This window comes from Deinococcus aquaticus, from assembly GCF_028622095.1.
GTDB lineage: Bacteria > Deinococcota > Deinococci > Deinococcales > Deinococcaceae > Deinococcus > Deinococcus aquaticus.
Map to the genome: position 1 here is coordinate 2,003,372 of NZ_CP115165.1, position 55,660 is coordinate 2,059,031.

Sequence of the window (55,660 nt, forward strand, 5' to 3'; positions counted from 1 at the left end):
CGTGGGCCGCAAGGTCATCCTGGTCGCCAACCTGAAACCCGCCAAGCTACGCGGTATCGAGTCGCAGGGCATGATCCTCGCCGCCGAGGACGACCAGGGCAACCTGGACCTGATCGGCACCGGCCTGGACCTGCCCAGCGGCACCCGCGTCCGCTGACCCGCAGCCCCCATCTGTAAGACTCCTCCAACCCCGCCCGGCCCCGTGCCCGGCGGGGTTGACTGTTCCCCGGGCCAGCAGGCTGACCGGCCCGTCACTTGCGCCGGCGCGGGGCAGGCTAGACTGACCGCATGCCGTTTGTCGTGGTCTCTGGCCTGTCCGGAAGTGGAAAAAGCACCGTCCTGCGCACCCTGGAGGACGCCGGGTTCTTCATCACGGACAACCTGCCCCCGGAACTGTGGGGGGCCATGCACGACCTCGTGGAGGCGCGTGGCCTGGACCGCGTGGCGATCAGTACCGATGCCCGCACCCGCCACTTCCTGGACGCCCTGGAAGCCAGTTACATGCGCCTGTCCCGCCGCCGCGAGGACCTGCGCGTCCTGTTCCTCGAGGCGAACGCGGACGTGCTGCTCAAGCGCTATAACTTCACGCGCCGCGAACACCCGCTGGGTGAGAACCTGATGCTGGACTTCGCGCGGGAACGCGAACTGCTCGCCCCGCTGCGAGCCATCGCTGACACCGTCATCGACACCACCGACCTGAGCGCCAAGGACCTGGGCAACCGCGTGCTGCAACTGTTCCGGCTGGAACAGGACTTCCACCTGCGCCTGATGTCCTTCGGGTTCAAGCACGCGCCCCCCCGTGACGTGGACATGATCCTCGACGTGCGCTCGCTGCCCAACCCGTACTACGACCCCGCCCTGCGCCCCAAGACCGGCCTGGACGCCGAGGTGGCCGCCTACGCCTTCGCCGGGCAGGACTCCGAGACGTTCTACGCGGAGCTGCGTGACTTCGTACGGGTCGCTGCCGAGCGCGCCCGCGCCACGGGCCGCCACGGGTACACGGTCGGGATCGGCTGCACCGGCGGGCAGCACCGCAGCGTGGCCGTCACCGCCCGCCTCGCCGGGGACCTGAAAGACCTGAACGTGGACGTCATGGACCACCGCGACATGAAGGTCGGCGAGCACGGGTGAGTGACCCGCCCCTCTCGCAACTGGACGCCCGGCCGCGAGAACCCGCCCCGGCCGAGCCGCCCCTCTCGCGCCGTGAGCGCCTGAAACCGGGACTGCACCGCCGCAGCCGCCGCGCCCGCATGTGGATGGCCCCCGGCATCGGCGTGAAACGCTGGCTGACCCTGTTCGTGATCTGCACCCTGCTGGGCGGGGTGGGCGTGCTGCACTTCACCTGGACCGGCCCGCTGCACTTCGCGGCGACCCGCTGGATCCTGTGGGTGAACGCCCTGGTCACCCCGGAACTGATGCCGCTGTACACGGGCGGCGCGGCCATCATGCTGCTCGCGCTGACCGGGGCGCTGTGGAGCATCATGATGCTCAACCGCTCGGTCCTGCGGGGCATGGGCACCGCCCCGGAAACCACGGTGGACGTGCTGTACGAACGCCGGAACCTGGCGCGCGGCCCGCACCTCGTCACGCTGGGCGGCGGGACCGGCATGTCTAACCTGCTCTCGGGCCTGCGCGCGCACACCGGGAACACCACGGCCATCGTGACCGTCTCGGACGACGGGGGCAGCAGCGGCCGCCTGCGCGAGGCGCTGGACATGGTCGCGCCCGGCGACCTGACCGACTGCTACGCCGCCCTGAGCGACAGCCCCGTCATGGCCCGCCTGCTGCTGCACCGCTTCCAGCGCGGCGAGGGCCTGGAAGGACACACCTTCGGGAACCTGCTGCTGGCCACGCTCAGCGAGGAGCAGGGCGGCCTGAGCGCCGCCATGAAGGACATTCACGAGGTGCTGCGCATCCGCGGGAAGGTCTACCCGGCCACCACGCGCCCCGCCACGCTGGTCGCGCACCTCAGTGACGGGCGCGTGATTCGCGGTGAAAGTCAGTTCGCGCCGCAGGTGGGGGAGGCCACCATCACACGGGTCACCCTGGACCCCCCGGACCTGCCGACCCTGCCCGAGGTACTGGCCGCCATCCACAGCGCCGAGCAGATCATCCTGGGACCCGGCAGCCTGTACACCAGCATCATTCCGGCGCTGCTGGTGCCCGGCATCGCCCGCGCCGTGCGCGAGTCGGGCGCTCCGCTGGTGTACGTGGCGAGCCTGATGACCGAACCCGGCGAGACCGACGACCTGACCCTTGAAGGGCACGTGCAGGCCATCACCCAGCACCTGGGCCGCACGCCGGACTGCGTGCTCGTGAACAACGCCATGCCACCCGCCGACGTGACTGAACGGTACGCCGCCGAGGGCGCGCACCTGCTGACCCTGCAAGGTGCCAGCCGGGACCTGCGGGGCCGCTGCGTGCTGCACCCGCTGCTGCAACCCGGTCAGGCCCGGCACGACCCGCACGCGCTGGCGCAGGCTCTGCTGCAAGTCGCGCCCCGGCGCACGGTCGGCTGAACCGGCCCGGCGCTGCCTACTCCGCGCCGTCACGCGGGCCGGGCCGCGCTGCTACGCTCGGGAGCATGAGCGCCGCGCAGCCGTCCAGCCTCCCGCACGATCCCCAGTCCACCGGAGCGCAGCCCACCAGTGTCCGGCTGATGGGCGTGCAGGCCCGCGCCGCCGCGCGCGTGCTGCGGTCCCTGCCCACCGACCGCAAGGTCGCGGCCCTGCACGCCATCGCGGCCGGACTGCGCGCGAATGCCAGCGCGATTTTGGCGGCGAACGCGCAGGACGTGCAGGCCGCCGAGGCCAGCGGACTGCCGGAGGCGATGGTGGCCCGACTGCGCCTGGACGCCCGCGCCCTGGACGGCATTGCCGCCGACGTGGAGGCCGTGTCGCGCCTGCCCGACCCGGTGGGCGAGACCACCCCGCCCAGCACGCAGCCCAGCGGCATCCGCGTCAGCACCCGGCGCGTGCCGCTGGGCGTGCTGGGCGTCATCTACGAGAGCCGACCGAACGTGACGGTGGACGTGGCCGCGCTGGCCATCATGAGCGGGAACGCCGTGATCCTGCGCGGCGGGCGGGAAACCGTGCGCAGCAACGCCGCGCTGGAAGACGTGATCCACGCGGCGCTGCGCGAGCAGAACCTCCCGGCGCACGCCGCGCAGGTCATCCGCGACCCGGCCCGCGAACGCATGCTGGAACTCCTGAAACTCGACGATCTGGTCGACGCGATCATCCCGCGCGGCGGGGCGGGCCTGCACCGCTACTGCGTGGAGAACGCCACGGTGCCCGTCATCGTGGGCGGCATCGGCGTGGTGCATATCTACCTGGACCCCAGCTTCACCCACGACCCCGCCGACGTGACGCGCGCGGCCGCGATCATCCACAACGCCAAGGTGCAGAAACCCAGTGCCTGCAACGCCCTGGACACCCTGCTGATCCACGAGCAGGCCCTGGGTACCCTGCCCGACATCGCCCGCGACCTGCACGCCAGCGGCGTGACCCTGCGCGCCGACCCGCCCGCCCACGCCGTGCTCAGCGCCGCCGGCATTGCTGCCGAGCCCGCCACCGCCGCCGACTTCGGCACGGAATTCCTGGCCCTGACCGCCAGCGTCCGCACGGTGGCCAGCCTCGACGAGGCGCTGGACTTCATCGCCACGCACGGCAACCACACCGACGTGATCCTCACCCGCGACGATGCGCAGGCCCGCCGCTTCGTGCAGGACGTGGACTCGGCCGCCGTGATCGTGAACGCCAGCCCCCGCTTCAACGACGGCGGCCAGCTCGGCCTGGGCGCCGAGGTTGCCATCAGCACCCAGAAACTCCACGCCCGTGGCCCCATGGGCCTGCGCGAACTGACGACCACCAAATGGGTCGTGGAAGGCAACGGAGAGGTGCGCGGGTAGATGGTCAAAGGTTGATGGTTGATAGAGGATCGACTTTCTCTATCAACCATCAACTTTCAACGATTCACACTCCAAGCGGGACGTCCACCCCAAGCTCAGCGAGCACGGTGCGGATGGCCTGCGCGTCGATGCCACTGCGGGCGTGGACGCTCTCGACGGTGGCGTGTTCCTGGAATTCGTCGGGAATGCCCAGCACGCGCACGGGCGTGTGCAGGCCCTCGGCGTTCAGGAATTCCAGGACGGCGCTGCCGAAGCCGCCCACGACGGTGTTGTCCTCGACCGTGATGATCGCGCGGGCGCTGCGGGCCACCTCGCGCAGCATGGCCTCGTCGAGAGGCTTGACGAAACGGGCGTTCACGACCCCCACACAGTCCAGGCCGGCGGCGGCCTTCTGCGCGTACTCCAGGCCCTTGCCGCCCGCCAGGATGACCACGTCCGTGCCGGCCTGCACGCGTTCCCAGGTGCCCCACTCCAGATCAGGCCAGTGGCCTTCCGGGACGGGTTCCGTGTTGCCGCGCGGATAGCGGATCGCGAAGGGACCGTCGTGCGTCTGCGCGTACTTCAGCATGCCGCGCAGTTCCGCCGCGTCCCTCGGCAGGCCCACGCGCACGCCGGGAATGGAACGCAGGAAGCTCAGGTCGAACACGCCGTTGTGCGTCGCGCCGTCCGCGCCGACGATCCCGGCCCGGTCAATGGCGAACGTCACGTTCAGGTTCTCGATGGCCACGTCGTGCAGCACCTGATCGTACGCGCGTTGCAGGAACGTCGAGTAGATCGCCACGATGGGTTTCAGGCCCTGCAGGGCCATCCCGGCGGCGGCGGTCACGGCGACCTCCTCGGCAATGCCGACGTCCAGGTAGCGGTTGGGGTGGACCTTGGAGTAGTTCACGAGACCGCTGCCCTCGCGCATGGCGGGCGTGATCACGAAGGTGCGGGGGTCCTGCGCGGCCAGTTCCGTCACGGCGTCCCCGAACGCGGCGCTCCACGAGTACGCTTTGCTGGTGCTGAACTCGCCGGTATCCGGGTCGAACTTGCCGGGGCCGTGCCAGTAGATCGGGTCGGCCTCGGCGTAACTCAGGCCCTTGCCCTTGGTGGTCACGACGTGCAGGATGGTCGGCCCGTCGAGGTCCACGAGGCGTTCCATCAGCCACACGAGTTCCTGCACGTTATGCCCGTCGACCGGGCCGACGTACCGCACGCCCATCGCCGCGAAGGGGTTCACGCTGGCCGGGTCGAAGAAGTGCCGCGTGGAGCTCTTGGCGCGACTCATGAAACTGGCCAGCGGTTTGCTGACGGCCTCCATGGCCTTCTTGCCGGCGCCCTCGCCCTCCTGGAACCACTTCTGCACCTGCAGGCCCCGCATGAACTTGTTCATCGCGCCGACGTTCTCGCTGATGCTCATCTCGTTGTCGTTCAGGACGATCAGCATCCGGCGGTTCATGTCCCCGATGGTGTTCAGCGCGGCCAGGGCCATGCCGCCGGTCAGGCTGCCGTCCCCGATGACGGCCGCGACCTTGTAGTCCTGGCCCAGCGCGTCGCGCGCCATGGCCATGCCCAGCGCGTTCGCGAGGCTGGTGCTGGCGTGCCCGACCGTGATCGCGTCGTGCGGGTTCTCGCTGACCTTGGTAAAGCCGCTCAGGCCTCCCTCTTTCTTGATGGTCGCCATCTGGTCACGGCGGCCCGTGATGATCTTGTGCGCGTACGCCTGATGCCCCACGTCGAACAGAATTCGGTCACGCGGCGAGTTCAGCACGTAATGCAGCGCCACGATCAGATCCGTGGCGCCCAGTGAGGAGGCAAGGTGCAGGCCGCCCACCGAGCAGACCCGCACGATCTCGTCCCGCAGTTCCTGCGACAGCGCGGGCAACTGCTCACGCGACAGGCGCTTGAGGTCGGCCGGGCTGTTCACGCGGTCCAGCAGGGGCGTGCCGGTACCGGACGGAAGGATGGATTCGGGACTCATTACTGACCTCCTGGGCGGGTGGCGAAATTCCGGGCGGTCAGCAACAGCCCCTCGGGCGTGCGGACCTCACCCACGAACGGCGCGAACCACAACTGCTGCGTGGCGGGAAACAGGCCGCCCACCGTGTCACTGATCTGTCGGGTCACGACCCACACGTCGAACTTCCCGCCCGGCGTCTGCACGGCCCGGCGTTCCTGCACCACGTAACTGTAGGTCAGTACGCCCTTTTTCTGCACCGCGCTGTCATCGCCGCTGATGGTGATCTCACTCTGGCCCTGCCAGGTCAGACCGGGCCGCCACGCGCCCTCGGCCGGGGATTCCTGCCAGGGCGGGTCCAGCCGGATGTTCACACCGGGCTTACGCAGACCCAGCAGTTGCACGCCGCCCGCGCTGACCGTGCGGAACCACGTCTGATCCGCGCCGCGCCCCGTCAACTGAAACGACAGGACCTTCTGACCGGCGAACACGGTGGGCCCCAGCGAGCGCAGCACGTACGGCGCAGTGCCCGCCGCCTCGCCCTCCAGCAGGTAAGACCACGCCAGACCGCTTTCCAGCGGGTAGAACGACACGCCAGTCACGGGCGTACTGGCCTGCACCGTGCCCGCCTGCGTGGCGGCCGGAGCACAGGCTCCCAGCATGACCGGCAGCAGCAGCCCCGGCAGAAGGGCCGGCAACCACGCGCCCGGTCTAGAGGACCGCCGCGGGGCAGGGTTCGGTTGGGAACGGGGGAGGCCACGCATGGCCTTCAGGGTAAACCGCTTCATCCGGCCTATTCTGTCAGGAAACATGACATCTCCTTCATGGGGCGGTTGGTCCCCAGCCCGCGCCCGGCGTTCCCGGCGGGGGGACAGGGGTGTGGAGCGGCTTGCAGTGACCCCCCGCTGGCCCCAGAGCAATCAGGGGCAGGCCAGGGCCGCAGCCCCGCCTGCCCCTGCGCGCCAGTGCTCAGCTCTTGTTGTCTGACACCTTGGCTTTCAGGGCGGCCATGGCATCATCCAGCGCCTGGGTGCGGCCCAGGTCCTTGAGTTGCGCGTCGAAGTCGTTCTCCTTGCGCAGCTCACCCATGGCGCGGTTGCGGTCTTCCATGCCCGACACCTTCGCTTCCATCTCCTCGAAGGCGTCCATCGCGCCGCCCGCCTTGTCGAAGCCCGACACGCGGTCCAGGGTCGCGCCGGCCTGCGCGGTCTTCTGACGGGCGGCCAGCAGGCTCTTCTTGCTTTCCAGTTCGTCGATCTTGGCTTCCAGCGCGCGCAACTGCGTTTTCAGCTGCTCGACCGTGCTGCTCTGGAGAGAGAGTTGCTCCTCGAAGCCCGCCGCGAGGTCCTTGGCGTTCTGCGCGCGCCTCAGCGCCTCGCGGGCCAGGTCCTCGCTGCCGCCGCGCAGGGCTTCCTCGGCCTTCTTCTCGTACTCGGCGGCCATGCGGCGGTTGCTGCCGGCCTCGCGGTCCAGTTTGGCGTTCTGGCTCATGGCGTCGGCCACTTCGCTGCGGGCCTCGGCGTACGCGGCGCGCATGTCACGCAGGGCCTGTTCGATGATCAGGCCGGGGTCCTCGGCGCGGCTGATCAGGTCGTTCACGTTGGCGCGCAGCAGTCGGGACAGTCGGTCAAGGATGCTCATGGTGGTTCCTCCTGGGAGTTCGGCCCGGCGCCCGCCGCAGGGCGGTCCGGGTCGCGGGCCGGTTGGTGTGGGCTCGCCGCCTATCATTACGCTTTTACGCCTCCGGCGGTTGCGGACGACCCCCTCACGCCGCTGGACATGAAGGGGTCGTAAACGGTGCCGGTTTGCCCGCACGCGCTTTTTAGGTCAGAACACGATGGGCCGCAGGCCCACGCTGTCGGCCCCGCAGGCGACCGTCAGGTTGTTGCCTTCCGGCGTCACGGTGCACCCCAGGGCGCGCAGCCCGGCCAGCGGGAAGATCAGGTTCCTGCCGTCCGTGGCGGGCGCGACCGGCAGTTCCACCGTGCCGGCGGCGGCCTGCGCGGACTTCTGCCCGACCGTGACGGTCAGCAGGCCGTCGTCCTCGGTGCTCAGGCGGTACTTCCCGCCGCCCAGCGACGTGACCTTCACCACGCCTACCAAGTCGCTGCCCAGCACGTACGGCTGGCCCTTCGTGACGCCGGCCGGCACCGTGACCTTCGCGGCGCTCGCGGCGGCGACTTTCAGGCTGTCCACGACGACCAGCGTTTCCTTGTCACTGAGGGGGCTGAGCAGCACGAAGGCGTTCGCGGCGCTCCCGGCGGCCGGGGCGGCCGTCAGCAGGCTGGATTTCCCGGTGGTTTTCCACTCGCCGGCCCGCGCCGCCAGTTTGCCTTTCAGCAGGGGGCGCAGCGTGGCCGCGCCGGACTGCGAGTACAGGCACACGGCGTTCACGCTGAGCTTCAGCGCTGCCGGGCAGGACACGATGCGGCCGCCCACGACCGTGCTGACCTCGACCGCCAGGGCGCTGACCGGGCGGCTGGTGGCCGACGACGACGCCCCCTTGACCGGAGCGGCCGGAGTGGTGGCCGGGGCCGCCGCCGGAGCGGTCTGAGCCAGGGCCGGAGCGGACAGCAGCGCGCCCAGCAGCAGGGCGGCGCGCGGGGACACACGAAGCGGGGACAGCTTGGAAGGCAGCCCCGAACGCAGGGCAGAAGGCAGGGTTGAACGCATGACCGCATGCTAGGGCCACAGCATGAGCAGCGACTATGAACCCCAGAGAAGCCCGCGACCCCCGGTGAACCCCGCACATTCCCATGCACGCGGCGGCCGCGTGACCCGCACGCGGCCCTGGTGACCCCTGCCAGCGCGGTGCTAGCCTGCGCGGGTGACGCGTTCCGGACTGTCCGACACCATCGCCGCCATTGCCACCGCGCCCGGCAGCGCCGGCGTGGGCATCGTGCGCATCAGCGGCCCGGACGCCCTGCGCGTCGCGGACGGTCTGTTCCGGGGACGGCGCGCCCCGTCCCGCACACCCGGCGGCCGCTTCCTGTTCGGGCACCTGACCGGCGACAACGGCGAGATTCTCGACGAGGGCCTGTGCCTGATCTTCAAGGGCCCGCGCAGTTACACCGGCGAGGACGTCGCGGAACTCCAGACGCACGGCAGCCCCGCCGTACTGGCCCGCGTGCTGGCCCGCACACTGGAACTCGGCGCGCGCCCCGCCCGCCCCGGCGAGTTCACGTTGCGCGCCTACCTGAGCGGCCGCCTGGACCTCGCGCAGGCTGAGGCCGTCCTGAACCTGATCGAGGCGCAGACTGACGCCGCCCGCCGCCAGGCCACCCTGGGCCTGACCGGCGCGCTCGGCGAGCGGGTCGAGCGGGTCGCCGAGAACGTCACCCGCACCCTGGCTGCCCTGCAGGCCATGCTCGACTACCCCGAGGAAGGTGTGCCCGACGAGGACCGCGCCCAGCCGCTGGCGGCTGCCGACCACGACCTGACCGAACTGCTGCGCACCGCCCGCGCCGGACAGGTCGCCACGCGCGGCGCCCGCCTCGCCCTGATCGGCCGCCCCAACGCCGGCAAGAGCAGCCTCCTGAACGCCCTGGTCGGCTTCGAGCGCAGCATCGTCACGCCCGTCGCCGGCACCACCCGCGACTACCTTGAGGAAGGCCTGGAACTGGCGGGCGTACCCGTCACGCTGGTCGATACCGCTGGCATCCGCGACACTGCTGACGCCATCGAGGCGGCCGGTGTCCGGCAAGCCCTGAACCTCGCCGGGGCTGCCGACCTGATTCTCGCCCTCGAAGACGGCAGCGCCCCCCGCGAACCCCTGCCCACCACCCTGGACCTCGGCAACGGCCCCCGCGTCATCCGCGTGCGCACCAAGGCCGACCTGAACCCCGCCTGGACCGACCCCGGCGCCCTGAACGTCAGCGCCGTCGAGGGCGCCGGCCTGAGCGACCTGCGCGAAGCCATCCGGGACGCCCTGCTCGGCGACGCCGCACGCGGCGAGGCGTGGCTGACCACCGAACGGCAGGCCGACGCCGCCCGCCGTGCCCTGAACCACATCCGCGCCGCCGCACACGCACCAGACGACCTCGCCAGCTACGAACTGGAAGAAGCTCTGCGCGCCCTGGCCGAACTGACCGGCCGCGACGTGCAGGAAGACATCGTGGACGCCGTGTTCCGCAACTTCTGCGTCGGCAAGTAGATGGAAAGCTGAAGGTGGGGCGTTCCAGTTCAGTTGGAACGCCCCACCTTCAGCTGTTACCCGCTCCTACTCGCGTCCGCTCGGATTGAACGGCTTTGCAAGCCATCCAATCGGAGTTTGTCTCACATGTTGTGCAGGACGTTCATGATGTCGCCGTCTTTCATGACGTAGTCCTTGCCTTCGGTGCGGACCCAGCCTTTGCTCTTGGCGGCGGCCCAGCCTCCGGCCTCGACCATCTTTTCCCACTCGATAACTTCAGCGCGGATAAAGCCACGCTGCAGGTCACTGTGGATCTCGCCGGCCGCTTCGGGGGCGGTCTCGCCGCGTCGGATGGTCCAGGCGCGGACCTCCTTCTCGCCGCTGGTGATGAAGGTCATCAGGCCCAGCGTCTCGTACCCGACCTTCACGAGTTGATCCAGGCCGCTTTCCTGCACGCCCAGTTCGTCGAGGAACATGCGGGCGTCCTCTTCGGGCATCTCGGAGAGTTCACCCTCGATCTGCGCGCTGATCTTCACGACCTGCGCGCCCTCGGCGGCGGCGTACTGGCGGACCTTCAGGACGTGCTCGTTGTCCTGGGTCAGGTCGTCCTCGCCGACGTTTGCCACGTAGATGACGGGTTTGGTGGTGATCAGCCCGAATTCCTTGGGGATGGGCGCGTCGTACGTGCCGGCGCGGGCGGGTTTGCCCTCGCCCAGCACGGCCAGGATCTGCTCGGCCAGCGCCGCCTGCTCCTTGGCGTCCTTGTCGTTGCTCTTGGCTTTCTTCTGGAGGTTCTGGAGGCGTTTTTCCAGGCCGCCGAGATCCGCGAGGATCAGCTCGGTGTTGATGGTCTCGATGTCGTCGATGGGGTCCACGCGGCCCGCCACGTGAATGACGTTCCCGTCCTCGAAGCAGCGGACGACGTGTGCGATGGCGTCCGCCTCGCGGATGTTCGCCAGGAACTGGTTGCCCAGGCCTTCGCCCTGACTGGCGCCCTTGACCAGACCGGCGATATCCACGAATTCCACGAAGGTCGGGACGATGGGCGGCACGCGCTCACCCTTGGTGAACACGCGGCTCAGCGCGGCGAGGCGTTCGTCGGGCACCGTGACCCGGCCGACGTTCGGTTCGATGGTCGCGAACGGGTAGTTCGCGGCGAGCGCCCCGGCGCGCGTGATGGCGTTAAACAGCGTGCTTTTCCCGACGTTCGGCAGACCCACAATTCCAATAGCAAGACCCATGATTTCGACTCCTTCACCCGCCGGTCGTGCGCGGGGCAACCCTGAGAGTTTACCGCAGTTCCCCGCACGGGCACCGGCGACCGGCGTGGCGTGCGCGGGTCAGGGGCGCGTGGCGATCAGGTCTTCGCGGTCGCAGGCGCGGCCGTTGCTGTTGCTGTCACGCGCGGCGTTGTATGCGCCCTCGGTGCGGCGCAGGTCCTTGAGGCCCAGCGGTACCAGTGCGGCGCAGTCGCCGCGCAGGTCCACCGAGGAGCGCATGACCCAGCCGGTGCGGGTATCACCGGGCACGCCGACCTCGCACCAGCGTTCGAAGCAGCGGTGCACCGTGACGGGCGTGTGCGCCGGCAGGATACGCAGCGTGGCCGAGCGCGGGTCGGGCTTGAGGAACTGCGACACGCTGACCGTGACCCAGCCGGCCACCGGCGCGGGTTTCGCCGCCAGGTTCAGGGTGGCCGGTAACGCGGCGGGCGCCGTGGGAGGCGTCGTGCCCAGGGCGCGGACCGTCAGGTGACCGGCGGTGACCGCCAGCAGGGCCGCCAGCAGGGTGCGGCGGCCGGTGCCACGGCCCGGCGGAAAGTTCATGCTCTCAGACTGTAATGCACGGGCGGGCGGGCCGGCCAGTCCTGCGCGGCCCCGGCACCCCCGATCGGGGAGGGCCGCACAGCGGCGGGCAACCACTCCCGACGTCCATTCTGCTCCTCCTCTGCGGGGCAGCTCTACGAGTCGCGTCCGCTCGGACCCGGCGGCTTTGTAAACCATTCAATCCGAGTCCGTATCAGGCTGGGCGGGAGGGCGTGCCGGTCAGTGTGGAGGGGGTCGGCACGGCATTCTGGGCGGCGCTGTTCAGGACGGGGATGGTCACGGTGAAGCGCGCGCCGCCCAGGCTGGCGCTGCCGGACAGGTGCGCCGCTCCGCCGTGCGCGGCGGCCAGGGCCCGCACGATCGCCAGTCCCAGCCCGCTGCCGCCGGTGTCGCGGGTGCGGCTGCCGTCCAGGCGCGTGAAGCGCGTGAACACCGCCTCGCGGCTGTCCTCGGGAACGCCGGGGCCGTCGTCCTCGACGTGCAGCAGCGCCTGCCCCTGCACCGCCTCGATCTGCACGCTGACGCGGCTGCGCGCGTGCCGCAGGGCGTTGTCCACGAGGTTGGTCGTGATCTGCCGCACCCGCACCGGGTCCCCGTGAATCAGGGTTTCGGCCGCTTGCACGCTGAGCAGCACGCCGCGCGCCGCTGCGCGGTCCTGGAGGTCGCCCACCACATCCCGGCCCAGGGTGCCCAGGTCCAGCGGGCAGGGGTCCAGGGCCAGTTTGCCGCCCTCGGCGAGCGTGATGGTGCGCAGGTCCCCGACCAGCCGGGTCAGCAGTTGCGTTTGCGTGCTCAGCAGCGTGATCTGCTCGGTGTTCAGCGGGTACACGCCGTCTTCCAGGGCGTCCAGGCGGGCCTGCATGACCGCGATGGGGGTGCGCAGCTCATGGGCGATATCCGCGACTGCCTGCTGCCGCTCCTGCTCCAGCAGTTGCAGGTTCTCGGCCATCTCGTTGAAACTCTGCGCCAGGGCCGCCATTTCACGCTCGCTGGTCTGCATGGGCGCGCGGGCGCTCAGGTCACCGCCGGCCAGCCGGGACGCCGCGCGCGACACCGCCGATACCGGCTGCGCGATCCGCCGCGCCAGCAGCCACGCCAGCAGCGCTGCGGCCGTCACGGCGAGCACTCCCACCTGCACGAGGCTGCGCTGTATGTCCCGCACGAAATCCTGCGAGCGGTTCGACTGATCGCGCGGCTGGTCCCGCAGTCCGCGCGGCCGGCGGCCCTGCTCGACCCGGGCGTTCTCGCCGGTCGGGAGTTTCACGGTGCCGTTCACGTCCGGGCTGCTCTGACCGGGTTCCAGGAAGGGGTCCACGATCATCCCGGTACGGATTTCCGGCACGGGCGGCGTCGGGACGATCACCTCGCCGCGTTGCAGGGCCTCCTGCCGCTCGCGCATGGCGAGCTTGATGTCCTCGGGCAGGCGGTCCACCTGTCGCTGCACGACCAGGTTCGAGAACACCAGCACGCTGCCCACCGACACGCCCACCACCAGCAGCATCGCCAGCAGCAGCGTGACGGCCAGCGGGCGGCGGGTGCGCTGCCACGCCCAGCGGCGCCCGGAGGTGGGGGGCACGCCCGTGGGGGAGGGGGTCACGCGCCGGCTTCCAGGCGGTAGCCCACGCCGCGCACGGTGTGCAGCAGGCCGCTGGCGTTCGCAGCTTCCAGTTTGCGGCGCACGCTGGCCAGGTGGGCGTCTACCACGCGTTCCAGGGCGTCACTGTCGGGCAGGGCCGCCGCGAGCAGTTCCTCGCGCGAGAAGGCCCGGCCCGGCGATTCGGCCAGTTGCGACAGCAGCCGGAATTCGGCGGGCGTGAGGTTCAGGACCTCGCCGTCCACGCGGGCCACGAAGCCCCGGCGGTCCACTTCCAGCGGCCCGACCCGCACGGGTCGTTCCGTGTCGTCCGGCGTGGCTCCGGCGCGGCGCAGTACGGCCCGCACGCGCGCCATCACCTCGCGCGGCCGGAACGGCTTGACGACGTAATCGTCCGCGCCGAGTTCCAGGCCCACGATCTGATCGGTCTCCTCGGCGCGGGCCGTGACCAGGATCACGGGGGTCGCGCCGTCGCCGCGCACGGTACGCAGCACGTCCAGTCCGCTGCGGCCGGGCAGCATGATGTCCAGCAGGATCAGGTCCGGGTTCAGGGCGCGGAAGGCGTGCAGGGCGGCGTTGCCGTCGGCAGCCCGTTCGGTGCGGTAGCCTTCCTGCCGGGCGTAGGCTTCGAGCACCTCGGCCAGTTGCGGTTCGTCCTCGACAATCAGGATCAGGGCATTCATGGCCGTATGGTAGGTGAGGCGCGTGAAGGTCAGACGAAGTGCCCGCGCGGCCCTGACCGCCACTTTCCGGCGCCAGTGACGTGCTGCACGCGCCAGAGCCTTCTTCGACGAATCTTCATAAAGGCTGCGCGGAGTCTTCGTGGGCGGCCAGCACACTCGGGGCATGAACCTGCCTCCTGCCCATCCGTTCCGCCGGGGCCTGCCGCTGGCCCTGGCCCTGAGTGCCGCGCTGGCACTGGCATCCGGCCCTGCACTGGCGCAGGCCACGCCGGCCGCGCCGCCTGCCACGACCCCTGCTACGACCCAGGCGCCGGCGCCCCAGCCCACCGCTACCCAGACCTACACGCTGGAACAGGCGTATGCGCAACTGGCCGGCGCACCCAGCGTGACCCGCGCCGCCCTGAGCGTGCAGGTCGCGCAGCAGAACCTTGAGGCGGCCCGCAGCGCCCTGGGCCTGACCGTCAGCGTGAACGGCAACGCCAGTTACGTGGGCAGCGGCGCGGGTACCGCCAGTGACGGCACGGCCACCACGACCGCCTCCAGCCTGAGCGGGAACGCCGGGGTCAGCGTCAGCCTGGGCCTGCTGCCCTGGTCGAACAACCAGAGCAGCCTGCGCGCCTCGGAACGCAGCCTCGCGCTGGCCCGCGCGACGCTACAGGAAACGCAGCGCAGCGCCCGCCTGAACGTCACGCAGGCGTACTTCGACGCCGTGCTGGCCACGCAGGACCTGCAGATCAGCGCGCAGACGGCCGCGCTGCGCGCCCGGCAGTTGCAGGTGGCGCAGGCGCAGGACGCCGCCGGGAACGCCGCGCCCGAGGCCGTCCTGAGCGCGCAGGCCGCCCTGCAGGCGGCGCAGTCGGCCGCCGCGCAGGCGCAGGGCACCCTGGACACCGCGCAGCGCACCCTGGAATCCGCGCTGGGCGTCAGCCTGGGCCGCGTGACCTTCAGCCCCCCTGCCCAGGCGACCCTGACCCTGCCGGACGTGAGTGCCCTGGTCGCCCGCGCCCGTACCGGCCACGCCGACGTGATCACCGCGCAGAACACCCTGGCCGCCGCGCAGGACACCCTGGACACGGCCCAGCGGGACGCGACCCTGCCGGACCTGACCGCCAGCGTCGGCTACGGCGGCGGCAGCGCCGGGACGCTCAGCACCAGCCTGAACCTGAAGCAGGGCACCCTGAGCAGCGCCTACAGCGTGCCGGTCGGCAGCAGCAGCAGCAGCACCTCTGGCAGCAGTGGGGGCCGCCTGACCGCCAGCCTCAGCGGCTCGTACGTCGTGTACTCCCCGGCCCAGAAGGCCAGCCTCAGCGCCGATCAGGCGTCCGTGACGCAGGCCGCGCTGTCCCTGACCGTCGCGCAGCAGAACGTGGAACTCGATGTCCGCAGCCGCTTCATCGCCGCGCAGCAGGCCCTGACCGCCGTGCAGACCCGCCAGACGCAGGTGCAGGTCGCGCAGCAGCAACTTGCGACCGCGCAGGCCCGCGTGCAGGCCGGCACCGCCACCCCCGACGACGTGCAGAGCGCCGAACTGACCCTCGCGCAGGCGCAGCGTGACCTGCTGTCCGCCCGCCTGAGCGCCCAGACCACCCTGATTCAACTCGACAACGCCGCCGGAGGCCCCCAATGACGCACCCCACCCCCACGCTCGCCCACCCCCGCGCCTTCCACCCCCGCCGCCTGCACCTGCTGAGCGCCGCGCTGCTGCTGGCCGTCGCCCCGGCCGCCAGCGCGCAGAGTGCCGCGCAGACCATCAGTGGCGGCACGGCCGTGACCGCCGCCCTGAAGACTGGGGCCGACGTGAACACCGCGCAGGCCAATCTGATCAAGGCGCAGGCCGCCAGCCGCGCCGCGCAGGCCGACCCGGCCACCCTGGTCGCCGGGAAACTGAACGCGAAGAACGCCGAGACGCTGGCCCAGGCCACGTTGCGCGGCGCGAAACTCGGCGCGATCCAGAACGCCATCGGCGCGTACAACGCCCTGCTTGAAGCGCAGGAGAACGTGGAACTCCAGACCCTGCAGACCCAGGTGGACCAGAAGGCCGTGCAGGTCGCGCAGGTGAAACTGGGCATCGGGAACGCCACCGCCCTGGACGTGCAGAACGCGCAGAACACCCTGAGCGGCAGCCAGCAGACCCTGGCCGACGCCCGCGCGCAGGTGAACCTCGCCGCCGCGAAACTCGGCACGCTGAGCGGCCTGGGCAGCAGCGTCCGCGCGGGCAGCGTCATCACGGCCCCCAAACTCGGCGCCACCCTGAGCGGCCTGCAGGGCAACCTGAGTGCCCTGAGCAGCCTCGTGAGCGCCGCCGGTGACCTGAGCAGCGCGCAACTGACCGTGAAACTCGCCGACAACGACTTCACGCCCGCCCGGACCCTGCAGGACGCCCGGACCGCCCTGGCGAACGCGCAGCGCAGCGCCGACACCGCTGGCAGGAACGCGCAGCAGGCCCTGGCCAGCGCCTACCAGAACGCGCAGAACGCCGCCGAACTGCTGAGCGTCGCGCACAGCCGCGAGGCCGCCGCGCAGAAAACATACACGCAGGACGCCGCCCGCCTGAAAAGCGGCACCATCAGCGCCGTCGAGTTGCAGAGCACGCAGCTGACCCTGAAAAAAGCGCAGTTCAGTCGCCTGCAGGCGCAGAACAACGTGACCGAGGCGCTGGCCGCGCTGTCCGTCGCCGCCGGGCAGAACCTGACCGGCCTGGGGGGCACCCTGTGAGCGCCGCGTCCATGCGCACGGACCGCCCGGCCCGCCGCGCCCGCTGGCCGTGGATCGTGGGCGGTCTACTGCTGATCGGCGCGGTCGGCGGGACCGTCGCGTACCGCGCCCGCAGCGCCGACTCCACCCAGGCCGTCGCCACGACCAGCACCGCCCGCGCGCAGCAGGGCGTGATCCGCGTATCCGTCAGTGGTCCCGGCACGCTGGAAGCCGCGCAGACCCGCACGGTCGGCGCGGACCTGACCGCCACGGTCGGCGCGGTCCCGGCGGTCGGCGAGCGCGTCACGAGGGGGCAGCTGATCACCACCCTCATCAGCGACACGGTCGAGCAGAACGTGGCGGCGGCGCAGCTGAACCTCGACAAGGCCCGCGCCGGACTGGACGCCACGCGCGCCTCGCAGGCCAGCAGCGCCGCGCAGCGCCAGAGCAGCGCCACCGGCGCGCAGAACACCCTGACGCAGGCGCAGCAGGCCCTCACGGACGCCCAGCGCACCCTGGACGGCCAGCGGCAACTGGCGGCCATCGGGGCGCTCAGCGCCTCGGCCCTGGCGGACGCGCAGTCGGCCGTCCTGAAAGCGCAGCAGACCGTGGACAGCGCCCGCGCCAGCCTCAGCGCCGCGCAGACGCAGGCCAGCACGGGCGGCGCCAGCGACACGCAGAACCTGCGCAGCCAGCAGATCGCCGTGCAGCAGGCGCAGGACAGCCTGGAAGCCGCTCAGCAGGACCGCGCGGACCTGAAGGTGTACGCCCCCATCACCGGGGTGATCAGCACCGTCACCGCCACCGAGGGCACCGTCGTGAACAGCGGCGCGACCATCCTGACCGTCCTGGATGACAGCACCCTGAACCTGCCCGTGCAGATCGACGAGACCGAGATCGCCGGCGTGAAGGCCGGCCAGAGCGCCGAGGTGACCCTGGACGCCTTCGACGGGCAGACCTTCACCGGCAAGGTCGTGCGCGTCTCGCCCGGCGCGACCGCCAGCAGCGGCATCAGCGTGTTCACCGCCACCGTGCAGTTGCCCAACCCCGACGGTCAGCTGCGCTCGGGCATGACCGCCGAGGCCGAGATCATCCAGAGCGAGGAATCCGGCCTGCTGGTGCCCAGCAAGGCCATTCAGACCGTGCGGGGCCGCAGTTACGTGCAGCTGCCCACCGCCGAGGGCGCCGCCGGGGACGCCGCAGACGAGCCGGTGCGGGTCGAGACCGGCGCGACCGACGGCACGAACACGGTCGTCACCAGCGGCCTGGAAGCCGGGCAGCAGGTCGTCGTGCCCGGCGCGGCCCGCAGCGCCACCGGTACGGGCAGTGGCACGGGCAGCGGCAGTGGGAACCGCCAGAACAGCCAGGGCGGTTTCGGGACCGGCGGTCCGCCCGCCGGCGGCTTCGGCGGGGGCGCTCCGTGAGTGCCGCGCAGACCGCCGGGCCGGTCGTGGACATCCGCGACGTGCGCAAGGTGTACGAGCAGGGCGACGTGATCTTCGAGGCCCTGAAGGGCGTCAGCGTGCAGATCGCGCAGGGCGAGATGGTCGCCCTGATGGGACCGTCCGGCAGCGGCAAGACCACCCTGATGCAGGTCATCGGCCTGCTCGACCGGCCTAGCAGCGGCTCGTACCGGCTGGCCGGGCGGGACGTGACCACCCTCAGCGAGAACGAACGCGCCGAGGCCCGCAACACCGACATCGGCTTCGTCTTTCAGGCCTTTCACCTGCTGCCGCGCCTGAGCCTCGTCGAGAACGTCGAGGTGCCCCTCACGTACGCCGGCGTGCCGCCCCGCGAACGCCGCGAGCGGGCCATGCAGGTCCTGGCGCGCGTGGGACTGGCCGACAAGGCCCGCAACCTGCCCAGCCAGATCAGCGGCGGGCAGAAACAGCGCGTGGCGGTCGCCCGCGCCCTGGCCGGCAGCCCGCGCCTGCTGCTGGCCGACGAACCCACCGGGAACCTCGACACCCGCACCAGCGAGGAGGTCATGGGTCTGTTCAGCGCCCTGCACGCCGAGGGCACCACCGTCGTGATCGTCACGCACGAGGACGACATCGGCGCGTACGCGCAGCGCGTGATCCGCGTGCGTGACGGAGTGATCGAATCCGACCGCCGCCAGACGCCCCGCACGTCCATGACCCACCACTCGCCCGCCCAGCAGTCCGGCCACCAGTCCGGCGCGGCGCCCAGCGGGGGTCAGCCGTGACGGCCGCCGATCAGCCCGCCGGGAAGCCCGCTGCTCAGACCGCCGTACCGGCCGCCACTCCGGCTCCCCGGCGGGGGGGCGGCATCGGCCTGGGCGGCGCGTTCACCATCGCGTGGCGCGCCATCGTGGGCACCCCGCTACGCTCGGTCCTGACGGCGCTGGGCGTGATTATCGGCGTGGCCGCCGTTGTCGCCCTGACCGCCATCGGGCAGGGCAGTACCGCCGGCGTCACGAAGAACCTCGAGAGCCTGGGCACCAACCTGCTGACCGTGCAGAGCGCCCGTGGGGGCGGCGGCGGCAGCCTGGTCCGCAGCGGCCCCCGCCAGACCATCACCGTCGAGGACGCCGAGGCCCTGGCCACCGCCTTCCCGGACCGCGTGGGGGGCGTGGCCCCCACCGTGAACAGCTCCGTGCAGGCCAAACTGGGCAGCGCGAACACCCAGGCCAGCGTGCTCGGCACCTGGCCCGCCTACGAAACGGTGCGCAACAGCCCCGTCGAGACCGGCGCGTACTTCACGGACGCCGACAACAAGAGCCGCAAACGCGTCGCCGTGATCGGCCATCAGGTCCTGACCGATCTGTGGGGCGAGGACGCTGCGCCCGATCAGGCCATCGGGCAGAAGGTCAGGCTGGGCAGCGTGTCCTTCACCGTGACCGGCGTGCTGCCCGACAAGGGTGCCACTGGCTTCGGGAATGCCAACAGTCAGGTGCTCATCCCGCTGGGCACGTACCTGCAACGCTTCTCGCGCACCAACAGCGCGGGCGGCGAACCCACCGTCAGCAGCGTCTACCTCCAGGCGGTCAGCGCCGACGACCTGACCGCGCTGCAGGCGGACGTGACCGACCTGCTCAGCACCCGCCACGATCAGACCGACCCGGACAACCTGGACTTCCAGGTGCAGAACCAGGCGGACAGCCTCGCCAGCCTCAGCAGCGTGACGGGCACCCTGACCCTGCTCGTCGGCGCGATCGCCGGGATCAGCCTGCTGGTCGGCGGCATCGGCATCATGAACATCATGCTGGTGTCCGTCACGGAACGCACCCGCGAGATCGGCGTCCGCAAGGCCCTGGGCGCCAAGCCGCGCGACATCCTCACGCAGTTCCTGGTCGAGGCCAGCCTGCTGTCCATCGGCGGCGGCGTGATCGGCATGCTGCTCGGCGTGGGCGTGGCGTACCTGGGGAACCTCGCCGGAATCGCCCCGGTGTTCAGCGCCACTCCCATGATCGTCGCGTTCCTGTTCAGCGCCCTGGTCGGCGTGTTCTTCGGGTACTACCCGGCCGCCCGCGCCGCCCGCCTCGACCCCGTCGATTCACTGCGTTACGAGTAACCCTCAAGGAGATCCACCATGAACACATTCACCCGCACCGCCCTTGTTCCCGCCGCCCTCACCCTGACCGCCCTGACCGTCGGCGCCGCCTCGGCGCAGCAGACCGGACAGCGTCAGATGACCCCGGAAATGCAGGCCCGCCTGAAGGCCATGCAGCCCATCACGGACCTCGCGCAGACCGTGCGCTTGCTCCCGGACCTCGAGAAGAACAGGGCCACGGCCCTGAGCAAGGCGCAGGCCGCGCAACTGCTGCCCATCCTGACTACCCTTCAGAAGGCGGCGGCCGTGCAGCCCAACGACGCCGGGAAGTACCTCACGCAGATCGAGGATAAGATCCTGACCAGCAAGCAACTCACGGCCCTGGACGGCCTGTTCCTGAAAGCCGAGAAGGAACGCGAAGCCCAGCGCGCCCAGCGTCAGAGCGCCCAGGGTGGCGGCCAGACCGCCGGAGCCCGCATTCCCGGCCTGCCCGGCGGCCTGGGAGCGCTGGGCGGCAACCGCAGCGGCGGCCAGGGCGCGCAGGGTCAGCCCGGCCAGTTCAACCCCTTCAAGCAGGACCGCCTGGCCGACCAGCTGAAGGCCTACGTGGCCCTCCTGAAGAAGAAGTAAGACGGATTCCGGGCGGTCAATTAACAAGCCGCTGTCCAGGCAGGAGGCCCTCACCGTTCGGCGGGTGGGGGCCTCCTGCCTGACATGGCAACGCGACAGACACCTGTCCGGATTACCCGTCCAGCAGGCCGTCTTCTCGCAGCACGTTCAGGAACATCTGGACCACGGCCGGATCGAACTGCCGTCCGGACTGTTCCAGGAGCGTGTCGGCGGCCGCCTGCGCTGTCCAGGCCGGTTTGTAGGGGCGGGGGCTGATCAGCGCGTCGAATACGTCCGCGACGCTGAAGATCCGCGCGAGCAGCGGAATGTCCGGTCCTGCCAGCCGGTCCGGGTGCCCGCCGCCGTCCCAGCGCTCGTGGTGGTGCCGGACGACCTCGCGCACCTCGCGCGGCACGAACACCTCCTCGCGCAGCAGCTGGTCCCCGATTTCGACATGCCACTGCATCGCCTCGCGTTCCGCCGGCGTGAGGGGACCCGTCTTGCGCAGCAGGCGGTCGTCCACCGCGACCTTCCCGATGTCGTGCAGGTACGCGCCCCAGCGCAGGTGCTGGCACTGTGCCTCGTTCAGTTCCAGTCGCTCGCCCAGCCGCAGGGCCAGCGTGGTCACGCGGTCAGTGTGCCCGAAGGTGTCCCCGTCGCGGCTTTCGAGCATGCGGCCCAGGGTGCGCAGCGCCGCCTCGCGCGTGGCGTGCAGGTGCTCGACGCTTGCGGCCCGGTCGAGTGCCTGACTGATCCGCTGCGCGACCGTGTCCAGCAGCGTGACCAGCGCCCCCGGCACCGGCACGCGCTGCACCAGATGCACGAGCATGACCACGCCCACCACCCGGCTGCCCACCCGCAGCGGCGCGGCGAGACCCGTGAACACGTTCGGGAGGTCCGTGCGCCGCGCTGGCCACGACTGGTAATCCTCTGCGGCCTGCGAGCGGCCCGTGCGCAGCACCTCCCCGATCAGGCCGCTCGGTGCAGGGCGGCTGGCGGTCAGGACAGCCCGCATGGCCGCCTGACCCAGCGGGTGGCCTTCCAGCACGGACAGCTGCACCTCGCGCGCGTCGCTCAGCATGACGACCGCGCCCACCGTGAAGCCCGAGAGGTCCACCAGCGTCCGCAGGGCCCGCTGTCCGATCTCCTCGGGGCTGCTGAGGTCCGCGAGTTCCGCCGACAGCTCTGCCAGCTGCTCGAACTGCCGTGCGGCGCGCTGCGCGTCCTCCAGCGCCCGCGTGCGTGAGTACGCCACGCTGGCCGCCTGTCCCAGCAGGGTCAGGGCCTGCGCCTCACCGCTCCCGAACTGCGTGCCCTGCGCCAGCCGGTTCACGGACAGCACGCCCAGCAGTTGCCCTTCGGGGTCCAGCAGCGGCACGCCCAGGTACGTGTGCGGGAGTGGCCTTCCCGACACGTACACCGTCTGTGGGTCCTGGTCCGTGCGGGGAATCAGGGTCGCCTGACCCGACTGCACCACCCGCCACGCCAGCCCCTGCCCGCGCGGCAGGCGGAATCCCGGCGCGCCCTGCCGGTTCTCTCCGGCAGCGGCCACGACTTCCAGTTCGTCGTGCTCGGGGCGGTACAGCAGGACCAGCGCCGTGCCCGCTCCGGTGATGTCCAGCGCCAGCTGCGCGCAGCGTTCGAACATGTCGCTGCTGGACTGCGTGAGCAGCACCAGCGCCTGCGCTTCCAGCGCGGGCCGGAGTGTCTCCGGCAGGCCGGAGAGCAGTGGGTCGCGGGTCACGCGGCCCGCCCGTGCTGGGATCGCCGGGGTGGTTGCCGGCGACGCAGGTGTGCCATACCTCACGCTAGCGCGACTGACCTGCCGCGCACCATTCCCCCCCAGCATACGTATGCCCAGTAGAGGTATGCACAGTAGAGGTATGCCCGGCATCAGAAAGCACGACCCCCGGCGCGGGGGCCGGGGGAGGCAGGAAGGATCAGGTGCGGGGCGTCATTCCCACTCGATGGTCGCCGGGGGTTTGCCCGTGATGTCGTACACCACGCGGTTGATCTCGTGCACCTGATTCACGATGCGGTTACTCATGGTCGCCAGGAAGTCGTAGGGCAATCTCGCCCACTCGGCGGTCATGAAGTCGTCGGTGGTGACGGCCCTCAGCGCCGCCGTGAACGAGTACGTGCGCTCGTCACCCATCACGCCTACCGACTGGATCGGCGTGAGGATCGCCAGCGCCTGCGAGCACCCGTCGTACAGCCCGAACTCACGCAGGCCACTGATGAAGATGTCGTCCACGCGGCGCAGGATGTCCAGTTTCTCCTCGCTGATCGCGCCCAGGCAGCGGATCGCCAGGGCCGGGCCGGGGAAGGGGTGACGCATGCGCACGGCGTCCGGCAGGCCCAGCAGGCGCGCGATCTCGCGGACCTCGTCCTTGAACAGCGTGCGGAACGGCTCGACCAGCTTGAACGCCAGGTCGTCCGGCAGGCCGCCCACGTTGTGGTGGCTCTTGATGTTCGCGGCGCCCTCGCCCCCGGCGGACTCGATCACGTCCGGGTACAGGGTGCCCTGCGCCAGGAAGTCGAACGGACCGTGCGTGCGGGCCTCACGTTCGAAGGCGCGGATGAATTCCCGGCCGATGATCTTGCGCTTCTGCTCGGGGTCCGATACGCCGTCCAGCGCGGCCATAAATTCGGCGCGGGCGTCCACGGTGATCAGGTTCACGCCCAGGGGCCGCAGGGCCGCCTCGACCTGTTCGCGCTCACCCAGGCGCAGCAGCCCGTGATCGATGAACACGGCGGTCAGCCGCTCGCCTACCGCTTTCGCGAGCAGCAGACCCAGCGTGCTGGAATCCACGCCGCCGCTGATGGCCAGCAGCACCCGGCCGTCCCCGACCTGCGTGCGCACGCCGTCGATCAGTTCGTCGATGATGTGCTCGGCGTTCCAGTCGCGCGTGACGCCGCAGATCTCCAGGAAGTTGCCCAGCAGTTGCCCGCCCTTGGGGGTGTGCACCACTTCCGGGTGGAACTGCACGCCGTAACGGCGCGTGACCGCATTCTCGATGGCCGTGACGGGCGTGTCGGCGGTCCGCGCGACGACCTCGTACCCGTCCGGGAGTTTCGTGACCGAGTCACTGTGACTCATCCAGGCGACGAACTCCCCCTGAATCCCGGCGAACAGCTGCCCGCCGTACTCCGTCAGGTCGGCCTTGCCGTACTCGCGTTTCCCGGCGCGTTTCACGTCGCCGCCTGCCTGCTGCGCCAAGAACTGCATGCCGTAGCACACGCCCAGCACCGGGATGTCCAGTTCCAGCACGCCCGGCGCGGGCTTCGGGGCGTTCTCGTCATACACGCTGCTCGGGCCGCCCGACAGGACGATCCCCTGCGGGTTCTCCCGCAGGATGCGTTCCAGCGGCGCGCTGCCGGGAAGGATCACGCTGTACGCCCCGAGTTCACGGAACCGCCGCGCGATCAGACGCGTGAATTGACTGCCGAAATCCAGAATGACAACGCTCATCACCCTGATTGTGTCACACGGACTTACGGGAATACGGGACTCCCATACCCAGCGGAGTCCGTATCAGTTGCTCAGGTCGATGGTCAGCGGCGCAGCGCGTGGCACCGTGACGCTCAGACTGGCCGGCGCGTACCCGCTGACGCTGGTGCGCAGGCGGTACGTGCCCGCCAGCGGAAACTGCACGGTACCCGGCGCGCGGCCCAGCGACTCGCCCGGCGTGAGGTTCGCTCCGGGCGGCGCGGCCTCCACCGTCAGGCCCACCGTGCGCCCCTGCGCGCCCACCAGCCGGAACTCGACCGGGCAGCACGCGGAGCCGCCGGCGCTGCTGGAGTCGCTGCCCGCCACGTTACCCGCCGCATTGCCAGTCCCACTGCCGGTCTGCGCGGCGCTTTCCACGGCGGGCGTGACCAGCTGCGGGCTGCCCTGCTGGGCGGGCACACGGTCGGGCAGGGCCCCCAGCGCCCACCACACCCCGCCCAGCAGCAGCGCGGCCGCGACCACCAGCAGCGTCCAGCGGGGCAGGCGGGGCCGCGTCCGTTCCGGCGCGGCGGGAGCCTCGCGCACCACCCGCCAGGACTCATCCTCGTCCCAGCCGATCCGGATCGGGTCGCCCGGCGCGCGGCGGGCCGGGAGGCGCGTGGGGGCCGGTTCCGGGTCGGGTTCCAGCAGCGGCTCGCGGCGCAGGCCCGGCGGCAGGCGGTCCACGTCCCGCATCCGCAGCGTCGGGCGCGGCGGGGCCTCACCGTCCACGTCCACGGGCGGGCCGTCCCAGGCGGGCAGGTCATCCCCGCCCAGGACCGGACCCTGCCCGGCCCCCACCGGCCCACCCCCGATCTGAATGGGGGCGTCCTGACCGCCACCGTCGGCCAGTCGCTGCGCCCGCTCGGCCCGCAGGCGCTCGGCCTTACGCGCCGCCGCCGCCTGCGCGTCCAGAATCGCCTGCGCGCGCCGCTCCTCGTTCTGCCGTCGCCGCCGCTCCTGCGGGGTTTCCGGCGCGCCCGGATCCGTCACGGCCGCCCCGGCTGCCACTGGGCTGGCCGTGACCGGGGTGGGTGCGACAGGGTCACGCACGGCAGGGTCAGGTGCGCTGGGAGCAGCGTTTCCGGGATCAGCGGTTCCAGGATCAGGGGTCACCGGGTCAGGCGCGACTGGATCAGGGGTGACCGGGTCGGGTGTCACGGGAGCCGGCTCAACGGGCGCGTCGTCGGCCGTTTCGTCGCCGCCCTCGCCCAGCACGATGAGAGACCCGTCGTGCAGGGCCGGTGCTGCCGACCAGTCCATCACGGGCAGTTCCGGCGCGGCCGGCGTGGGCATGGGCGCGGCAGGACTGACCGGGGCAGGATTGACCGGGGCAGGGGGGGGAGAGGCGTCCGCGTCCGTCTGTTCCGGCCGCCCGCGTCTGGAGTTACCCCGACCACGCCGCAACGGCGGCTGCGGTTCAGGAGGGGCCGCGTCGGCGGGGGTGGTCGCGGTGGTGGTCGGAGCTTGCGGCCACGCCTGTGCGGGTCTGGCTTCCTGCACTGCCTGGGCCTGCACTGCCTGGGCCTGCACCACCTGGGCCTGGGGTTGCACGGCCTGTTGCAGGGCCGGGCGGGCGGCCTGCTCACTGTTCAGGCGGGCCAGGGCGGCGGCGGCGCTCAGGTGACCGGGCTGCTCGGTCAGGGGGCGCAGCGCGGCCGGCAGGGTGCCCATGCCGGCCAGCAGCACGCCCAGCGCGTACAGGTCGTCGCTGGGCAGCGGGTCGCCGCCCCAGGGCAGGCCAGCCCCGGCCAGCAGCACGCGGCCGTCCACGCTCCAGAGTTGTGCGGCGTTCAGGCCGCCGTGCGTCAGGCCGCGCTCGTGCAGGGCGCTCAGGGCCGCCAGCGCGCCGCGCGCGGTCAGCAGGGCGTCGTCGGCGGGGCGGGCCTGCAGGGGTAACTCGGTCACCACGTACGCCTGATCGCCGTCCATGCCGCTGTCCACGACGGGCAGCAGGGCCGGGTGGTCCGGCAGGTCCGGCAGGGTCAGCGGGTAGGGCAGCACGTGCAGCAGCACCGGCATGCCCGTCAGTCGGTCCGTGGCGCGCAGCGTGCGGACCGGACTGCCTGTCCGGCCCGGCAGTTCGCGGGCGGCCACGTAAGGGCCTATGGGCTTCACGCCGGTCAGTATACGGGCCTCTGCGCCCGCCTACACGCGCGCTTCACCGGCCGCGCCGTGAGTGCGCAGGCACGGGCCGCATGAGCGTACTGTGACGGCGTGGCTTGCCGCGCCCCCGCGTATGCGCTACTAATTGCGGGGTATGCGTGAAGCCGTGATGGCCGCCCTGAGCACCGTGAATGATCCGGAACTCCACCGTGACCTCGTTTCCCTCGGCATGATCGAGCAGGCCAGTGTCGAGGCGGGTGTGGCCAGCGTGAAGGTCAACCTCACCACGCCCGCCTGCCCCCTGAAAGGCAAGATCGAGGGCGACGTCCGCGAGGCGGTCATGGCCGTCCCCGGCGTGACCAGCGTCAACGTGACCTTTGGGGCCATGGTGCGCCCCCCTGCCCAGCCGGCCCTGCCCGGCGTGAAACACGTCCTGCTGATCGGCAGTGGCAAGGGCGGCGTGGGCAAAAGCAGCGTCTCTGTGAACGTCGCCGCCAGCCTCGCCCGGGACGGCGCGCGCGTGGGCCTGCTGGACGCCGACGTGTACGGCCCCAGCGTGGCGCACATGATGGGGCAGGGCGGCGCGAAAGTTACCGCGAACGCGGAACGCAAGATGCAGCCCATCGAGGCGCACGGCGTGAAATTCGTGTCCATGGCCAACCTCTCGCCGGCCGGTCAGGCGCTGGTGTGGCGCGGCCCGATGCTGCACTCGGCCGTGCAGCAGTTCCTGAAAGACGCCGCCTGGGGTGAACTCGACTACCTGATCGTGGACCTGCCCCCGGGCACCGGGGACGTGCAGCTCTCGCTTACGCAGACCATTCAGGTCACGGGCGCCGTGATCGTCACCACCCCGCAGGACGTCGCGCTGATCGACGCGGCCCGCGCCATCGACATGTTCCGCAAGGCCAGCGTGCCCGTGCTGGGCATCGTGGAGAACATGAGTTACTTCGTGGCGCCCGACACCGGGCACACCTACGACCTGTTCGGCCGGGGCGGCAGCCGCAAACTGGGCGAGGAGTACCTGCTGCTGGGCGAGGTGCCCATCGACATCGACGTGCGCCAGGACAGCGACCGGGGCACCCCGGCCGTCCTGGCCCACCCGGACTCGGCGGCCGCCCAGGCTCTGATCCAGGTGGCCCGCAATCTCGCCGGGCAGGTCAGCGTCCGCGCCCTGTCGCAGTCCCTGGCCGACCTGCCCGATCAACTCACCATCGTATGACCGCCCTGGCCGCCCCCCCACCCGCCCCGCCGGAACGCACCAAGACCCGCCTGCTGGAACTCGTGAAACGTCACGGCCCGCAGACCGCGCAGGACCTCGCGCAGGGACTGGAGGTCAGCGTCCCGGCGGCCCGCCGGCACCTGTGCGACCTGCAGGAGCAGGGGCTGATCGAGGCGCGCACCGAGCGTCCCGGCGGGCGGGGCCGACCCCAGCACGTATTCGTGCTGACCGAGCGCGGCGAGGCCGCCTTCCCGAAAACGTACTCCAGCCTGTGCGTGGACGTCCTGCGGCACATCGAGGGTCTGTTCGGCGAGGGCGCCGTCCTGAAAGTACTGGACGCCCGTAACAACGAGATCATCTCGCACTTCGAGCAGGACGTCCCGGCCAACCTGCCGCTGGGAGAGCGCGTGCAGGGCCTCGTCAACCGCCTGAACCGGCACGGCTTCGACGCCGTGGTCCACCAGGAAGGCGAGCAGTGGTACTTCACGCAGCGCAACTGCCCGAACCTGACCGTCGCGCGGCAGTACGCGCAGCTGTGCACGGCCGAGAAAACCCTGTACGCCGCGCTGCTGGGCGTCCCGGTGGAACGCGAAACCCGCATGGCCTGCGGGCAGGGCAACTGCCGCTACCGGGTCGGTCCGCCCACTTCATGACCACGCCCAGGGCCGACCCCGCACCCGGCGCGCTGCACTCCATCGTCGCGTGGCCCCCCGAAGCGCTGGACACCTGGATGCGCCGCACCCAGAAACGCCTGAACGTCAGCGGGTTCGGCCTGCCGCACCTGAACCTCCGCGCGCCCTTCCAGACGCCCCTGAGCGGCCCGGAACTCGTCCGGGCGTGCCGGGAGGCGCTGCGCGGCCAGAGCGAACTGACCGTGCAGGTCAAGGGCTGGAAACAACTTCAGGGAGTGATCTTCCTGGAGTGCCACCTGAGCAGCGACCTGCGGGACCTGCACGAACGCTGCCTGCAGGTCGGGCCGTCCAGCCGCGCCCAGTACGACGGCGACCTGTACCGCCCGCACCTGACCCTCGCGCTGGGCGTGCTGCCCTGGGCGGCCGGGTACCTCTGGAACGAGGTGCAGCAGTGCGAGCCGCCCGTGACCAGTTTCAGCGTGCAGGCCCTGAGCCTGACCCGCGAGGAACGCGGCGAGGTGCAGGAACTCCACACCTTCCCGCTGACCGGCCCTCCCACCGACACCCGCCACACCCGTGAAGCCGCGCCCAGCTGAGCTCGCGCCACGCAAAACGCCCGCCCGGCATCTTGACCGGGCGGGCGCTTTCAGAGTGGCGTAGTCAGGGTCCGTATCATACGGATTCCGTCTGTTTCGTTAACAACCCGGGACAGCACCGGGTTGCTAACTCCACGCCCGGAACCCGTTTCTCTCCTGCTCGCGTCCGCTCGGATGGAACGGTTTTTGCAAACCATTCCATCGGAGTCCGTATCAGACGGTGGCGGGCAGTTTCAGCATGCTGGCCAGCGCGTCGCTGAACTTGTCGTACCCGGCGAAGTCCAGCTGCTGCTCGTTGTCGCTCAGGGCGGTGGCGGGGCTGGGGTGCACTTCCACGTGAATGCCGTCGGCGCCCACGGCCAGCGCGGCTTTCGCCAGGGGGATCAGCAGGTCGCGGCGGCCGGCAGCGTGCGTGACGTCCACGATCACCGGGAGGTGCGTTTCCTGCTTGGCGATGGCCACGGCGCTTAGGTCCAGGGTGTTGCGGGTCCACTTCTCGTACGTGCGGATGCCGCGCTCGCACAGGATGACCTCGTTGTTGCCTTCCGAGAGGATGTACTCGGCGGCGTACAGCCACTCCTCGATGGTGGCGCTCAGGCCACGCTTGAGCAGCACCGGGCGGCGGGCGCGGCCCACCTCGCGCAGCAGCGCGAAGTTATGCATGTTGCGCGCCCCGACCTGAAGGATGTCGGCGTACTCGGCGACGATCTCCACGTCGCGGGTGTCCATGACTTCCGTGATGAACAGCATGCCGTGCTCCTTGGCCACGCGGTTCCCGATGATCAGGCCGTCCACGCCCATGCCCTGGAAGCCGTAGGGGCTGGTGCGGGGCTTGTACGCGCCGCCGCGCAGGATCTTGATGCCCTTGCCGGCCAGGTACGTGGCCGTCTGCTCCATCTGCTCTTCACTCTCGATGCTGCACGGCCCGGCGATGATGATGGGCGCGGAATCCCCGCCGATGCGCACACCGTCGATGTCCAGTACGGTGTCGTCGCTCTTGACCTTGCGGGAGACCAGCAGCTGCTTCTTGTCGTTGCTTTCTTCCAGCGCGAGGCTGGCCTTGAAGATCTCCTTGAAGATCGCCTTCACGGCCGCCCCGGTGAACGGGCCGGGGTTCAGGGCCTCGACTTCCTTGAGCTGTTTTTCTTCGCGGGCCGGGTCGTAGTGGTTGGGGCGCCCTTCCTGCGTCTTGGCGTGACCGATCTGCGCGACGACTTCGCCCCGGCGGGACAGCAGGGTCAGGAGTTCACGGTTGATCGAATCGACCTCGGCGCGGAGGGTTTCGATGTTGGGTTGCGACTGGGTCATGCTGCGCAGTGTAGAAAACGGGTCCATGAACGCGCACGAACCCTACTAGTCAAATGCAAAGAGTTGTCCAAGTTACGGCCCCCGGCACTGTTCCGGAAGCCGCCGGTCAGGCGTCCGCTGCACCCGCCTGCGCTGGCGTGTTCACCATGTGCGCCGCCACCCGCGACAGCGCCGTGAACAGCTCCTGCCCGTCGGCCGCACTGATCGCAGGTGTGGCGTCCAGCGCGGCCCGCATGCATGCCAGCCACGCCTGCGCGCGCGCCGGAGTGATCGGGAACGGCAGGTGCCGCGCCCGCAGGCGCGGATGTCCGAACCGCTCGTGGTACAGCGGCGGGCCGCCCAGAAAGCCGCTCAGGAACGCCAGTTGCTTCTCGGCCGTCAGGGTCAGGTCCGCCGGGAAGATCGGCGTCAGCAGCGGCTCCCGGGCCACGAAATCGTAGAAGCGGGACACCAGTTCGGCCAGGGCCTCTGGCCCGATCCGGTCGTACAGGCTGCCGCCCGTGGTCAGCGAGAGGGGAGCCGTCATGCCTGCACATTAGCGCCTGAACGCGACCGGCGCAGGGTGGTCCTCCCTCTTCTACGGACTCCGTCCGTTTCGTTGACAACCCGCCAATGCACCGGGTTGCCAACTCCACTCCCGGAATCCTCCTCAGCTCCCACTCGCATCCGCTCGTGTTGAATGGTTGCAAAACCATTCAACCGGAGTCCCTCTTACTTTTTCAGGACGGCGCTGGCGGGCAGGATGTAGATAGTGTCCAGGCCCCACGGCTGCGGCCTGGCGGGGAACTGCGCGCGGCGCCACACCACGTAGTTCCCGATTTCCGGGGCTTTCAGGACCGTGTTCTTGTACGGTGCGTCGGGCCACTGCACTCCGGCGGGGGCGTCTGCGTCGGCAACGGCGATCAGGCCGCCCTGCCCCAGCACGTCCGAGAGTTTCGCGGTGGGCGCGTACCCATCCCGGCACCAGAACATGATCTGCGCGCCGCTGGCCGCCAGTTGCTCGACGTCCGGAATGCGGGCCTTCAGGAAGGCGTCCAGGTCGTAGGCCTGCACGCGCAGGTCGCGTTTGTACAGGTAATCGGCGGGAATGGTCAGTGTTTCCGGCGTGACCTGAGCGGCCATCAGCGCGGTCGGCGTGACGTTCGCGCGGCCCAGGGCAGAGACCTTGAACACGGCGATCTGCTGCGCCCTGGGTTGAGCGGCCAGAGCGGGGGCGCTGAGCAGCGCCAGGAAGGGAAGCAGGTGGGTGACTCGCAGCATGGGGAACCTCATGAATAAGAGAACGGAAGAGGGAAGGGCCGAAGGCCATGAGCCATGACATCGGTGGGCCGTGACGCCGGGGGCCTGTTCGTCGTCCGGGCGTGCGCGGCGGAGCGCACCATAGCGCAGCCCCGCCGGTTGCCGGAACGCAAACCCGGCACTCCTGAACAGGAGTGCCGGGCTGGAAGCGGCGCGCGCGGATGCACGTGGGTATTCCGTGGATTACACGTCGCGGCGGTCGAAGGCGAAGATGCTCATCAGGCCGAAGCCGGCGGTGTAGATCAGCAGCAGCACCAGCGACTGCGTGATGTCGCCCTGCTGCACGTACAGGCCCAGGTGGCTGGTCAGCAGGATGCGCTGAATGGTTTCGGGCAGTACGACCAGCAGGCGCATGACGATCAGCGCCGCGAAGGTCGCCAGGGCGGCGGCGGCGGTGTTCAGGTACAGCACCCCGAACAGCAGTGACAGCGCCGCGATGGGCATCAGGACCACGCCGGCCAGCAGCGAGCCGCGCAGCACCTCGGCGAAGGCGGCGTCGCTGGTGAGTTGACCCACACCCACGAACAGGCCCGGCCCCAGCCCGGTGCCGCCCGTGAACGTCCCGAAGCCCAGGGGAATGCCGGCCAGCAGCGAGCCCAGCACCGTGGTCAGGATCAGCAGGAAGGGGTACGACAGGGCCGTGATCAGTTTGCTGGCAATGACCTTGGTGCGGTCCACGGGGCGCAGCAGCAGCGGGGCCAGGGTGCCCTGCGCGACTTCCGAACCGATCATCTCGGCGACCGTCACTGCAATGAACAGCGGCAGCAGGTACCCGATGGTCACGCCGATACTCACGGCCGGCAGTTGCCACCCGCTGACCAGATTGACCTGAATCAGGGCGCTCAGGCGCGGCGCAAACGCCCACAGCAGCGGCATCAGGAACGTGACCAGCAGAGCCAGGTGGACGCTGCGCGCCCCGAACAGCTTGCGGAACTCCAGGGACAGCAGGGTCAGCATGCGCTCACCCGGCCGGTACGGTCTTGGGTCAGGTCAGGGGTCATCAGGCTTGCTCCACGCGTTCGCGGTAGTACTCGTACAGGTCGAAGTGGTCCGGGCTGGCCTCGAACACCCGGATACCCTCGGCGCTCAGGTGCGACAGGGCGTCGGGCACGCGGGATTCGCCGCCCAGGTGCGCGATGGCGTACGGCGTGCGTGTACTGACCCTGCGCACGAACGGCAGGCGCTCGAGCACGGCGGCCGCGCCGACCGGGTCGTCCACCCGGAAGCGGTACGCGGCCTGCCGGGCGCGCAGGTCCACGGTGTCCACCAGTCGCCCGCCGGTCAGGATGCCGACTGTATGCGCGTACGTGGCGATCTCGCGCAGGTGGTGGGTGCTCAGGACGACCGCGCAGCCGCTGGTGGCCAGACTGGTCACGATCCGGTGGATCAGGCCGATGCCCAGCGGATCAAGGCCGCTGGTGGGTTCGTCCAGGATCAGGACCTTGGGTTCGGCCAGCATGGCGCTCGCCACGCCCAGCCGTTGCCGCTGCCCCAGCGAGTACTCCTGCACGCGCCGGTCGGCCATGCGGGTCAGTTCCAGCAGAGCCAGCACCTCGCGGATACGGTCGCGGCTGATCTTGCGGCCGCCCGGAGCCATGGCCGACAGGTTCGCGTGCACCTGCAGGTTCTGCGTGCCCGTGAACTGCGGGTAGAACTTCGCGGGGGCCTCCACGACCGCGCCCAGGTAGGCGCGGGCGCGCTGCCCGTCGGTATGCACGTCCCGGCCCAGTAGCCGTACCTCGCCGTCCGTGGGGAAGGCAAGGCCGGTCATGGTCCGGATCAGGGTGGTTTTACCTGCACCGTTCGGCCCGGTCAGGGCGTACACCTCACCGGGCTTCACGGTCAGGTACACGTCCTCCAGGACACTGTTCTGGCCGTATTTCTTGTACAGCCCCCGGACCTCAATGGCCGGAATAGCTGGCGCACCTTGCTTCGTCACCCGCACAGCCTAACCCAAGCGTCTACACCTGCGTCTTACATGTCACTCATAGCCCCCCCACGAGGGGGTTTCCCGTGGGGGGAGATTGACAGGACCGGCCTGAATCAGGGTGGGCGCGGATCAGATCAGAATTTCTTGAAGCGGGTCAGGCGGAACGGCGTTTCGGGCGTGCCGCCCTGCAACTTGTCCAGCTGGCCCTGCGGGACGATCAGGTCGCCGCCCACGGCCGCCAGGGTCGTCGGGAAGCGCAGGCCCGCCAGGGGCTCCTGGGCCACGATCTGCCCGGCCGTGAAGTCCGCGTTCAGGCTGACCTTCGTGATGACCTGCTCGGCGTTGCGGGCCACGTACAGGGTGCGGCCGTCGAGCAGCAGCCCGTCACCGCGCGTCAGGCCAGTCATGACGCGCCGCACGGCCTTCGTGCGCAGATCGATGCGCCACAGGTCACCGGTGTTCAGCTGCACGGCCAGCAGCGCCCGGCCGTCCGGCGTGGCGACGATGCCGTTCAGGTTGACGCCCGGCGCGTACCGGATGGGCGTGCCGCTCAGGTCCAGCCACGCACTCAGTTTCAGGTCTGGCGTGACCCGGAAGATCACGGGGCGGCTGGAATCCGTGACGTACACGTTGCCGTCCGGGGCGGGCGTCAGGTCGTTCACGTACGCGTTCGGGGATTTGGGGGTGTTCAGGATCGCGACCGGGAACCCGTCGGGCCGCAGGACGCTGACGGTACCGCTCGCGCCGCCTGCCGCCCACACGCGGCCCTGCGCATCCACCTTCAGGCCCAGCGCGGACCCGCGTCCCTGCCCGCCGCCCTCGGCGAAGGTGGACACGGCCCCGCTGTTCAGGTTCACGGCGTAGATGGTGCCGGTCGCGGCGCTGCCGGTGTACGCCACGCCACGGGCGGCATCGACCGCCACGCCTTCCGGGAAGGTCTGCGGGCCGGGCAGCGGGTAGTCACGCACGCTGAAGTTGTCACGCGTGACGATCCCGCAGCGTTCCCGCGCGCCGCTCATGCCGGCCGGGTCGCTCTTGTAATCGTCAGGCTGGGCGTGCACGACCAGCGACCGGTTCAGGCTGCCGGTCATGCCGGTCAGGCTGAGTTTCATGGTGGTGAAGGTCGCGCGGCCACGGCCGTCGGCGGCGACGTTCAGCATGGGCAGGTCGCCGCCGTGACCCGCGTGGTTGTCCGCCTGGGGGTCATCGTGGTTGCGGCTCATGCCGGGATCAAAGTGACCGCCGGCCCCGCCGAAGGCCACGACGGTGTTCGTGGCGGCGTCCACGCCCGGCGTGCAGCGCCCGAACTCATGAACGTGCAGGCCGTGCTGGCCGGGCGCTAGGCCGGTCACGTCCACCGTGACCCGCACGCCCGCACCCTGCTGCTCGAAGGTGGCCGTGCCCAGCACCTGACCGGCCGGGTCGCGCAGGGCCGCCGTGGCCTTCAGGGGCGTGGTGGCGGGCGCAGGCATGGGCACGCCCGCGCCGCCCGCCAGACCTGCGCCTGCCAGGGCCGCGCCGCCCAGCAGGGCCGCCGTGATCAGGGTGCGCTTTCTTGAAGTGATCTGTGTTGAGGTGCGCGCCATGTCAGTTCCCCCCGGTGTACAGCACGCGGTAGATGACGCCGCTCTGGTCGTCCGTGAACAGCAGGCTGCCGTCCGTGTACGTGGCGACGCCCGCCACCCGCCCGAACTGCTTCCAGACGTCCCCGTCCTGGTACACGAAGCCCGTGATGAACGGCTCGATCCGCTCGGGTTTGTTCTGCGCGTCGAACACGACCCGCGCGATCTCGTACCCGCTGGGTTCGCTGCGGTTCCAGGAGCCGCGGAACGCGACGAACGCGTCGTTGCGGTACTCGGCCGGGAACTGCGTGCCGGTGTAGTAGTTCATGGCGATGGCCGCCGCGTGCGCCGTGTAGTTCAGGACGCTGCCCTGCGTGCCCGCGCAGTACTCGGCCTTGGTGATCCTGCCGGGAATGTTGCCCACGTTCACGTACGGGTCGAGTTGCTTGTCGCCGTAGCAGAAGGGCCAGCCGTAGTTCTTCCCGCGTTCGATCACGTTCAGCTCCTCGGGCGGGATGTTGTCGCCGTGCCAGTCGCTGCCCTGATCCGCGCCGTACAGCACGCCGCTGACCGGGTGCCACCCGAAGCCGATGGTGTGGCGCAGGCCACGCGCGAAGATCTCACGGGTCTTGCCGTCCGGGCTGAGGCGCAGCATGGTCGCCTCTTCCGGGTTGGGGGTGGGAGCGTCGTTGTTCGTGGAGCCGAAGCTGGCGTACAGGTACCCGTCCGGGCCCCACTTCAGGGTGCGGGCGGGGTGCTGCCCGGCGTCCGGGAAGCCGTCCGCGAACACGCGCGGCACGCTCAGGGACCCGTCGCGGGCAATGTCCATCACCCAGATGGTCTTCTCGCCCACCACGTACATCCGGCCGTCCTTGACGTCCATGCCGTGCGCGAGCTTCATGTTCTGCGCCACCTGACGCCGCTCGGTGGCGCTGATCTGCCCGTCACGGTTGGTGTCCCTGAGGTACCACACGTCGCCCTGCGCGCGGCGCGACAGGTAGATCCCACCGTCCGGCATGACGTGCAGCATGCGGGCGTTCCCCAGCCCGGTCGCCATGACCTTCAGCGTGAACCCGGCCGGCACCTTCAGGCGCGAGAGTTTATCCGCCGTGAATTCCAGCGGCATGGGCTCGTTGCGGGTCGCGGTGACCGTCACGGGCGGCTCGCCCGGCGCGATCGGGCGGGGTGTGGGGGGAGCCGTCTGGGCCAGGGACGCGCCGCTCAGCAGCGCCGCCCCCAGCAGGTGGGTGAGGATTCGGGTCATGGACACTCCTTGTGTGAACACGGAAATCAGGCGGGAGAAATGGCAGGCCAGAGGGGAGACAGAACAGAGGGGAGGCAGAACAGAGGGTCGGGCGGGCATAGCAGAGCCCGCCCGACCCTGTCCGCTCAGCGAGTGGTGGGCAGCCAGGCACGCAGGGCGGCGTTGACGGCCAGGGCCTTCTCGAAGGTGGCCGCGTGGCCCGCGCCAGGAATGTTCACCAGTCGGCTGCCGGGAATGGCCTTGTTCATCTTCACCTGCAGTTCGGTGGGGGTCAGGTTGTCTTCCATGCCCGCTATGATCAGGGTGGGGACGCGGATGGTCGGCAGGACCGGGTTGGCGTCCGGGCGGTTGGCGAGCGCCACGGCCCCGCCCACCGCGCCGTTCAGGCTGGCGGCCTTGACCAGACCGCCCAGGTGCTGCACCTGATTGGGCATGGTGCTGCGGCTGACCGAGGTCAGCATGCGCGGCATCAGGATGTCGACCAGGCTGGCCACACCCTTCTGCTCGGCCTGCTGCGCGGTGCCCAGCCAGTTGGCCTTCTCGGCCACGCCGGACGGCTCGGCGGTCGTGTCGATCAGGATCAGGCCCTTGAAGCGGTCGGGGGCAGTCTTGTACATCTGGAGCAGCGTCATGCCGCCCATGCTCATGCCGCCCACCACGGCGCGGTCCAGGCCCACGGCGTCCATGAAGCCCAGCATGGTGGTCGCGTAGTTCTCGATGCTGGCCTCACGGCCCGGCGCGCGGCTCTGGCCGAAGCCCGGCAGGTCCACCGTGATCACGCGGTAACCGGGCAGGGTACGGTTGTTCTTGAACAGTTCCCCACTCAGGGGATACCCGTGAATCAGCAGCAGGGGCTCGCCGGAACCGGTGGCCTTGTAGAAGACGGTCGCGCCGTTGACGGTCACGGTCCCGCGGTCAGGAATGGTCTGGCCCTGCGCGCCGCCCGCCAGGGCAGAAGCACACAGCAGGGCGGTCAGGGTAGTCAAGGTAGTCAGGGATCGTTTCATGGGGTGGGCCTCGCTGGGGAATGAACCCGCCGTCGGAATATTCACCGCAGGCACCCCACTTCAGGTGCCGGCCGGAACCCGGCAGATTGGCTTGGAACGGACCCACCATCCCAGAGGCCCTCCTGCCGCAACGGGGGCCTCCCCACCTTGTGAAGCTTCGTTCAGCGCCCCCACAACGTCAGCTCAGCAGGACGTTCATGAACCGGGCCGGACCGCCACCCCGACAGTCCCGCCGTCCCGGCCAGAGCCACCGGCGGCCACGGTCACTCGACGAACAACGTCCGGCTCGTGGCGGGCGCGGCCCCGACCTCCACCGCCCGGCGGTGCAGTTCCCGCACGGCCCGCTCGCCCTCCTCGCCCACGTCCAAGCTGAAGGGATTCACGTACAGGTCGATGTGCGCCTGCATGACCTCGTCCGACATCTCCAGCGCGTGCTGCCGGATGTACCCGCGTGACGCTTCCGGGTGCGCGTACGCGTACTCCAGGCTGCCACGCACCGCCGCGTTCAGGTCGCGCTGCACGGCCAGCGGCAGGTCCCGGCGCACCAGGATCGCGCCCAGCGGCAGGGGCAGGCCGGTGTCCTGCTCCCACCACGCGCCCAGGTCCAGCAGGCGGGTCAACCCGTACTCGTGGAAGGTGAAGCGCGACTCGTGGATGATCAGGCCCGCGTCGATGGGCTGCCCCGCGAACTCGCCGCGCTGCACGGCGGGCATGACCTCGTCGTAGCGCATGCGGATCACGTTCACCTGCGGGAAGACCAGCCTCAGCAGCAGTTCTGCCGTGGTCAGCGCGCCCGGCGAGGCGACCGTGCGGCCATTCAGGTCCTGCACGTCCCCGCGCGTCACGATCAGCGGCCCCACGCCCCGGCCCAGCGCCCCGCCAGCGCGCAGCGCCACGTACCGGTCCATCACGCTGAAGTACGCGCGGTAACTGATTTTCGTCATGGGGAGGCGGCCCTGCGTGGCCCAGTCGTTCAGGGTCTGCACGTCCTCCAGCACCTCGCGCACCGGCAGCGGCCCCTGCACCAGCCCCGCGTGCAGCGCGTGAAAGATGAACGTGTCGTTCGGGCACAGCGAGTACCCCAGGTCCAGCACCGCCGGCAGGTCACTTGAAACGGGGGAAAGGGCATCCGGGCTCATGCCGCCCAGGGTACGCCCGCCCGCCCACGCGGAACGCGAGGCCAGCCACCGTCCTGCCCGCTGCCGTCCCGCCCCCTGCCGTAACGAACGGCCAGCGCCAGACTCAGCCTCGCGTCAGCCTGGGCGGGTACGCTGCGTGGCATGTCACCCCTGCGCGCCGCCCTGCTGATTCCCGCCGCTCTCGTCGCCCTGAGCGCCCTGAACACCGCGCAGGCGGGCGGCGGCGGTCCCCGCCCCGCCCCGGTCGCCACCTGCCGCGACGGGTACGTGCGCCCGGACTTCACGGCCCTGAAAGCGCAACTGTCCCGCGCCCGCACCCAGTGGAACGTGCAGCGGCCCGCCAGTTACACCTACGACCTGCGCCAGATTGCCGCGCCCGTCCTGTTCCCCGAAACCCGCGTGACCGTCGTGGGCGGCCGCGTGACCCGCACCGACCTGCTGCCCGGCCAGGAGGGGGAACCCAACCACCTGGCCCCGCAGACCATCGAGGCGCGCTTCGACGACCTGTTCCAGACGCTGCAACTCCAGTCCCGGGCCGCCTGCCCGGACGTGCAGCTCAGCTTCGACCCGGCGCTCGGTTACCCCACCCGCGTGTACTCCGGCATGGGCGACAATGGCATCGCCGACGGCTTCGGCGAGTGGAGCATCCGCAACTTCACGCCCCTGAAGTAAGCGCGTAACCCCTCACCCGCCACACCCCTCACCCGCCGCTGGCGCGGCGCCCTCTCCCCTGGGGAGAGGGTCAACGCTTCTGTCAGCGGACGTCTTTCAGGGCCTCGCGGGCGGCGTCGGCGTCGCGGGCGATCTGCGCTTTCAGTTCGTCCAGGCCGCTGAATTTCTGCTCGCCGCGCAGGTGCGCGAAGAACTTCACCTGCAACTCCTGCCCGTACAGGTCACCGCTGAAATCGAACAGGTTCACCTCGAAGCGCCGGTCCACGCCGCTGACGGTCGGGCGGAAGCCCACGTTCGCCATGCCGTGCCAGCGTCCCCCGCCCTCCAGTGCCGGGTCCCCGACCGCCACGACCGCGAACACGCCCAGCGGCAGGGCCTTGCCGTCCGGTACGCGGATGTTCGCGGTGGGCCAGCCGATCGTGCGGCCTAAGCGGTCGCCCTGCACGACCACGCCCTGCGCGTCGTAGTGGCGGCCCAGCAGGCGGCCCGCGCCCACCACGTCCCCGGCCTTCAGGTACTCGCGGATGCGGGTGCTCTTGATGTCCTCGCCGCCCAGCTGATGCATCGGGAGCGTCACCACTTCCGGTGCGACCCGGCGCAGGTCCTCCACGCCGCCCGCCCGGCCCCGCCCGAAGTGAAAGTCCTCGCCGACCACGACCGTGCGGGGCCGCAGCTGCCGCAGGTCGTCCAGGAACGCCTCCTTGGGCCGCGACGCGAACTCCGGCGTGAACGACGCCGCGATCGTCTCGTCGATCCCGTAGCGGCCCAGCAGGTCCAGTTTCTCGGGCAGGGTGGACAGGAACTCCACGCCCTGCGTCAGCACCCGCGTGGGCGGGTCGAAGGTGTACACCACGCTGGGAACCCGGTGCTCACGCGCCTTGGCTTTCAACTGCGCGATCAGCGCCTGATGGCCCAGGTGCACGCCGTCGAACGACCCGACCGCCACGACCGTCGCCGTGTCGGGGCGCTGGCCAGGGGAGACGTACGTCTTCACGACGGTTCCTGCCCGGCGCTCCCGGCAGCGCTCCCGGCCAGCAGCTGAAGGCCGTATAGGGCCGCCGTGACCGTCGAGGCACTCCCGACCAGCGAGCCGTCCCGCAGGCCCGACAGCACCTGCGCCGGCGGCAGCCACAGCACCTCGATGCCTTCCTCGTCCTCGTCGTGCGGCAACTTGCTCTCGCGCAGGTTCGTCGCGTGGAACACGAACAGCTCCTCGTCACAGAAACCGGGACTGGAGTAGAAGCGCGTCAGGAGTTCCATGTCCCCGTCCAGTCCGGCCTCCTCCTGAAGCTCCCGCCGCGCCGCGCCCACCGGTTCCTCGCCCGCGTCGATCAGGCCCGCCGGGGCCTCCACCGTCACCGCGCCCACCGCCCGCCGCGCCTGACGCACCAGCAGCATCTCGCCGCGCCCGTTCAGGGCCAGGACCGCCACGGCGCTCGCGTGCCGCACGATCTCCCACTTCCCGTCCATGATCTCCAGGCGCACGATGTGCCCGTCGAACACCACCCGCGTGCCCGCCGCGCCCGGCCCGTCCTGACTTCCGCTCATGCCCAGACTGTAAAGCACCCGCCCCCACCCCTCATACGGATTCCGTTTGTTTCGCTAACAATCCGGAACTTCACCGGATTGCCAGCTCCACGTCCGGAACCCGCTTGACTCCCACTCGCATCCGCTCGGATTGAACGGGTTTTGCAACCCATTCAATCGGAGTCCGTATCACCCCTGCGCCCGCCCACCGTCTGCCACACTGGCCACATGATCACGCGCCGCGACCTGGAAGCCCGCGAGGCCAGCACCCTGGCCCCCCACGCCACCCTGAGCCGCGACCACCGGGGCCGCGAGCACCCGGAAGCCGAGAGCGACACCCGCACCGCCTTCCAGCGCGACCGGGACCGCGTGCTGCACACCACCGCCTTCCGCCGCCTGGAAGCCAAGACGCAGGTGTTCCTCTCGGCCGCCGGGGACCACTACCGCACCCGCCTGACCCACACCCTGGAAGTGCAGCAGGTCGCCCGCAGCGTCGCCCTGAGCCTCGGCCTGAACGAACCCCTGGCCGAAACCATCGCCCTGGCCCACGACCTCGGCCACCCCCCCTTCGGGCACGCCGGGGAACGCGTGCTGAACACCCTGATGCAAGGCGACGGGGGCTTCAACCACAACCTGCAGGCGCGGCGCATCGTCACGCTGCTCGAACACCCCAAAAGCGATTACACGGGCCTGAATCTGACCCTCGACACCCTCGACGGCCTGAACAAACACCACCGGGACGGCCTGGGCCAGCCCAGCCTAGAAGCGCAACTCGTGGACGCCGCCGACGCCCTGGCCTACACCGCCCACGACCTCGACGACGGCCTACGCAGCGGCCTGATCACCCCCGACCACCTCGCCGGCCTGCCCCTCTGGCAGGAACTCCTGACCACCACCGGCGTCAACCCCCACCCGCTGACCGAACAGGGCCGCCGCACCCTGCACCGCCACCTGCTCGGCTGGCTCATCCGCGACCTGACCCACGCCAGCGACCACGCCATCACCACCAGCGGCCTGAACACCCCCACCCAGGTCCGCGCCCACACCGGCGGCCTGATCACCTACAGCCCCGCCACGCAGGCCCTCCTGGGCGGCGCCCGCACCTTCCTGCGCGACAACCTGTACCGCCACTGGCGAGTTGAAATGCAGGTCGAGCAGGCCACCGGCGTCCTCACCACCCTGTTCACCGCCCTTCAGCAGCGCCCCAGCATGCTGCCCCCCAGCTACCGCGACCTCGCCCACACCAGCGGCCTGCCCCGCGCCACCTGCGACTACCTGGCCGGCATGACCGACCGCTACGCCCTCGAAATGCACGCTGCCCTCACCGCCACCGGCACCCCCACCACCTGGCCCCGCTGACCCCACCCCACCCCGGCAGTTGACAGCTTCCCGCCCCCCTGATACATTTATGCCCGCCTGCCCGAGAGGACAGCGCGAAGTAAACAAAGGTGCGCGGGTGTAGCTCAGCTGGTTAGAGCGCACGCCTGATAAGCGTGAGGTCCCCAGTTCAAGTCTGGGCATCCGCACCAAGAATAGAAACCCCGTCAATGACGGGGTTCTTTCGTTTTACCTGCGGGGCGTGCTGGTATGCATCCAGCTGCATATTGGCGAAAGCGTGAGGTCAGGCGGGTGTACTCTCGCCCAGCAGGGTTCTCAGAACGTCGCTAATGGTGATCACGCCCAGCAGTTCACCGCCGCCGTCAATGATCGGCAGGCCGTGCACATCGGCTTCCAGCATGCGGGTCAGGGCGTCACGCATGGGCGTTCCCTCGCGCAGGTACCCGCTGGGTGGGCGCATCAGGTCACGGACTTTCAATTCCGGCAGCAGGAACTGCGCGCCCAGTACGGTGGGGCCGTGCGTTCCCCCGGCGCGGTCCAGGGCGGCCGCCACATCGGTTTCGTGCAGCACGCCGACCAGTGTGGGGCCGTCCATGACCGGCAGGACCCGCAGGCGCGCCACGTGCAGCCGGGCCGCGCCGTCACTGAGGGGGTCGTCGGCGCCCACGGTGATCACGCCCCGCGTCATGTGCTGATCGGCCGACCCCCACTGCAACCGGGGCTGATGCTCCTCGGCGCGCAGCACGTCCGTCAGGGTCAGCATGCCCAGCAGTTCATCTGTGTCGGGTTGCACGACCGGCAGACCGCCCACCCGGCGGTCCAGCATCACGCGGATCGCGGCGGCCAGGGGCGTGCCGGGCGTGGTGGTCAGCGCGGGCCGCCGCATGATCTGGCTGACGCGCACGCGACCCACGCGGTCCGTGAACGCCCAGGCGCTCAGGCCCTCGCTCAGGGCGGGCAGGGCGCGGCGCACCTCGCCGTCCGTGACGATGCCCACCACCCGGCCGGCCTGCACCACGGGCAGGCGTTTCACGCCGAGTTCCTGCATGGCGACCACAGCGGCGCTGAGTAGTTCGTGCGCGCCGATGGTCACGGCGCGGTGGTGCATGGCGTCCTGCACGAGTCTGGGTTCCGGCATGGGGTGAAACCTCCTGCCCGCAGCGTGCGCCGGCCAGATTACAGAGGCATTACGTAGTGGAAGGGTCGGGGAAGATGCGGTCCAGCCACGCGAACCGCTGTCCAAGCAGGGGGAGTTCGAGATGCAGCACGTCATCGGTCAGGCTCATCAGGTAGCGGGTCAGCGAGAAGACATGTACCTGCTTGAACGGTGATTCCTGCGGCAACGGCGAATCCTGTGGCAGCGGCACGGTAGTCCAACTGGTGTCCGTATCGTCGGGATGAACGAGCCACCACAGGCACAGCAGTGGCTCGACCCGGTATTTTTCTCTTTCATATCCGTCGGGTAGCTTCATGCGAGTCAGGACTTTCTGAACGAGTGCTTCCTGAAACTTCGTGTTCTCCTGATCCCAGATCCACCTGTGCCACTGGCGTTGGCCGATCTCGCGGAGTTTCTCTTTCGAGGTGTCTGGCGCGAGATAGACTCCACCGATGGCGTTTCCGCCCCACATCTTGATCTCGGTCTGGTACAGCTTTCCCTGACCGTCGTAAATCCAGGCGTCCAGTCTGGGGCCTTTCTTCGCCCCCGTCGTGACCTTCATGCTCACGCACGCTGCGTCCGGGTGTTTCTGACGCAGGTAATGCAGGATCAGCCCGACCGCCAGCGGTTCGCCAATCAGCCCGGTCATGCCGGTGTGGTGCCCATTGGCGTCCAGATCGCCCGAGTTCATGAACTTCAGCAGTTCCAGGCGGTTCACACTCATGGTTGTGGAGGGCATGCATACAGCATAGGGACCGGGCGTCCAGTGCCGGTCCCCATGTGTCGTGTGTTCTGCCCTCAGATCAGGCTGAGTTCGCTGCCTTCGCCGAGGTGCGCGAGGTGTTCGGGCAGGTTGCCGGGGCGGTCCATGACGATCTGCTCGGCCTTGTAGGAGCTGCGGACCAGGGGGCCGCTGACGACTTCCAGGAAGCCCATGGCCATGGCCTCGTCGCGCAGTTCGTCGAATTCAGCGGGGGAGACGTAGCGCTCGACGGGCAGGTGGTGCATGGTGGGGCGCAGGTACTGCCCGAAGGTCAGGACGTCCACGCCGGCGGCGCGGCAGTCGCGCATGGTCTGCGTGAGTTCCTCGCGGGTTTCGCCCAGGCCGAGCATGATGCTGGTCTTGGTGATGACGTCCGGGCGGGCCTGCTTGGCGTGCGCCAGGACCTTGAGGGTCTGGTCGTAGTCGGCGCGGATGTCGCGGACGGGGTGCGTGAGGCGGCGGACCGTTTCGAGGTTCTGTGCGTAGGTGTCCACGCCGCTGTCGAGCACGAGGTCCACGCAGTGGGGGTTGCCGCCGAAGTCGGGCGTGAGGGCCTCGACGCGCGTTTCGGGGTTGAGTTTCTTGATGGCCTGCACGGTCTTGGCGAAGTGGTACGCGCCGCCGTCGGGCAGGTCGTCACGGTCGACGCTGGTCAGCACGACGTACTTCAGGCCCATGAGTTTGACGCTCTCGGCGACGCCCTGGGGTTCGTCGAGGTCGAGTTTGCCCATGGGGTTGCCGGTGTCCACGGCGCAGAAGCGGCAGGCGCGGGTGCAGATGTGGCCCATCAGCATGAAGGTGGCCGTGCCGCGGCTCCAGCATTCGCCGATGTTGGGGCACATGGCTTCCTCGCACACGGTGTGCAGGCGGTGTTCCTTGACGATCTTGCGGACTTCCGTGAACACCTGCCCGGTGGGGATGGTGACTTTCAGCCACTCGGGTTTCTTCTCGCGGACCGGCACGCTGTCTTTGCGGTAGATGCCGTTCTTGATGAACTTGGGTTCCTTGGGGGTGTTCTCTTGGGTCATGGTCGGTCAGCTCCCCGCTGCGGCGGTGGCCGGCAGCGTCCAGTCGTAGGTGGCGAAGGTGGTGGTGAAGGCGCGGCTCAGGGCGGCCGTGGCTTCCGGGATGGTCACGCGGCGCCCGGTGCCACGCAGGTCGTGCTCGCGTTGCACGCTGGTCATGTGCGTGTCGTCCAGGCCGCACGGGACGATCAGCTCGAAGTGCTGGAGGTTCGTGGTGACGTTCAGTCCCAGGCCGTGCAGGGCCACGTGGCGCTTCACGGCCACGCCGAACGAGGCGATCTTCTGGTCGTACGTGCGGCCGTTGACTTCTCTGGGGTCCACGTACACGCCGGCGTACCCGGGGTTCGGGCGGGCGTCCGGGAGGCCCAGGTCGCTCAGCGCGGCGATGGTGGCCTGTTCCAGCAGGCGCAGGAAGTCCGCGACCCGGCGGCCGACGGGGAAGATGGCGTACGCGACGAGCTGGCCGGGGCCGTGGTAGGTGACGTCGCCGCCGCGTTCGACTTCCAGCACTTCTATGCCCTGTTGGGTCAGGTAGTCGCGCGTGACGATGATGTTGGTTCCTTCACGCGCCTTGCGGCCCAGCGTGAGGACGGGGGGGTGTTCCACGAGCAGCAGGACCGGGCGGCCCCCGGCCACGACCCGCTCGTGGTGTTGTTTCTGAAGGTCCCAGGCGTCCCGGTACGGCGTGACGCCGAGGTCCAGAACGTCGAAGGGGGGGTGCGTCATGCGGCGATTGTACGCCGCGCTGCGGGCCTTTTATCGTGTCGCAGGCGGGTGTTCGGGCTGTATTGACCAGTGATGCTGGTGAATCCTGCGCCCCGCGCTGGTCGGGAGCGTTCGGCCCACCCGGACGGACGAGGCGGGGGCCGGGAGGGACTGCTGCGCTCCCCCTGACCCCCGCCTCCCTCCTGCGAGTTTCAGCTCTGACGCACTTCCCCGGCCTTCTCTTCCATCAGCTGCGCCAGGTCTTCCAGCGCCTGCGCCTGCTCGGTGTTCGAGACGCCCGTTTCCGTCAGTTTGTCCGCCACGGCCTCCCCGATGCGGGTCAGGGCGCTCACCTGTTCCGGCGCGGCCTCATCAAGTTCCGCGATACGCTCCACGAGCTGCTCGCCCGCCGTCCCTAGGGCCTGCGCTTCATCCTGCGCGCTCAACTGCCGCAGCGACGACACGCGCCCCTGGTACTCGGCGCTCACCTGCTCCAGCCGCTGCACCTGCGCCAGCGTATCTGCCTGCACCTGCGCGGCCTGCATGATCGTCTCCAGCGTCTGCACCTGCTCACGCACGTGCCGGTGAATCGCCTGAAGGCGGCCCAGGCTGACCTCGTTCATGGGTGTCCGCGCGACACTCTCCAGCGCCTCGCACACCAGCGTATCCAGCGCCTGCGCCGCCATGACCTGCACCTCGCCGCTCTCCTGAATGTGCTGCAACGCCTCGACCTGCTCGTCCCGCGCCTCGCTCGTGGCGTTCAGCGGCAGCGCCCGCAGCTGCTCGGTCGTCAGGGTCACGACCTGCCGCAGGGCGTCCGTGGCCGCCAGACCCTCACGACCCGCCCGGATGATGGTTTCAAGGACACTGGTCTGCTCCCAGCCGGCCGCGCCCACGTGTTCACGCGCGCGGACCTCTGACACGCGGCGGCGCTGCTGCAGGGACACTTCGCGGACCTCGGCCAGGGAGCCGGCCGCCATTTCAGGCACGGAATTCATGATCCTCAGACTGCCGGTTTCGCCACACTCATAAGGTGACGTCACCTTCACTTGCCTGCCCGGGCCTGCGCCGCGTATACTGTTACGGTCCGGTCGACTGCCCCTGGCGGCGACCTGTTCACCCAGGAGTACGAACGTCTCTGCCCGCAGACAGCGGGACGGTGGGACGGTCCGCTGCCCGAAGGAGCAACCCATGCAGCACGCAATCAAAGCGAACCGTGGCGCCATTCTGCGCGCCGTCGAGCAGCCCCACATCAAGACCGACGCCCCCGATTTCCGCCCCGGCGACACCATCCGCGTGGAAACCAAGGTCGTGGAAGGCACCCGCACCCGCAACCAGGCCTTCGAAGGCGTCGTCATCGCCATCAACGGCTCGGGCAGCCGCAAGAGCTTCACCGTCCGCAAGATCTCCTTCGGTGAAGGCGTCGAGCGCGTGTTCCCGTTCAGCAGTCCCCTGCTGGCCAAGATCACCGTGCTGGAACGCGGCAAGGTCCGCCGCGCCAAGCTGTACTACCTGCGCGACCTGCGCGGCAAGGCAGCCCGCATCAAGAACGACCGCAGCCGCGTGATGAAGGACGCCGCGCGCGCCCAGGCCGAGAAAGCCGCCAAGGCCGCCGCGCCCGCCCCCACCGAAACCGCCGCCCCCGAAACCCAGGGCGAGTAAGCCCCACCGGGCTCAGGCCCACCGGTTTCACCGCGCCGCCCCCAGTCACGGGGGCGGCGCGCTCTTATGTCACCCGGCCTGAGTGCGCCCGGCCCGGCGGATGTGCCCTGCGTCCTCGCGCGCTGCCGGGCGGACGCGCTAGGCTGCCGCGCGTGACCGTGACCCTGCCCGCCGACCTGCCCGTGACCCTGCCGCTCCTGATGGCCTTCGACCTGGACGGCACCCTGATCCCCGACGCGGGCCGCGAGGTGCAGCCCGACGCGGCGCAGGCCCTGGCGCGACTGCGGGCGCTGGGCGTGAAACTGGCCATCATCACAGGACGGGACACGCCGCCGTCGCAGGTGCTGCGGGTCATGCAGCCCGACGCCGTTGCCACGAACAACGGAGGCCGCGTCCTGATCGGAGAGGACCTGCACACCGAGGCCCGCTTCAGTGACGCGGACCTGGAAGCCGCGCTGGCCCACGAACTGAACGGCGCCCGCGTGGTCCTGTTCACCGCCGACGGCCTGTACGTGGACCTGCCGCCCGGCGTGGAACCCGAACCGTGGATGGTGCTGCGCCAGTACCGACCCCTGGCCGACGCGCCGCGCGAAGGCATCCTGAAAGTCGGGTACTACCACCCGCAGGTCGCGGCGTTCGCCGGGCGGCTGCGGACCACGCACCCGCACCTCGTCCTGACCGGCGCGCAGGACCCGTACCCGCACTTCCTGACCGTCACGCCGCAGGGCGCGCACAAGGGAGCGGCCCTGACCCTGATCGCGGACGCCCTGAACGTGCCGCACACGCAGACCGTCGCCTTCGGAGACAGCGACAACGACGAAGCCATGCTGGACGTCGCCGCGTACGCCGTGCAGGTCGGATCACTGCCCCTCCTGACCCCCCACGCCAACGCCCGCGTACCCGAACAGGAGCACCTGGGCGCGTTCCTGCACGCCTGGGCCGACCGGCTGGCTGCCGCCCGCTGAGCGGCGCAGCGGGCCACAGGAAAGGGCAGGGCACTCATCGCCCTGCCCTTTCCTGTGAAGGTCCGCTTCCGGAGCATTGGTCATGAAGTCTGTGTCATAAGCGGGCCGGGCGGGGAAACGTTGCCGGACACGACAGACTGGAACGGCTGCGAAGCAGAGAACGGCTCTGGTTACTTACCGGTCAGCGCGAAGGAATTGAGGATCTCACGGCCCGATTCGATCAGGTCGGCCGGTGCGCCGTTGGGAATCATCAGAGTGACGGTGTACAGGCGGTTGTTCTTAACCGTGAATACCTGTGACCAGCGGACGCCACCGCCTTCGCCGTCCCCGGTGTACGTCCAGAGAATGGCGGGCGTGCCGTTGACGCGGATGGTTTTCTCACCCAGCATCTTCAGTTTCGGCACTTCCTTAATGAGCTGCCCGGCGAACAGGTCCCGGAAGTCGGCCAGAGTCGCCTTGATGGACGGTTCGACGTCCTGCGTGCGGACAGTCACGGTGGGCCGGAGCGCTCCGACCGTCTTGAACGCGAAGGCCACGTCGGTATCCGGAACGTTCTTCAGGGGAGTCCAGCCAGCCGGCACGCGGAGACTGAAGCCCCGGTCGCTCCGGGCCGTGATGGCCTCAATGGTCTTCTGTTCCGCCGTGGTGGGCGCGGCGGCGGGAGCGGTCTGAGCAGACGCCGTACCGGTCAGGGCGGGCGTGGCGAGCAGGGCGAGGGTCAGGAGGGCGCGCTTCATGCGGCTCAGGGTAGTGCCTGAAGGTGAGCCGAATCTGACGCCGCGCCGGGTGTGCGCGGTCCATGGAAGGCGGCCTGGCCTCCCGACAGGTGCAGGTGGTGGGTCAGGCCGGCCGGCGCGTCGGAGGCGCGGTGCGCGACGATCAGCAGGTGCGTGCCGCCGCGCACGAGGTCCGGCAGCAAGCCCAGGAACGCGGCGCGTGACCCGGCATCCAGAAAGTCCAGGCCCTCGTCGAGGATCAGCAGGCGCGGGCGGTGCGCGGCGGCGCGGGCCAGCAGCAGCCGCCGCAACTGCCCCTGCGAGAGCGTGTCGGCCGGGCGGTCCAGCAGGTCCGTGACGTTCAGGACGGCGGCCAGCCGGGTCACCTCGGCGTGCTGCGCGGCGTTCAGGGTGTGCGTGAACCCTTCCGTGCCGTCCCAGGCGCTGCCGATCACGTCCCGGCCGGTCCACTCGCGCCGCTGCCGGATGCCCAGTTCCGCGCTGACCAGTCCCACACCGCGCCGCCGGTCGCTCAGCAGGTCGCGCGTCAGGAAGGGCCGCGTGACCTGCCCGCCCAGGGCGGGGTGCAGTTCCCCGGCGATCAGGCGGGCCAGGGTGCTCTTGCCGCTGCCGTTCTCGCCGGTCACCAGCCAGTGCTGCCCGGCCTGCCACGACCACGTGAGGGGTCCCAGGGCGCGGTGCCCGTTGCGGTAGACCGCCGCGTTCTCCAGGCAGACCAGCTCACGCGGCAGTCCGGCAGTGGGGGGGGAGGGCAGGGCCGGCCAGTCCGGCGCGTCAAGGCGGGTGGGGAGCGTCGTCTCTACGCGCCCGTCCTGCACGCTCAGGGTCCGCCACGGCAGGTCCGGCGCTTCCTCCGGTCGGTGAGAGGCCAGCACGACCGATACGCCCGAGGCGTGCACGGCGGCAATCACGCCGCCCAGCTCCGCGCGGGCCTCGCCGCTCAGGCCGTCCGTGAACTCGTCGAGCAGCAGCAGTTCCGGCGCGGGCATCAATGCCGCGCCCAGCACTGCCCGCCGCCGCTGCCCGTGACTGAGGGTCCGCACGTCCCGCCCCAGCAACGCCCCCAGCCCGGTCAGGGCCGCCACGTCGGCCACGCGCCGCTCCTCGGCAGGAGTGGCCTCCCACAGGTTCAGGCGCTCGCCGCGCGCCGCGCCCAGCAGCAGGTCCCGCACCGTCACCGCCCAGTCGCGCGTCAGGTAGAACGCTTCCGCGTCCGGGCCCACCACCGCCAGGGACCGCCGCGCCCGCACCGCCGACTGCTGCTCCTGCCCGCCCAGCCGGTACACCCGCTCGCCGCGCAGCGGGGCGACCTCGCCCGACAGCAGCCTCAGTAGCGAAGTCTTGCCGCCCCCGTTCGGGCCGCGCAGCAGCAGCGCCTCACCCCGCGCGACCTCCAGCGTCACGCCGCTCAGCAGCGTGCGGCCCCCGGCCACCACCGTCACGTCCTTCAAGGTCACCAGCGCCGTCATGCCCGCGAGTCTAGCGGCCCCGGCGCAGCGCAGACGGCAAACCGCGCACGGCGCCGGGCAGGTGCGTGCTTTGCTGGGGGCATGACCCGCACGCTGCACCTGATCAAGCACGGCCGCCCAGTGACCGACCCGCAGGTGCCCGCGCACGACTGGCCGCTGGCCGACGATGCCCTGACCGGACTGCCCACCCTGCTGGCGGCCCTGCACCCCCGCCCGGACCTCGTGGCGTGCAGTGTGGAACCCAAGGCGCACGCCACCGCGCAGGGACTGGCCGCCGCGTTGGGTGTGCCGCTGCGGCCCATGCAGGGCTTGCACGAGCAACTGCGCTACACGGCCCCCTGGCGACCCGACCCGGCCGGGTTCGAAGCGGACATCCGCCGGGTCTTTCAGTTTCCGGAGCAGGTGGTCAGCGGTGAGGAAAGCGCCCGCGACGCCCTGACACGGTTCACCAATGCCGTCACGGCCGTCATGGCGGCCCACCCGCAGCCGTGCGTGGCCGTCGTGTCGCACGGCACGGTCATCAGCCTGCTCGCCGCCCACCTGACCGGCCGTGACCCCTGGACGGTCTGGCGGGCGCTGCCACTGCTGGGCAGCATGACCGTGCCCTGGCCGTACCAGCCTGCGCAGGGAACCTTCGCGCGGCCCGGCGCGTAAGGAGCGGTACACAGGAGGCATCATGGGATTCACTGTTTTCGTCAGCGTTCTGCTGCTGCTGGTCATCATTACGCTGCTTGCCGGGGTCAAGAGTGTGCCCCAGGGGTACCAGTGGACCCAGGAACGCTTCGGCAAGTTCCAGCGGTCCCTCCACCCCGGCCTGAACCTGATCATTCCGTACATCGACCGGATCGGCCGCAAGGTCAACATGATGGAACAGGTCCTCGACGTGCCCAGCCAGGAAATCATCACCCGCGACAACGCGCTTGTCACCGTGGACGCCGTCGTGTTCTACCAGGTGCTCGACGCCGCCAAGGCCAGTTACGAGGTCGGGAATCTTCAGCAGGCCAGCCTGAACCTCACCATGACCAACATCCGCACCGTGATGGGCAGCATGGACCTTGACGAACTCCTCAGCAACCGCGACCAGATCAATGCCCGCCTGCTCGGCGTGGTGGACGAGGCCACCGCCCCCTGGGGCATTAAGGTCACGCGAATAGAAGTCAAGGACATCAAGCCGCCCGCCGATCTGGTCGCCAGCATGGCCCGCCAGATGAAAGCTGAACGCGAGAAACGCGCCAACATCCTCGACGCCGAGGGCTTCCGGCAGGCCGCCATCCTGAAAGCCGAAGGCGAGAAACAGGCCGAGATCCTGAACGCCGAGGGCCGCCGGCAGGCCGCCTTCCTGGAAGCCGAGGCCCGCGAACGGCAGGCGCAGGCCGAGGCCGAAGCGACCCGCATGGTCAGCGAGGCCATCGCCGCCGGGAACGTGCAGGCCATCAACTACTTCGTCGCGCAGCGGTACGTGGACGCCCTGAAAGAGATCGCCACGGCCCCCAACCAGAAGACGCTGATCCTGCCGGTCGAGGCCGTCAGTGTGCTCGGCAGCTTGCAAGGCATCGCGGAAGTCGCGCGTGAGGCCTTCGGCGGCCGCAAGGACTAGGCGCGTGGACTGGCTGCCCACCCTGGAGCGCGTGCAACCCTGGCACTGGTGGGTGCTGGGCGCGCTGCTGCTGATCCTGGAAGTCGCCGCGCCCGGCGTGTTCTTCGTGTGGCTGGCCCTGGCCTCCTTCGCGCTGGGACTGGTCGTGTTCGTCCTGCCGGTCCCGGTCGCCGTGCAACTGCTGCTGTTCGCGGCCCTGAGCGTTGCCAGCGTCCTGCTGGGCCGACGCTACCTGAGCCGCCTGCTGCCCGACTCGCCCGAGTCGAACGGCCTGAACCTGGGCAGCGGCCGGCTGGTCGGGCAGACCGTGACCGTCACGCAGGCCATCGAGAACGGCGTGGGCCGCGTGCGCGTCGCGGACGGCGAGTGGCGCGCCACCGGCCCCGACACGCCCGCCGGGTCCCGCGTGCTGATCGTCGCGGCCGACGGCGCGACCCTGCACGTCCGTGAGGTCAACGGCACCTGGACCTGAGCTGATTCAGAGAATGCGGCACGCGGCCAGGGCATCTGCTCTGGCCGCGCCTGCTGTTCTCCCGGTCTACGTGCCGCGCCGCACCGGGTACAGCCAGGGCCGCAGCGTCCGTGACAGCAGTGGCAGCACCGGCCAGTTCAGGAAGATGGTGGACAGCGTGGCGGTCGCCAGCGTGGCCGCCCAGGCGGGCCAGTCGCCCGTCACGGGAGCCAGCAGCCACGCGAACAGCATGATCAGCGGGTACACGCCCACCACGCCCACCAGCACGTTCTTCCACAGCGGCGGCGCCGGCAGCCGCGAGGGCCGGTCGAACCACGCCTCCAGCCCCTGCGCCTCGCGGTACTCGACCTCGCCCGCTGTGAAGCGGTCCAGTTCCGTCAGCGCCTCGCGGTAGGCGGGCGATGACCGCCACGCCTCCAGCGACGCCCGGTCCCGGAAGCGCACCAGCGTCACGTACTCCGCGACCGGCCCGCTCAGGTCCCGCAGGACATGCAGCCCCACGAAACCCGGCCGCGCCCCCTGAAGGACGTGCAGGCGGCGTGCCCAGGCCTCGTACGCCTCCAGCTGCGAGCGGCGCACCCGCTCGGTGACGACCAGGGTGATGCCCGTCCCGGTCGGGGGAGCGCTGGTGGGTGAAGGATCGGGAGTGGCGGGGTCAAGGTGGGCAGACATCAGCCCCGCAGTCTACCGTATCCGGCCTCCACGCCCCATCCGGGGATACAAGAAACCCCCGCCCGAACAGGGGGCGGGGGTCGCAGCAGTCCGTGATTCAGCGCTTGCTGAACTGAGGAGCGCGGCGGGCCTTCTTCAGGCCGTACTTCTTACGCTCGACTTCACGGGGATCGCGGGTCAGCAGGCCCTTGGGCTTCAGCTGGGTGCGGAAGTCAGGGTTGACCTTCAGCAGCGCGCGGGCAATGCCCAGTTTGATAGCGTCGGCCTGACCGGTAGGGCCGCCGCCGACAACGGTGATCACGGCGTCGTAACGGCCGGCAGTGCCGGTCTCACGGAACGCCTGGAGGGCGTGCACGGCGCGCAGCAGACCACGGAAGTAGGTCTGGAACTCTTTGCCGTTCACGATGATCTTGCCTTCGCCAGGGCGGAGGAACACGCGGGCCACGGCGGTCTTGCGGCGGCCGGTACCGTAGAACTGTTCAGGTTGCTGAATCGCCATGATTATTTGACCTCGAGCGTCTGGGGTTTCTGGGCGGCGTGGGGGTGCGTCTCGCCGGCGTACACCTTCAGGCGGGGGTGCATGGCGCGGCCCTGACGGCCCTTGGGCAGCATGCCGAACACGGCGTGCTCAATGACGCGCTCGGGGTGCTTCTTCAGCGCCTCACGGGCGGTTTCCGTCTTCAGGCCGCCCTGGTAGCCGCTGTAACGGGTGTAGACCTTGCCGTCGAGTTTGTTGCCGGTCAGGGCGACCTTCTCGGCGTTCAGCACGACCACGAAGTCGCCCTGAATCATGTTCGGCGTGAAGTCGGGGCGGTGCTTACCACGAATGCGGCTCGCAATCAGCGTCGCCAGGCGGCCCAGGGGCACGTTCGCTGCGTCGACAACGACCCAGTTCTGCTCGTCATTTTTGGGGATGTAGGTTTTCACCGTGAAACTCCATGAAGATGGGATTTGGCTGCGACACACCCCGCTCCGACGGGGAGACGAAAACGTGTGTGTCCGGGTGCCTCCCGGTCGCCTCGGCCCTACCAAGCACGAGACACTAAAGGCAAGGCTATCAGAAAACGGGGTCCGGGGGCAAGTGCCGGGCCGGAATGCGCGGCGCTGCAGTCAGGTTGACGCCGGATAAATACAGCCGTGGGTAGCCCAGTTTTCTCTTGCCGCCACTGGCGTCACTGATCTCTCCGGAATGCAGGGGCGCGCCTGTCTCGTCTTCCCAGGTACAGACTGGACACACTTCTTGCACTCTCTGGCAGGGGTGGGGGTCAGCAGGCGCAGGCGATCTCTCTGGTCACGCCTCTGTCAGGGCTTCCATGCCCAGGCGGTAGCCCAGGAAGCCCAGGCCGCTGATCTTGCCGCGGCACACGGCGGCCGTGACGCTTTTATGCCGGAATTCCTCGCGGGCGTCCACGTTACTGATATGCACCTCGATGACCGGCAGGGGTTGCCCGGCGATGGCGTCGCGCAGCGCGTAACTGTAGTGGGTGAGCGCGCCGGGGTTGATGACCACGCCGCTGAAGCCCTGTTCCTGCGCCTCGTGAATCCATTCGATCAGTTGACCTTCGTAGTTGCTCTGGCGGCAGGTGACAGACGTGCCGAGTTCCGCGCCCCAGCTTTCGCACTGCCGTTCGAGGTCTTCGAGGGTCTGGGAGCCGTACACGCCGGGTTCACGCAGGCCGAGGCGGTTGAGGTTGGGGCCGTTCAGCACGAGCAGCATGGCCTCAGCCTACCGCCCCGGTGGGTCAGGTGGGCGCGGGGTTGTGCAGCGGGGCGGCATGTGTGGTCACGGGGGTCAGTCCCAGGTCCGCGAGGTCCGCCTGCCAGCCCGTGAATTCGTTTCTCAGGACGCTCTCGGGCACGCGGGTCAGGTACGGGTCGGCCAGGGCGCGCAGCAGCACGAAGCGCACGCCGTCCGCGTCGGCTTTCTTGTCGCGTGCCATGAACGGGGCCACGTCCTCGTAGGTCAGGGCAGGCAGGGGAGACGGCCGCTGCCAGCGCAGGAACGCCCGCGTGTGAGCGGTCAGGTCCTCGCCGCCCAGCGCCAGCGAGAGCCGCGCGGCGTAATGGAGGCCGTACCCGACCGCGTCGCCGTGCGCCGCGCCGTGATGCGTGACGGCTTCCAGCGCGTGCGCCAGCGTGTGCCCGAAGTTCAGGTAGGCCCGCTCGCCCCGTTCGGTCAGGTCGCGGGTCACCACGCCGGCCTTCACGGCGATCGCGTCGGCCAGGGTGTCTTCCAGCAGTGCGCCGCCAGGCCGGAACTCGGGGTCCAGCACGCGCGCCAGCAGGCTGGGGTCACTGATCAGGCCGTGCTTGAACGCCTCGGCGGCGCCCTCGCGGAACACCGCGCCGGGCAGGGTGGACAGAGTGCGGGTATCGCACCACACGGCTCGCGGTGGCCAGAACGCCCCCACCAGATTCTTGCCTTCCGGCAGGTTCACGCCGGTCTTGCCG

General features: G+C 69.9%; 55 protein-coding genes and 1 tRNA gene (2 of these 56 cut by a window edge). 22 read left to right on the forward strand and 34 right to left on the reverse strand.

The genetic code is table 11. The features are described from left to right. From metG to M8445_RS09690, 4 genes are all read left to right on the forward strand, one after another. Positions 1-157, forward strand: the 3' portion of a protein-coding gene (gene metG / locus M8445_RS09675; protein WP_273987566.1) for a methionine--tRNA ligase. Its footprint begins 1,856 nt before the window's first position; the window shows 157 of its 2,013 coding nt (coding positions 1,857-2,013); its start codon lies beyond the left edge, outside the window; its stop codon occupies positions 155-157. Positions 158-288: 131 nt separating this feature from the next. After that, the gene (gene rapZ / locus M8445_RS09680) at positions 289-1,131 is read left to right on the forward strand and encodes an RNase adapter RapZ (protein WP_273987567.1); all 843 of its coding nucleotides are present in this window, start codon (positions 289-291) and stop codon (positions 1,129-1,131) included. Further along, positions 1,128-2,519 (forward strand): gluconeogenesis factor YvcK family protein, encoded by a 1,392-nt coding sequence (locus M8445_RS09685; RefSeq protein ID WP_337961590.1) that lies wholly within the window; start codon positions 1,128-1,130, stop codon positions 2,517-2,519. Before rapZ ends, M8445_RS09685 begins: the two co-directional genes overlap by 4 nt. A 65-nt stretch (positions 2,520-2,584) precedes the next feature. Then, the gene (locus M8445_RS09690; protein WP_273987568.1) at positions 2,585-3,910 is read left to right on the forward strand and encodes a glutamate-5-semialdehyde dehydrogenase; all 1,326 of its coding nucleotides are present in this window, start codon (positions 2,585-2,587) and stop codon (positions 3,908-3,910) included. Between the two features lie 64 nt (positions 3,911-3,974). Here M8445_RS09690 and dxs read toward each other — a convergent pair whose 3' ends face one another. From dxs to M8445_RS09710, 4 genes are all read right to left on the reverse strand, one after another. Next, positions 3,975-5,873: a 1-deoxy-D-xylulose-5-phosphate synthase gene (dxs, locus tag M8445_RS09695; protein WP_273987569.1), complete on the reverse strand. Its 1,899-nt coding sequence runs from the start codon at positions 5,871-5,873 to the stop codon at positions 3,975-3,977. Next, positions 5,873-6,547 carry a hypothetical protein gene (locus M8445_RS09700; protein ID WP_273987570.1) on the reverse strand — a complete coding sequence of 225 codons (675 nt, stop codon included), beginning with the start codon at positions 6,545-6,547 and terminating at the stop codon, positions 5,873-5,875. The genes dxs and M8445_RS09700 overlap by 1 nt, the downstream gene beginning before the upstream one ends. Before the next feature lie 271 nt (positions 6,548-6,818). Continuing rightward, positions 6,819-7,490, reverse strand: coding sequence for a PspA/IM30 family protein (locus M8445_RS09705; RefSeq protein WP_273987571.1), 672 nt, complete (start codon positions 7,488-7,490; stop codon positions 6,819-6,821). A 186-nt stretch (positions 7,491-7,676) separates the two neighbouring features. Further along, positions 7,677-8,522, reverse strand: coding sequence for a hypothetical protein (locus tag M8445_RS09710; RefSeq protein WP_273987572.1), 846 nt, complete (start codon positions 8,520-8,522; stop codon positions 7,677-7,679). 154 nt (positions 8,523-8,676) lie between these two features. Here M8445_RS09710 and mnmE point away from each other — a divergent pair, with 154 nt between their 5' ends. Beyond that, complete coding sequence (mnmE, locus tag M8445_RS09715; RefSeq protein ID WP_273987573.1) at positions 8,677-10,002, forward strand: tRNA uridine-5-carboxymethylaminomethyl(34) synthesis GTPase MnmE; 1,326 nt, start codon at positions 8,677-8,679, stop codon at positions 10,000-10,002. 122 nt (positions 10,003-10,124) lie between these two features. On the opposite strand, the gene ychF is transcribed toward mnmE, so the two are convergent. From ychF to M8445_RS09735, 4 genes are all read right to left on the reverse strand, one after another. Next, positions 10,125-11,222 (reverse strand): redox-regulated ATPase YchF, encoded by a 1,098-nt coding sequence (gene ychF / locus M8445_RS09720; protein ID WP_273987574.1) that lies wholly within the window; start codon positions 11,220-11,222, stop codon positions 10,125-10,127. 99 nt (positions 11,223-11,321) lie between these two features. Next, the gene (locus M8445_RS09725; RefSeq protein ID WP_273987575.1) at positions 11,322-11,804 is read right to left on the reverse strand and encodes a hypothetical protein; all 483 of its coding nucleotides are present in this window, start codon (positions 11,802-11,804) and stop codon (positions 11,322-11,324) included. Positions 11,805-11,997: 193 nt separating this feature from the next. After that, on the reverse strand, positions 11,998-13,401 hold the full coding sequence (locus M8445_RS09730; protein WP_273987576.1) for a sensor histidine kinase: 1,404 nt from the start codon (positions 13,399-13,401) through the stop codon (positions 11,998-12,000). Continuing rightward, complete coding sequence (locus M8445_RS09735) at positions 13,398-14,081, reverse strand: response regulator (RefSeq protein WP_273987577.1); 684 nt, start codon at positions 14,079-14,081, stop codon at positions 13,398-13,400. The genes M8445_RS09730 and M8445_RS09735 overlap by 4 nt, the downstream gene beginning before the upstream one ends. Before the next feature lie 163 nt (positions 14,082-14,244). On the opposite strand from M8445_RS09735, the gene M8445_RS09740 reads away from it, so the two are divergent. From M8445_RS09740 to M8445_RS09765, 6 genes are read left to right on the forward strand one after another with little or no spacing between them, the layout of a single operon-like run. Then, positions 14,245-15,708 carry a TolC family protein gene (locus M8445_RS09740; RefSeq protein WP_273987578.1) on the forward strand — a complete coding sequence of 488 codons (1,464 nt, stop codon included), beginning with the start codon at positions 14,245-14,247 and terminating at the stop codon, positions 15,706-15,708. Then, positions 15,705-16,796, forward strand: coding sequence for a TolC family protein (locus M8445_RS09745; protein ID WP_273987579.1), 1,092 nt, complete (start codon positions 15,705-15,707; stop codon positions 16,794-16,796). Before M8445_RS09740 ends, M8445_RS09745 begins: the two co-directional genes overlap by 4 nt. Then, on the forward strand, positions 16,793-18,199 hold the full coding sequence (locus tag M8445_RS09750; RefSeq protein ID WP_273987580.1) for an efflux RND transporter periplasmic adaptor subunit: 1,407 nt from the start codon (positions 16,793-16,795) through the stop codon (positions 18,197-18,199). The genes M8445_RS09745 and M8445_RS09750 overlap by 4 nt, the downstream gene beginning before the upstream one ends. Then, on the forward strand, positions 18,196-18,981 hold the full coding sequence (locus tag M8445_RS09755) for an ABC transporter ATP-binding protein (protein ID WP_273987581.1): 786 nt from the start codon (positions 18,196-18,198) through the stop codon (positions 18,979-18,981). Before M8445_RS09750 ends, M8445_RS09755 begins: the two co-directional genes overlap by 4 nt. After that, positions 18,978-20,309, forward strand: coding sequence for an ABC transporter permease (locus M8445_RS09760; RefSeq protein WP_273987582.1), 1,332 nt, complete (start codon positions 18,978-18,980; stop codon positions 20,307-20,309). Before M8445_RS09755 ends, M8445_RS09760 begins: the two co-directional genes overlap by 4 nt. A gap of 18 nt (positions 20,310-20,327) precedes the next feature. After that, the gene (locus M8445_RS09765; protein ID WP_273987583.1) at positions 20,328-20,918 is read left to right on the forward strand and encodes a hypothetical protein; all 591 of its coding nucleotides are present in this window, start codon (positions 20,328-20,330) and stop codon (positions 20,916-20,918) included. A 112-nt stretch (positions 20,919-21,030) separates the two neighbouring features. Here the strand turns inward: M8445_RS09765 and M8445_RS09770 are convergent, their stop codons facing one another. The 3 genes from M8445_RS09770 to M8445_RS09780 form a co-directional block, all read right to left on the reverse strand. After that, complete coding sequence (locus M8445_RS09770) at positions 21,031-22,641, reverse strand: HD domain-containing phosphohydrolase (RefSeq protein WP_273987584.1); 1,611 nt, start codon at positions 22,639-22,641, stop codon at positions 21,031-21,033. Positions 22,642-22,851: 210 nt separating this feature from the next. Next, positions 22,852-24,369: a glutamine-hydrolyzing GMP synthase gene (gene guaA / locus M8445_RS09775; RefSeq protein ID WP_273987585.1), complete on the reverse strand. Its 1,518-nt coding sequence runs from the start codon at positions 24,367-24,369 to the stop codon at positions 22,852-22,854. Positions 24,370-24,432: 63 nt separating this feature from the next. Further along, positions 24,433-26,505, reverse strand: coding sequence for a PEGA domain-containing protein (locus tag M8445_RS09780; RefSeq protein ID WP_273987586.1), 2,073 nt, complete (start codon positions 26,503-26,505; stop codon positions 24,433-24,435). Positions 26,506-26,647: 142 nt separating this feature from the next. On the opposite strand from M8445_RS09780, the gene M8445_RS09785 reads away from it, so the two are divergent. The 3 genes from M8445_RS09785 to M8445_RS09795 are packed head-to-tail and all read left to right on the forward strand — an operon-like array spanning position 26,648 to position 28,940. After that, positions 26,648-27,712, forward strand: a complete 1,065-nt coding sequence (locus tag M8445_RS09785) for an Mrp/NBP35 family ATP-binding protein (protein ID WP_273987587.1) — start codon at positions 26,648-26,650, stop codon at positions 27,710-27,712. After that, complete coding sequence (locus tag M8445_RS09790) at positions 27,709-28,365, forward strand: helix-turn-helix transcriptional regulator (RefSeq protein WP_273987588.1); 657 nt, start codon at positions 27,709-27,711, stop codon at positions 28,363-28,365. The genes M8445_RS09785 and M8445_RS09790 overlap by 4 nt, the downstream gene beginning before the upstream one ends. Then, positions 28,362-28,940, forward strand: coding sequence for a 2'-5' RNA ligase family protein (locus M8445_RS09795; protein WP_273987589.1), 579 nt, complete (start codon positions 28,362-28,364; stop codon positions 28,938-28,940). The genes M8445_RS09790 and M8445_RS09795 overlap by 4 nt, the downstream gene beginning before the upstream one ends. 213 nt (positions 28,941-29,153) lie before the next feature. On the opposite strand, the gene M8445_RS09800 is transcribed toward M8445_RS09795, so the two are convergent. From M8445_RS09800 to M8445_RS09840, 9 genes are all read right to left on the reverse strand, one after another. After that, positions 29,154-30,248, reverse strand: coding sequence for a bifunctional 3-deoxy-7-phosphoheptulonate synthase/chorismate mutase (locus M8445_RS09800; protein WP_273987590.1), 1,095 nt, complete (start codon positions 30,246-30,248; stop codon positions 29,154-29,156). A 106-nt stretch (positions 30,249-30,354) separates the two neighbouring features. Further along, entirely contained in the window at positions 30,355-30,774 is a 420-nt protein-coding gene (locus M8445_RS09805; RefSeq protein WP_273987591.1) for a globin domain-containing protein, read from the reverse strand. 185 nt (positions 30,775-30,959) lie between these two features. Then, positions 30,960-31,508 carry a hypothetical protein gene (locus M8445_RS09810; protein ID WP_273987592.1) on the reverse strand — a complete coding sequence of 183 codons (549 nt, stop codon included), beginning with the start codon at positions 31,506-31,508 and terminating at the stop codon, positions 30,960-30,962. 222 nt (positions 31,509-31,730) lie between these two features. Beyond that, positions 31,731-32,504, reverse strand: coding sequence for an ABC transporter permease (locus M8445_RS09815; RefSeq protein ID WP_273987593.1), 774 nt, complete (start codon positions 32,502-32,504; stop codon positions 31,731-31,733). 43 nt (positions 32,505-32,547) lie between these two features. Continuing rightward, entirely contained in the window at positions 32,548-33,486 is a 939-nt protein-coding gene (locus M8445_RS09820) for an ABC transporter ATP-binding protein (protein WP_189063491.1), read from the reverse strand. A gap of 125 nt (positions 33,487-33,611) precedes the next feature. Further along, positions 33,612-35,063: a superoxide dismutase family protein gene (locus tag M8445_RS09825; RefSeq protein WP_420704086.1), complete on the reverse strand. Its 1,452-nt coding sequence runs from the start codon at positions 35,061-35,063 to the stop codon at positions 33,612-33,614. A 1-nt stretch (position 35,064) separates the two neighbouring features. After that, positions 35,065-36,303 carry a PQQ-dependent sugar dehydrogenase gene (locus M8445_RS09830; RefSeq protein ID WP_273987594.1) on the reverse strand — a complete coding sequence of 413 codons (1,239 nt, stop codon included), beginning with the start codon at positions 36,301-36,303 and terminating at the stop codon, positions 35,065-35,067. A gap of 125 nt (positions 36,304-36,428) precedes the next feature. Continuing rightward, on the reverse strand, positions 36,429-37,310 hold the full coding sequence (locus M8445_RS09835; RefSeq protein WP_273987595.1) for an alpha/beta fold hydrolase: 882 nt from the start codon (positions 37,308-37,310) through the stop codon (positions 36,429-36,431). Between the two features lie 263 nt (positions 37,311-37,573). Then, complete coding sequence (locus M8445_RS09840; RefSeq protein ID WP_273987596.1) at positions 37,574-38,449, reverse strand: 1,4-dihydroxy-6-naphtoate synthase; 876 nt, start codon at positions 38,447-38,449, stop codon at positions 37,574-37,576. Positions 38,450-38,590: 141 nt separating this feature from the next. On the opposite strand from M8445_RS09840, the gene M8445_RS09845 reads away from it, so the two are divergent. Next, positions 38,591-39,121: a DUF6174 domain-containing protein gene (locus M8445_RS09845; RefSeq protein WP_273987597.1), complete on the forward strand. Its 531-nt coding sequence runs from the start codon at positions 38,591-38,593 to the stop codon at positions 39,119-39,121. An 82-nt stretch (positions 39,122-39,203) separates the two neighbouring features. Here M8445_RS09845 and ribF read toward each other — a convergent pair whose 3' ends face one another. Together ribF and M8445_RS09855 are read right to left on the reverse strand one after the other, a co-directional pair. Continuing rightward, entirely contained in the window at positions 39,204-40,115 is a 912-nt protein-coding gene (gene ribF, locus M8445_RS09850; RefSeq protein ID WP_273987598.1) for a riboflavin biosynthesis protein RibF, read from the reverse strand. Further along, the gene (locus M8445_RS09855) at positions 40,112-40,669 is read right to left on the reverse strand and encodes an NUDIX domain-containing protein (RefSeq protein ID WP_273987599.1); all 558 of its coding nucleotides are present in this window, start codon (positions 40,667-40,669) and stop codon (positions 40,112-40,114) included. The genes ribF and M8445_RS09855 overlap by 4 nt, the downstream gene beginning before the upstream one ends. 207 nt (positions 40,670-40,876) lie before the next feature. On the opposite strand from M8445_RS09855, the gene dgt reads away from it, so the two are divergent. Then, entirely contained in the window at positions 40,877-42,007 is a 1,131-nt protein-coding gene (dgt, locus tag M8445_RS09860) for a dGTP triphosphohydrolase (RefSeq protein WP_273987600.1), read from the forward strand. A 93-nt stretch (positions 42,008-42,100) separates the two neighbouring features. Then, positions 42,101-42,177, forward strand: a tRNA-Ile gene (locus M8445_RS09865). Positions 42,178-42,269: 92 nt separating this feature from the next. Here the strand turns inward: M8445_RS09865 and M8445_RS09870 are convergent. From M8445_RS09870 to M8445_RS09890, 5 genes are all read right to left on the reverse strand, one after another. Beyond that, complete coding sequence (locus M8445_RS09870; RefSeq protein ID WP_273987601.1) at positions 42,270-43,124, reverse strand: CBS domain-containing protein; 855 nt, start codon at positions 43,122-43,124, stop codon at positions 42,270-42,272. A 49-nt stretch (positions 43,125-43,173) separates the two neighbouring features. After that, positions 43,174-43,881, reverse strand: coding sequence for a hypothetical protein (locus M8445_RS09875; RefSeq protein WP_273987602.1), 708 nt, complete (start codon positions 43,879-43,881; stop codon positions 43,174-43,176). A gap of 59 nt (positions 43,882-43,940) precedes the next feature. Further along, complete coding sequence (lipA, locus tag M8445_RS09880) at positions 43,941-44,933, reverse strand: lipoyl synthase (protein WP_273987603.1); 993 nt, start codon at positions 44,931-44,933, stop codon at positions 43,941-43,943. A 6-nt stretch (positions 44,934-44,939) separates the two neighbouring features. Continuing rightward, entirely contained in the window at positions 44,940-45,656 is a 717-nt protein-coding gene (lipB, locus tag M8445_RS09885) for a lipoyl(octanoyl) transferase LipB (protein WP_273987604.1), read from the reverse strand. 191 nt (positions 45,657-45,847) lie between these two features. Beyond that, the gene (locus M8445_RS09890; RefSeq protein ID WP_273987605.1) at positions 45,848-46,633 is read right to left on the reverse strand and encodes a hypothetical protein; all 786 of its coding nucleotides are present in this window, start codon (positions 46,631-46,633) and stop codon (positions 45,848-45,850) included. A 193-nt stretch (positions 46,634-46,826) separates the two neighbouring features. Here M8445_RS09890 and rplS point away from each other — a divergent pair, with 193 nt between their 5' ends. Both rplS and M8445_RS09900 read left to right on the forward strand, forming a co-directional pair. After that, positions 46,827-47,297, forward strand: coding sequence for a 50S ribosomal protein L19 (gene rplS, locus M8445_RS09895; protein ID WP_273987606.1), 471 nt, complete (start codon positions 46,827-46,829; stop codon positions 47,295-47,297). A 152-nt stretch (positions 47,298-47,449) separates the two neighbouring features. Then, positions 47,450-48,262: an HAD hydrolase family protein gene (locus tag M8445_RS09900; protein WP_273987607.1), complete on the forward strand. Its 813-nt coding sequence runs from the start codon at positions 47,450-47,452 to the stop codon at positions 48,260-48,262. 170 nt (positions 48,263-48,432) lie between these two features. Here the strand turns inward: M8445_RS09900 and M8445_RS09905 are convergent, their stop codons facing one another. Together M8445_RS09905 and M8445_RS09910 are read right to left on the reverse strand one after the other, a co-directional pair. Beyond that, on the reverse strand, positions 48,433-48,999 hold the full coding sequence (locus tag M8445_RS09905) for a PsbP-related protein (protein WP_273987608.1): 567 nt from the start codon (positions 48,997-48,999) through the stop codon (positions 48,433-48,435). Positions 49,000-49,004: 5 nt separating this feature from the next. Then, entirely contained in the window at positions 49,005-50,468 is a 1,464-nt protein-coding gene (locus M8445_RS09910; RefSeq protein ID WP_273987609.1) for an ATP-binding cassette domain-containing protein, read from the reverse strand. 81 nt (positions 50,469-50,549) lie between these two features. Here M8445_RS09910 and M8445_RS09915 point away from each other — a divergent pair, with 81 nt between their 5' ends. The 3 genes from M8445_RS09915 to M8445_RS09925 are packed head-to-tail and all read left to right on the forward strand — an operon-like array spanning position 50,550 to position 52,537. Further along, on the forward strand, positions 50,550-51,122 hold the full coding sequence (locus tag M8445_RS09915; protein WP_273987610.1) for a histidine phosphatase family protein: 573 nt from the start codon (positions 50,550-50,552) through the stop codon (positions 51,120-51,122). A 22-nt stretch (positions 51,123-51,144) separates the two neighbouring features. Further along, the gene (locus M8445_RS09920; protein WP_273987611.1) at positions 51,145-52,065 is read left to right on the forward strand and encodes an SPFH domain-containing protein; all 921 of its coding nucleotides are present in this window, start codon (positions 51,145-51,147) and stop codon (positions 52,063-52,065) included. 4 nt (positions 52,066-52,069) lie between these two features. Next, positions 52,070-52,537: an NfeD family protein gene (locus M8445_RS09925; RefSeq protein WP_273987612.1), complete on the forward strand. Its 468-nt coding sequence runs from the start codon at positions 52,070-52,072 to the stop codon at positions 52,535-52,537. Positions 52,538-52,603: 66 nt separating this feature from the next. On the opposite strand, the gene M8445_RS09930 is transcribed toward M8445_RS09925, so the two are convergent. The 5 genes from M8445_RS09930 to aroB form a co-directional block, all read right to left on the reverse strand. Beyond that, positions 52,604-53,209: an antibiotic biosynthesis monooxygenase gene (locus tag M8445_RS09930; RefSeq protein WP_273987613.1), complete on the reverse strand. Its 606-nt coding sequence runs from the start codon at positions 53,207-53,209 to the stop codon at positions 52,604-52,606. A 97-nt stretch (positions 53,210-53,306) separates the two neighbouring features. Then, positions 53,307-53,708, reverse strand: coding sequence for a 30S ribosomal protein S9 (gene rpsI, locus M8445_RS09935; RefSeq protein WP_189063470.1), 402 nt, complete (start codon positions 53,706-53,708; stop codon positions 53,307-53,309). A gap of 2 nt (positions 53,709-53,710) precedes the next feature. Next, positions 53,711-54,136, reverse strand: a complete 426-nt coding sequence (gene rplM, locus M8445_RS09940; protein WP_189063469.1) for a 50S ribosomal protein L13 — start codon at positions 54,134-54,136, stop codon at positions 53,711-53,713. Between the two features lie 364 nt (positions 54,137-54,500). After that, complete coding sequence (aroQ, locus tag M8445_RS09945) at positions 54,501-54,926, reverse strand: type II 3-dehydroquinate dehydratase (RefSeq protein WP_273987614.1); 426 nt, start codon at positions 54,924-54,926, stop codon at positions 54,501-54,503. 25 nt (positions 54,927-54,951) lie between these two features. Beyond that, positions 54,952-55,660: the 3' portion of a 3-dehydroquinate synthase gene (gene aroB, locus M8445_RS09950; protein WP_273987615.1), read on the reverse strand. 398 nt of this gene lie beyond the right edge of the window; only the last 709 of its 1,107 coding nucleotides appear in the window; its start codon lies beyond the right edge, outside the window — the gene reads right to left on this strand; the stop codon is at positions 54,952-54,954.

What these genes read in the sequence shown, in the direction of transcription:
- M8445_RS09870 (WP_273987601.1), bottom strand. Translation starts at nt 43,124, where the DNA reads ATGCCGGAACCCAGACTCGTGCAGGACGCCATGCACCACCGCGCCGTG.
- lipB (WP_273987604.1), bottom strand. Translation starts at nt 45,656, where the DNA reads ATGACGCACCCCCCCTTCGACGTTCTGGACCTCGGCGTCACGCCGTAC.
- M8445_RS09855 (WP_273987599.1), bottom strand. Translation starts at nt 40,669, where the DNA reads ATGAGCGGAAGTCAGGACGGGCCGGGCGCGGCGGGCACGCGGGTGGTG.
- M8445_RS09765 (WP_273987583.1), top strand. Translation starts at nt 20,328, where the DNA reads ATGAACACATTCACCCGCACCGCCCTTGTTCCCGCCGCCCTCACCCTG.
- ychF (WP_273987574.1), bottom strand. Translation starts at nt 11,222, where the DNA reads ATGGGTCTTGCTATTGGAATTGTGGGTCTGCCGAACGTCGGGAAAAGC.
- rapZ (WP_273987567.1), top strand. Translation starts at nt 289, where the DNA reads ATGCCGTTTGTCGTGGTCTCTGGCCTGTCCGGAAGTGGAAAAAGCACC.
- M8445_RS09690 (WP_273987568.1), top strand. Translation starts at nt 2,585, where the DNA reads ATGAGCGCCGCGCAGCCGTCCAGCCTCCCGCACGATCCCCAGTCCACC.
- M8445_RS09805 (WP_273987591.1), bottom strand. Translation starts at nt 30,774, where the DNA reads ATGACGGCTCCCCTCTCGCTGACCACGGGCGGCAGCCTGTACGACCGG.
- M8445_RS09825 (WP_420704086.1), bottom strand. Translation starts at nt 35,063, where the DNA reads ATGGCGCGCACCTCAACACAGATCACTTCAAGAAAGCGCACCCTGATC.
- M8445_RS09725 (WP_273987575.1), bottom strand. Translation starts at nt 11,804, where the DNA reads ATGAACTTTCCGCCGGGCCGTGGCACCGGCCGCCGCACCCTGCTGGCG.
- M8445_RS09810 (WP_273987592.1), bottom strand. Translation starts at nt 31,508, where the DNA reads ATGCTGCGAGTCACCCACCTGCTTCCCTTCCTGGCGCTGCTCAGCGCC.
- M8445_RS09705 (WP_273987571.1), bottom strand. Translation starts at nt 7,490, where the DNA reads ATGAGCATCCTTGACCGACTGTCCCGACTGCTGCGCGCCAACGTGAAC.
- rplS (WP_273987606.1), top strand. Translation starts at nt 46,827, where the DNA reads ATGCAGCACGCAATCAAAGCGAACCGTGGCGCCATTCTGCGCGCCGTC.
- lipA (WP_273987603.1), bottom strand. Translation starts at nt 44,933, where the DNA reads ATGACCCAAGAGAACACCCCCAAGGAACCCAAGTTCATCAAGAACGGC.
- M8445_RS09795 (WP_273987589.1), top strand. Translation starts at nt 28,362, where the DNA reads ATGACCACGCCCAGGGCCGACCCCGCACCCGGCGCGCTGCACTCCATC.
- M8445_RS09920 (WP_273987611.1), top strand. Translation starts at nt 51,145, where the DNA reads ATGGGATTCACTGTTTTCGTCAGCGTTCTGCTGCTGCTGGTCATCATT.
- M8445_RS09890 (WP_273987605.1), bottom strand. Translation starts at nt 46,633, where the DNA reads ATGAATTCCGTGCCTGAAATGGCGGCCGGCTCCCTGGCCGAGGTCCGC.
- M8445_RS09835 (WP_273987595.1), bottom strand. Translation starts at nt 37,310, where the DNA reads ATGAAACGATCCCTGACTACCTTGACTACCCTGACCGCCCTGCTGTGT.
- M8445_RS09785 (WP_273987587.1), top strand. Translation starts at nt 26,648, where the DNA reads ATGCGTGAAGCCGTGATGGCCGCCCTGAGCACCGTGAATGATCCGGAA.
- rpsI (WP_189063470.1), bottom strand. Translation starts at nt 53,708, where the DNA reads ATGGCGATTCAGCAACCTGAACAGTTCTACGGTACCGGCCGCCGCAAG.
- M8445_RS09740 (WP_273987578.1), top strand. Translation starts at nt 14,245, where the DNA reads ATGAACCTGCCTCCTGCCCATCCGTTCCGCCGGGGCCTGCCGCTGGCC.
- M8445_RS09875 (WP_273987602.1), bottom strand. Translation starts at nt 43,881, where the DNA reads ATGCCCTCCACAACCATGAGTGTGAACCGCCTGGAACTGCTGAAGTTC.
- aroQ (WP_273987614.1), bottom strand. Translation starts at nt 54,926, where the DNA reads ATGCTGCTCGTGCTGAACGGCCCCAACCTCAACCGCCTCGGCCTGCGT.
- guaA (WP_273987585.1), bottom strand. Translation starts at nt 24,369, where the DNA reads ATGAGCGTTGTCATTCTGGATTTCGGCAGTCAATTCACGCGTCTGATC.
- M8445_RS09930 (WP_273987613.1), bottom strand. Translation starts at nt 53,209, where the DNA reads ATGTCTGCCCACCTTGACCCCGCCACTCCCGATCCTTCACCCACCAGC.
- M8445_RS09830 (WP_273987594.1), bottom strand. Translation starts at nt 36,303, where the DNA reads ATGACCCGAATCCTCACCCACCTGCTGGGGGCGGCGCTGCTGAGCGGC.
- M8445_RS09790 (WP_273987588.1), top strand. Translation starts at nt 27,709, where the DNA reads ATGACCGCCCTGGCCGCCCCCCCACCCGCCCCGCCGGAACGCACCAAG.
- M8445_RS09800 (WP_273987590.1), bottom strand. Translation starts at nt 30,248, where the DNA reads ATGACCCAGTCGCAACCCAACATCGAAACCCTCCGCGCCGAGGTCGAT.
- M8445_RS09915 (WP_273987610.1), top strand. Translation starts at nt 50,550, where the DNA reads ATGACCCGCACGCTGCACCTGATCAAGCACGGCCGCCCAGTGACCGAC.
- dgt (WP_273987600.1), top strand. Translation starts at nt 40,877, where the DNA reads ATGATCACGCGCCGCGACCTGGAAGCCCGCGAGGCCAGCACCCTGGCC.
- M8445_RS09710 (WP_273987572.1), bottom strand. Translation starts at nt 8,522, where the DNA reads ATGCGTTCAACCCTGCCTTCTGCCCTGCGTTCGGGGCTGCCTTCCAAG.
- M8445_RS09845 (WP_273987597.1), top strand. Translation starts at nt 38,591, where the DNA reads ATGTCACCCCTGCGCGCCGCCCTGCTGATTCCCGCCGCTCTCGTCGCC.
- M8445_RS09815 (WP_273987593.1), bottom strand. Translation starts at nt 32,504, where the DNA reads ATGCTGACCCTGCTGTCCCTGGAGTTCCGCAAGCTGTTCGGGGCGCGC.
- M8445_RS09905 (WP_273987608.1), bottom strand. Translation starts at nt 48,999, where the DNA reads ATGAAGCGCGCCCTCCTGACCCTCGCCCTGCTCGCCACGCCCGCCCTG.
- M8445_RS09735 (WP_273987577.1), bottom strand. Translation starts at nt 14,081, where the DNA reads ATGAATGCCCTGATCCTGATTGTCGAGGACGAACCGCAACTGGCCGAG.
- M8445_RS09745 (WP_273987579.1), top strand. Translation starts at nt 15,705, where the DNA reads ATGACGCACCCCACCCCCACGCTCGCCCACCCCCGCGCCTTCCACCCC.
- M8445_RS09840 (WP_273987596.1), bottom strand. Translation starts at nt 38,449, where the DNA reads ATGAGCCCGGATGCCCTTTCCCCCGTTTCAAGTGACCTGCCGGCGGTG.
- dxs (WP_273987569.1), bottom strand. Translation starts at nt 5,873, where the DNA reads ATGAGTCCCGAATCCATCCTTCCGTCCGGTACCGGCACGCCCCTGCTG.
- M8445_RS09910 (WP_273987609.1), bottom strand. Translation starts at nt 50,468, where the DNA reads ATGACGGCGCTGGTGACCTTGAAGGACGTGACGGTGGTGGCCGGGGGC.